Origin of the sequence: Pseudomonas sp. AU12215, from assembly GCF_001675465.2 — a bacterium.
GTDB classification, from domain to species: domain Bacteria; phylum Pseudomonadota; class Gammaproteobacteria; order Pseudomonadales; family Pseudomonadaceae; genus Pseudomonas; species Pseudomonas nitroreducens.
The window spans coordinates 1-43639 of sequence record NZ_MACM02000178.1; the positions used below are offsets into that span (position 1 = coordinate 1).

Below are 43639 nucleotides of genomic sequence, written 5' to 3' on the forward strand. Positions count from 1 at the left end.
CTGCGCACCGACCCGATCCTGCGCTTCCTGGTGGTCTCCCTGGCCTTCTACGGCATGTCCACCTTCGAAGGCCCGATGATGGCSATCAAGACCGTCAACGCCCTGTCGCACTACACCGACTGGACCATCGGCCACGTACATGCCGGCGCTCTGGGCTGGGTAGCGATGGTGTCCATCGGCTCGCTGTACCACCTGATTCCGAAAGTCTTCGGCCGCGAGCAGATGCACAGCGTGGGCCTGATCAACACCCACTTCTGGCTGGCCACCATCGGCACCGTTCTGTACATCGCCTCCATGTGGGTCAACGGCATCACCCAGGGCCTGATGTGGCGSGCGGTGAACGCCGACGGCACGCTCACCTACTCCTTCGTCGAAGCGCTGCAGGCCAGCCACCCCGGCTTCGTGGTGCGCATGACCGGCGGGCTGATGTTCCTCAGCGGCATGCTGCTGATGGCCTGGAATACCTGGGTCACCGTGCGCCAGGCGCGCCCCGAGGCGATGCGTGTCGCCGAGCGGATGGCCTGAGATGACACTTTGGCTGGGGCTGGGCGGCCTGCTGGCACTGTATTTCGGCGTCGGCTGGAGCCTGCGGGCGCACCGCCAGCGCGGTATCGAGGAGGCCAGCATGCTGCCCTTCGCCGATGACGAGGAAGTGGCCCGGCGCATGGAAAAGGCCACCGGGCGCAGCCGCACCGGTTGCGCCTGCCCCGGCCAGTGCAGGGGCGACTGCGAACACTGGCGCGACTGGCAGCCCTAGCGCGCCAGTTTGCGGGCAGGCCTGCGACAGAGCGCCACATCACCTTCATCAATTTTCATTAGCAAGCACATCAATTTCCCGGAGGGCGTGCGGAGGCGGAATATCACTCCCGTGCCCCGCCACCTGATGGACGCCTGCAGCATCGTCCCCTGTCCTGTCTGGACCCCAGGACAGACATCATCGATGCCAGTGCTCCCCGGTGGGGCTTTCCATCCCACTCAAGGATCCCTGACCGGGTCCTTCACCGAGGAAATAAAGAATGAAGCTTGCCTCTGTCGTGTCGGCTGTCATCTCCAGCCTCGCCCCGATGGCTTTTGCCCAGGACGCAATCAAGAACCCCGGCGCCGACCTGCCGGTCACCGAATACCACTACGGCATGTCCCTGGACGTCGACAAGGTCCTGCACCGCACCGACAACTCCGGCAAGGTCGGCATCGTGCCGGCGTACATGGTCTACCAGGATCACGAAGGCCAGACCCACAAGGTCCGCTTCCTCGAATGGGGCGGCAGCACCAGCCAGGGCTGAGCCTTGCCTAGCATCGCCCTCCGGCCGTCTTGGCCAAACCCCGCGAGCCAGTGGTGGCGACCGGGGGGCGATCCTGATGAGTGGCCCGCCGCCAGGTGATGTCGCTCAGTTCCAATGCCGCCGCGAAGCGCGACGGTTGTCCCCCAGGCCGACCAGCGCCGCCACCGAGGCCATCAGTACCTCGGCGATCCATGCCAGCAACAGACCACCGGCCAGCGCCCAGCCAATTGCCTCGGGCTCCAGCATCACCTGGTAGCGGTAGTTCTCGTAGGTTTCCTGCAGCAGTTCGTGATTCGGCGAGGTGAGCATGTGCAGTGCGCGCTGGTACCAGGTGCCCTGCAACGCCTGCCACTCGTTGTCGAACAACTGGGCGCGACGCATCAACCGCTCGATATTGTCGGCGTCGCGCTGGAATACCGGGTCGGCGCTGCCGCGGTAATGCGCCACCAGGGCGCTCAGGTCGCCCTTGAAAAACTGCCCCGAGGTGTCCTTGAAGCCTTGCAGCGCCTGCGTTGCCTCGATGCGGTGGGCATCGACGCGTTGCGCGTAGTCCTTGATGAAACCCGGAATCTGGACCGCGACCATCAGACCCAGTGCGAACAGCACCATGCGTACATAGCTGCGCAGCATTCTTTCCCCCTTTCGTTCTTATGATGTGCAAGGCAACGCGGGATTCTCCCGCTTGCCGCGTTCACGTTCCGGGAATGCTTCACGTCCCGCTCAGATGCGCCCCTGGGTGACGATCTCGCCACGCCACCAGAGCATCCACTCGCCGCCCTGCATCAGGGTCCAGTTCTCGTTGTCGGTCAGCGGCTCGGTGGCGATCACCGTGACCACGTCGTTGGGTGTGGTTTCCGACTGGAAGTCCACGGTGACATCGGCGTCCTTCAGGCGCGCAGGCCCGAAGGGCGCACGGCGGGTGATCCACGCCAGCTTGGTGGAACAGAAGGTGAACAGCCAGTCACCGTCGCTGAGCAGGCAGTTGAACACCCCCTTCTCGCGATAGGACGCGCAGGCAGTCACCAGCGTGGGCAGCAGCACCTCCACCGGTACGGGCTCGGGAAAGGCACGCCGCACGCGGTTGAGCAGGTCGCAGAAGGCCGCTTCGCTGTCGGTGTCGCCCACCGCGCGGTAGAGACCGGGTTCGGGATGGAAGTCGGCGAGCTGGCCGTTGTGGGCAAAGGTCCAGTAGCGGCCGCCCATCTCGCGCACGAACGGATGGGTGTTGGCCAGGCAGACCTTGCCGACGTTGGCCTGGCGGATGTGGCCGATCACCGCTTCGCTCTTGATCGGGTAGCGCTGCACCAGCCGCGCGACTTCCGAGTCGACGCTGGCGGACGGGTCCTGGAACAGCCGCACACCGCGCCCCTCATAAAAGGCGATGCCCCAGCCGTCACGGTGCGGGCCGGTGCCGCCGCCGCGCTGCATCAGCCCGGTGAAGCTGAAGACGATGTCCGTCGGGACGTTGGCGCTCATGCCGAGCAACTCGCACATGAATCAGTTCTCCTCCATCAGTGCCTCGCGCAGCTGATGCAGCTCGCGTTCCAGGCGATTCTGCATCCTTTTCCGCCCCAGTGGCAGGAACCGCGTCAGCGCGCGCAGCAGCAGGGCTGGCAGGTCGTTCAACTCACGCGGGATAAGGTGCAGATGAAAATGTGCGACGTGCTGGTTGGCCGCGGGGCCGTCGTTGACCAGCAGGTTGATGCCGACTCGCCCGTAGCCGGCGCGACGCAGCACCCGCTCCATGCGTTCGGCCAACGGGATCAGGTCCTGCTGCGCAGCCTCGGAGAGCTGGTGCAGGAAGGCCGCGTGCTCGCGGGCGACCAGCAGCAAGTGCGCGGGGCGCAGCGGATAGATGTCCAGCAGCACGATGAAATGGTCGTCTTCGTAGAGGGTACGGGCCGGCACGCGACCGGCCGCGATGGCGCAGAACACGCAGTCCATGGGAACTCCTGCAAAGGCCGTTCAGTTCATGCTGGACGCGTGCGGGGCAGTACGCAAGGCCGGACTACAGGCGCGGTTCGATCCGCATGCGGCGCTCGCCGTGATCATCGGTGCGGCTGTCAACGTCGGGCATCAGCTGCGGTTGCATCAGCTGGCGCAGGGTCGGCTCGTCTTCGTCGACCTTTTCCTGGCGGCGCTTCTTCAGCGAGCGTTCCAGCGGCCAGCGGATGAGCACGAACAGCAGGTACACACCGAATGCCGCCAGCAGCACCAGGGCAAGGTCGGAGACGGCGCGCCAGGCGTTGTTGCCAACCTTGAACACCACGTCCAGCGCGGTGATCGCGATAGCCGGAGCGTACAGGTTGTTCGCCGGATCCACCGGGGTCGGGGTGAACAGCAGGACGATGACGATCACCCGCAGCGGCTCGCGCAGCCAGCGCCACATCCAGCCGGTCATCAGGAACCAGACCAGGGTCAGGCCAAGGCCGGCGGCGATATAGGCGCCCCAGGCAAGCGTGTAATCGTGTTCGTTCATGCGCGTGCGTGCGGTGTCGACAGAGGGGTGCGTATGATAGCCGCTTTTCCCCATGGGTGCGCATCCGGGCGTCCCCCATGCCGTCCCGAGGAGCCACCATGACCGACCGCCAGCCCCCCATCGCCCGCCGCGAAGCCGCCGCCGATCCGTATGCCTGGCTGGAAAACCGTGACGCCGAGGACGTCCTCGACTACCTGAAAGCAGAAAATGCCTACCTGGAAGATCAGCTTCTTCCTCAGACGAAACTGCGCGAAACCCTGTTCCAGGAGATCAAGGGCCGCATCCGCGAAACCGACCTGTCGCTGCCCACGCCCTGGGGCCCCTGGCTCTACTACCAGCGCACCACTGCCGGCGACGAGTACCCGCGCCACTACCGCAGCCCCCGCCCGGCCGACGGCTCGCTCACCGTCGACGCGAGCGCCGAAGAGCTGCTGCTGGACCCCAACGCCCTGGCCGGCGATGGCTTCCTGTCCGTGGGCGCCTTCAGCATCAGCCCCGATCATTCGAAGCTGGCCTACAGCCTGGATACCAGCGGCGACGAGATCTACACCCTGTACGTGAAGGAACTGGCTGACGGCAGCGTCACCACCCTGCCCTTCGAGGACTGCGATGGCAGCCTGACCTGGGCCAACGACAACCGCACCCTGTTCTTCGGTGAGCTGGACGACACCCACCGCCCGCACAAGCTCTACCGCCACAGCCTGGGCGAGAGCGGCGCGCAGCTGATCTTCGAGGAGCCCGACGGGCGCTTCTTCCTCAACTGCTACCGCGCCAGTTCCGAACGCCAGCTGATCCTGCTGCTCAACAGCAAGACCACCAGTGAAGCCTGGGTACTGGATGCCAATACGCCCGAGGGCGAGTTCGTCTGCCTGGCACCACGGGAGGAAGACCACGAGTACTACCCGGACCACGGTCGCCTGAACGGCGACTGGGCCTGGATGATCCGCAGCAACCAGGCCGGCATCAACTTCGCCCTCTACCACGCCAGCGAGACGCAACCCACCCGCGCCCACTGGCAGGAGCTGGTGGCGCACCGTGACGACGTGATGCTGGAAGGCCTCACCCTGAACGCCAGCGCACTCACCCTGAGCCTGCGCGAAGGCGGCCTGCCGATCGTCGAAGTCCATCCCCATGGACAACCGGCGCACCGGGTGGACCTGCCGGACGCCGCCTATAACCTGTACGTGCAGGACAGCCTGGAGTTCGACAGCGCCACGATCCGCCTGCGCTACGAGGCCCTCAACCGACCGGCGCAGATCCGTCAGTTAAATCTTTCAAGCGGAGAACAAAAGGTTCTGAAGGAAACGCCGGTAGAAGGCCCGTTCGATGCCGACGCCTACGAAAGCCGCCGCCTCTGGGCCGACGCCGCTGACGGCGTACAGGTGCCGATCAGCCTGGTCGGCCGCCGCGACGTGCTGGAAGACGTCGCCCGCGGCAAGCCCGCCCCGCTCTATCTCTATGGCTACGGCGCCTATGGCGAGAGCCTCGACCCCTGGTTCTCCCACGCCCGCCTGAGCCTGCTGGAGCGTGGCTTCGTCTTCGCCATCGCCCACGTTCGCGGCGGCGGCGAGCTGGGCGAAGCCTGGTACCGCGCCGGCAAGCTGGCGCACAAGCAGAACACCTTCAGCGACTTCATCGCCTGCGCCGAACATCTGCTGGACCACGGCTACAGCACCCCAGCGCAACTGGCCATCAGCGGCGGCAGTGCCGGCGGCCTGCTGATCGGCGCGGTACTCAACCAGCGCCCACAGCTGTTCGCCGCGGCCATCGCCGAAGTGCCCTTCGTCGATGTGCTCAACAGCATGCTCAACCCCGACCTGCCGCTGACCGTCACCGAGTACGACGAATGGGGCAACCCGCAGGAGCCGGAGGTCTACGCACGGATCAAGGCCTACGCGCCCTACGAGAACGTCAGCGCCCAGGACTACCCCGCCCTGCTGGTGGTGGCCGGCTACAACGACAGCCGCGTGCAGTACTGGGAAGCCGCCAAGTGGGTAGCCAAGCTGCGCGTCAGCAAGACCGACGACCGCCTGCTGCTCCTCAAGACCGACCTGGGCGCCGGCCACGGCGGCATGAGCGGCCGCTATCAGGGCCTGAAGGACGTAGCGCTGGAATACGCCTTCCTGTTCAAGGTGCTGGGCATCGAAGGCAACGCCTGATGCTCTACACCTGCCCGTGCTGCGGCTACTTCAGTTTCGGCGACCCTCCTGGGTCGTACGAAATCTGCGAGATCTGCTTCTGGGAAGACGATCACCTGCAACTCTGCTTCCCCGACGCACGCGGCGGCGCCAATGCCGTCAGCCTGATCGAGGCGCAGGTCAACTTCGTGCAATGGGGCGCGTGCGAGCGGCGCTTCCGCGCGCAGGTGCGCCCGGCGACCATCGACGACGAGAAGGACGAGCGCTGGTTTCCGCTCTGGGAAAAGCGCGTGGACCTGCCGGATGGCGAGGCTCCACTGACCGGTGAGGAAGCCTGCTACTGGTTGCGTACACCCACACCGGGCTGACTCAGCCGGCGCGGAAGATCAGGTGTTCTTCCCAGTCGTCCTCGGGCACCGAACCCTCTGCAAGCATGCGGCCGGACTGCGAGATGCGCTCATGATGCACCGCCTCCGGATCACCGCAGACAAGGTGGTGCCACAGCGGCAGGTCCTTGCCCTCGGCTACCAGGCGGTAGCCGCAGGTCGGCGGCAGCCACTGGAACTCATCAGCCTGGGCCGGGGTGAGCTGGATGCAGTCGGGCACGCTGGCACGGCGATTGGCGTAGTCGGTGCAGCGGCAGGTCTTCAGGTCCAGCAGCTTGCAGGCGATGCGCGTGTAGTAGACGGTGCCGTCGTCCTCGTCCTCCAGTTTCTGCAGGCAGCACAGGCCGCAGCCGTCGCACAGCGACTCCCACTCTTCCTGGTCGAGCTGGTCAAGGGTCTTGCGTTTCCAGAAGGGCTCTACTTTGGCGGCCATTTTTTGTACAGGGGCAATTTCACGGGGCGCAAAGTCTAAGCCCGCCGTGCTCGCAGGCCAAGCGCAGGCGACCATTGACCGCGCGAGACTTGCCAGAGCGGGCCGTGCTGGTTAGTTTGATCGCCCCACGGGCCCGGTCCGCCGACACATCAGGCAGGACTCGCCAGCCGCTTCCCGCAGCCGCGCCGCCCGATCCCACCGCGATGCCCGGCCGACCACGGCACCATCGGCAGATTCCACGCCCTTCAAGGAGCCACCATGAGCGCCAACCCTCGCGTTTCCGAGCACCCCATCGACCCGCAATTCATCAATCGCTGGTCGCCCCGCGCCTTCAACGGCGAAGCCATTCCCCAGGAGACCCTGCTGAGCTTCATCGAGGCCGCGCGCTGGGCACCGTCCTCCTTCAACTCGCAGCCCTGGCGCTTCCTCTTCGCCCGGCGCGACACGCCGAACTGGCAGCGCTACCTGAACCTGCTGGGCGAGTTCAATCGTGGCTGGGCGCAACACGCCTCGGCGCTGGTCGTCGTTCTGTCCAAGACCACCTTCGCCCCGCCCGGCTCCAGCGAAGAAAAACCGGCTCTGTGGCACAGCTTCGACACCGGCTCCGCCTGGGGCTTCCTCGCCCTGCAGGCGAGCCTGGCTGGCTGGCACACCCACGGCATGGCCGGCTTCGACCGCGAGCTGGCGCGCACCGAATTGAAAGTCCCGGCGGATCATGAGATCCACGCAGTGATCGCCATCGGCAAGCTCGGCGACAAGTCGATCCTCTCCGAGAGCCTGCAAGCCCGCGAAGTGCCCAATGCTCGCCGCCCGCTGGCGGAGATCGTGGCCGAGGGCGATTTCTCGCTCTGACGCCCAGCGCCGGACTTTCCGCCCTACAGCAGAACAAAAGAAAAGGCCCCGATCGGGGCCTTTTTTATGTCATCGGTGCGACAGCGATCAGTAACCGCGGGAGAAATCCACCTCGCCACGCATGGCCTGTCCCGCCCAGAAGCGGGTCAGGTTGTCGCGGAACAGCTCGATGAGCAGGCCCGGTAGGGTCGGCGCCGCCGTATGGCCAGTCAGCAACAGGCGCGGCGTGTGCCAGAACGGGTGCGACGTCGGCAACGGTTCCTGGCGGCAGACATCGATCACTGCGCCGGCCAGTTGGTTGGCTTCCAGCGCCGCGACCAGGTCCTCGTCCACCACCGAAGTGCCGCGCCCGGCGTTGAGGAACAGCGCGGTGGGCTTCATCCGCTGGAACAGCGCCAGGTTGTAGATATCGGCGGTTTCCGGCGTATCGGGCAACAGGTTGATCACGTAGTCGGCGGTCTCGGCCAGACGCGGCAGGTCATCCAGCCCGCCCATGCGGCCAAAGGGCACCAGCGCGCGCGGGTTCTTCGCCACGCCGACCAGTTCGACGCCGAACGGCGCGAGCATGTGCGCTACGGCCTGGCCGATCTCGCCCGTGCCGACGATGAGGATCTGTCGGCCGCTCAGGCTGCCCGGCGAGCGGTCGTCCCACTGCACGCCGACCTGGCTGGCCAGGCGACCAAGGAACTGGCGCTCGTGGGCAAGCATGTAGGTGAGCAGGTATTCGGTCATGACCTGGCCGAAGATGCCGACGGCGCGGGTCAGCGCGTAGTCCTTGGGCAAGTCGTCGGCCAGCAGCGGGGTGATGCCCGCCCAGCTGGACTGGATCCACACCGGGTGCACGCCGTGGCGCAACAGCTGCGCGGCCAGGGTTGGCTCGCCGAGCCATACCGGGCACTCCGCCGCCGCTTCCACCAGGGCATCGGGGTTGTTGCCGGAGATCACCGTCAACCGGGGTTCGGCCGCCATCAGCAGGGCGGCGTAAAGGGAGTGTTCGCGATCGAGTACGAGCAGGCGCATGGTCAGGCCTTTCGCTTCGAGCGGTGGTGCATTTCCGGCTGGCGCATCTGGACTCGCTTCAAGGGAGCTTCCCTGGGATAAAACGTGGTCAGTTCTAGGGAAGTCAGGCGGCTATAGACACAGCCAAAGACCAAGCGTTCCGCTCCGTTGAACCCTATTCTCCGCGCATAATGCGCTCAAGCCGCGAACTTGCACAGTGCCGGCACTGGGCAAATCCGCGGCCTGAGCGCAGTGACGAGCCAGTCGGGATCAGACTGGATCGTTTCGCCGCAGCAGCTCTTCGGGCAGGTGCTCGATGTACTCGTCTTCGGCCGGTGGCATCTGCAGGTGGAAACCTTGTTTCTCGATGTTTTCCAGCACCACGTTGATGTCTTCGCGAGCCAGCTGGCGCTCGGGACTCAGGACCAGGTCGAAGGTGTGCTTCGGCGCGCCAAAGGCCGCCAGCAGCGCCTCGGGAACGCGGCTTAGGGCTTCGCGCTTGTCGACGTACAGGTACATCTCGTTCTTGCGCGGACTCTTGTAGATGGAGCAGATGCGTTTCATGTCGGTTCTTTCTGCGTGATGGGGTGGGCCGCGTTATTCGGCAGTCGGGGCAGCCAGGCTGTCCAGCAGGGCCTGCCCCATCAGCTCGCGGCGCCAGCCTTGCAGCGAATCGGGCAGTTGATAGGGGCCATTGGGCCAACCGGTCTTGAGCAGGGCCTCGAGAATCTTCTTGCGCAGCATCAGCTCGGGCGCCATGTCCAGGCGCTCGGCCTCCTTCTGGCCGACTTCGCGCAGCTTCTTCAGCACCGGGGCGATCTCGCGCGGCAGCGGCTCGGGCAGGGGCTGCGGGCGTTCTGCCTCTGGCAGCTTCGCTGCATGGGCGATCAAGGCGATCAGGGTGTCGCCGTCCTGGCGCACCGTACGCGGGTGCATGTCGTCGATGCGCGCCAGTGCAACCTTGTCGCCAGGCTGGAAGCGCGACAGCGGCCACAGGGTATGCTCGCGCAGCACATGGTTGCGCGGCTTGTTGCGCAACCGCGCCTGCTCCTCGCGCCAGACACACAGTTCGCGCAGCACGGCCAGTTGCTGGGGATTGAGCTTCCACGCCAGCTTGACGTCGAGGTAAGCCTGCTGCGGATCGCTGACGCGGCTCTGGTTCTGAGTGAGGTCGGCACCATCGGCCAGCAGCCACTGCAACTTCTCGTCGCTCAGGCGCGGCGCCAGTTTCACGTAGACCTCGGCCAGGTGCTGCACGTCCTCGGCGGCGTAACGCACCTGCATGTCGGTCAACGGGCGCTGCAACCAGTCGGAGCGGGTTTCATCCTTGGGCAGGTCGAGGCCGAGGATTTCCAGCACCAGTTTGGAGTAGCCCATGGAGTGCGGCATGCCCAGGTAGGCGGCGGCCAACTGGGTATCGAACAGCGGCTGCGGCAGGCTGCCGGTCAGGCGCTGGAATACTTCTAGGTCTTCGCCGCAGGCATGGAACACCTTGACCACCAGCGGCGATTCGAGCAACGCGGCAAACGGCGACCAGTCGCGGATCAGCAGCGGGTCGATCAGCCACACGCCGCTGCCGTCACCCACCTGCACCAGCCCGGCTTCCGGGTAGAAGGTATCGACACGCATGAACTCGGTATCGAGCGCGAGGTACGGCAGTTCTTTCCAGTCCTGGCACTTTCGTTCCAGGGTGGTATCGTCGCGAATCCACTGTATATCGAGGGCGGTCACGAACATCTCCTTCGTTTCGGTGCGCGCAGTATATAGAGATGCATGATGTGCGAGCATTCCACTCGGCCATCGGTGTGTGACGATCGGCCAGCGGTCTCTACGCTTTGCCCCGCCCACAACAACAATAAGGCAGCTTTACATGAAGAAGCTTCTCGGGTTGGTCGTCCTGCTGGTCGCCGCCCTCGCCGTTTACCTGGCCTTCACGCCCAGCCCCATCGATCCGCTGGCCTGGACGCCGCCCAAGGCGCCGCCGATGACCGGCGTGATGGAACCCAACGACACGCTGATGAAGGCCGAACTGATTGCCCAGGGCCAGATCGTCGGCCCCGAAGACACCGCCGTGGACAGCCAGGGCCAGGTGTTTGCCGGCCTGGACGACGGACGCATCGTGCGCATCGGCGCCGACGGCAAGGCGCAAACCTTCGTCGAAACCGGCGGACGCCCGCTCGGGCTGGCATTCGACCAGGCCGGAAACCTGATCGTCGCCGATGCCTGGAAAGGCCTGCTTCAGATCGATCCGCAGGGCAAGATCCGCGTACTGACCGACTCGGCCGACGGCGTGCCCTTCGCCTTTACCGATGACCTGGACATCGCCAGCGACGGGCGCATCTATTTCAGCGACGCCTCCAGCCGCTTCCATCAGCCCGACTACATCCTCGACCTGCTCGAAGCCCGCCCCCACGGCCGCCTGCTGCGCTACGACCCGGCCACCGGCAAGACCGAGACGCTGCTCAAGGACCTGTACTTCGCCAACGGCGTGGCGCTGTCGCAGCACGAGGACTTCGTCCTGGTCAACGAGACCTACCGCTACCGCATCACGCGTTACTGGCTCAAGGGCGAAAAGGCCGGACAACACGACGTGTTCATCGACAACCTGCCGGGCCTGCCGGACAACCTCGCCAGCGACCGCAGCGGCACCTTCTGGGTTGCACTGCCCTCGCCGCGCAAGGCAGACGCCGATGTGATCCAGCAGATGCCCTGGCTGAAACGCCAGCTCACCAAGCTGCCGCGCGCGGTCCTGCCCAAGCCGGTGCCCTATGGCCTGGTGATCCAGGTGAACGAGAAGGGCGAGATCGTGCGCAGCCTGCATGACACCAGCGGCCAGCACCTGCGCATGGTGACCTCGGCCAAGCCGGTGAACGGTGTGCTGTACCTGGGCAGCCTGGAGAACGATCGTATCGGACGGCTGCCCATCCGCTGAAGGCTCCAGACTCACTGACGCCTCAGGCCGGCGTCTGCTCCTTAAGGGCAGGCGCCGGTACGGGCACGGTGGAGGGCTCCAGCAACTCCAGCATTCGCTCGCGCACCTCGCTCATCAGCGCATCGACGCCATGCTCGGTGAACCGGGTGGAGTCGATCGGTGCGCCGACATGCACTTCCACCGGCATCCCAAGATTCAGCTTCAGGCCGCCAGCCGGGAGCAATTGCTGAATGCCGCGAATCGCCACCGGAACAATGATCGCGTCGGTCTGCTGCGCCAGGCGGAAGCAGCCCTTCTTGAATGGCTGTAGCTTGCCATCCTTGGAACGCGTGCCCTCCGGCGCAGCCCAGAGCACGATACCGCTCTCCATCATCGCGCGCGCCCTGGCGAGGTCCGCCACGGCCTGGTGGCGGTTGTGCCGGTCGATGGAGGGGAACTCTGCCGCCCGCATGGCCGCGCCCCATACCGGCACGGCAAACAGCTCACGCTTGGCCAGCATGCGGATCGAGCCGGGCATGGTCACGAAGATCGCCGGGATGTCGTAGAAGCTGGAATGGGTGCAGAGGATCATGTAACGACGGCCATCGCCGAAGTCCGGTACCTCACCGTGGCGGCTCAGGCGCGCACCGGTCAGGCTCAACAGGCTGGCGGACCAGTCGCGTGTGAAGCCGTCGACCTTGGCGCGGCGAAGCCGGCCGATGGCCCCCAGCAGCAGGACCCGGACGCTGTAGCCCAGGGTGATCAGAACGGTCGCCAGGCCCACCAGGGCGACTCGCAGCGGGCCGGCCTTGCGCGGCGCCGATTGCAGGTTGAGCATGTTCGCCAACTCCCCACCAACTTTTCTTCATACAAGCCTTATGATGCGTTTCGGCCCCGTCACGACACAGGAACGCGCCCATGACCCAAGCCCGCCTGCTCACGCCCGAGCAACTGGCCGCCCGCCTCGATGACCCGAACCTCGTCCTCCTCGACTGCCGCTTCGCCCTCGAAGACCCGGCCTACGGCGCACGCAGCTACCAGGAGAATCATATTCCCGGCGCGCATTTCGCCGATCTCAACCGCGACCTCTCCGCCCCGGTGCGGCCGGGTGTAACGGGCCGCCATCCGTTGCCTGACCCGCAGCACCTGCTGGAGAAGCTGCGTGGCTGGGGGCTGAATGCCGACAGCGAAGTGGTGCTGTATGACGATGGCCCCGGCGCCTTCGCCGCCCGCGCCTGGTGGCTATTGCTGTGGCTGGGCAAGAGCGAGGGCGTCTATCTGCTCGATGGCGGCCTGAGTGCCTGGCGCAACGCCGGCCAGCGCCTGACTACCGCCGAAACGCCGGTGCGACCCGGCGACTTCAAGGGCCAGCCGGACAACAGCCTGTTGATCAGTGCCAGCGAACTGGCCAGCAAACTCGGCGACGCCGAGCTGCCGCTGATCGACGCCCGTGGCCTGCCGCGCTTCCGTGGCGAGGTGGAGCCCATCGATCCGGTGGCCGGGCACATTCCCGGCGCCCAGTGCGCGGCCTTCACCGACAACCTGGGCAATGACGGCCGTTTCCTGCGCCCCGAGCACCTGCACCAGCGCTTCGCCGGGCTGCTGCGCGGCCGCCCGGCCGAGGATCTGGTGGCCTACTGCGGCTCCGGCGTCACCGCCTGCCACAACCTCTTCGCCCTGAGCCTGGCTGGCTACCCGTTGGGCCGCTTGTATGCGGGCTCCTGGAGTGAATGGATCACCGATGCGCGGCGCCCGGTGGCCACAGGCGACTGATTGCCCACTTCCGGCAATAAAAGCGGAAGACGCGTCACACCAGCGTCTTCCGTTCTCATGGATAGGTGTAAGGGCATCCGTCAGACTCGTGCCCAATCTTCAAAGGAGTGATCCCCATGCCCTCGCGCATCCACCAGACCCTGCTCGCCAGCCTGCTGCTTGGCCTGTGCAGCACTGCCCCGGCCTACGCCACCGAGCTCGAAGCCACCCCCTGTGAAATCCAGGACCAGTGGTCCGACCTCTATGGCGACGACCTGGTGAAAGCCGCCAAGGCTGGCCACGCCAGTGCGCAGTACACGCTCGGCCTGGAATACGACTCCGGTAGCGACGAGTACGACCAGGACTACGAGAAGGCCGCCTACTGGTACGAAAAGGCCGCCAGGCAGGGCCATGCCTGTGCCCAGTACAACCTGGGTAACGCCTACGACAACGGCGACGGCGTCGAGCAGGACTCGGCCAAGGCGGTGTACTGGTATCAGAAAGCCGTCGACCAGGGCGACAAGGACGCCCAGTTCAACCTGGCAATCATGTACGAGAACGGCACCGGCGTGACCCGCAGCTACAAGAAGGCTTTCGCCCTCTACCTGCAGTCGGCCGAGCAAGGGGATGTGGACGCCGAGTTCCAGGTAGCGGAGAGCTACGCCAAGGGCCGCGGCGTGGCGAAGAACCCGGCGCAGGCGCGCTCCTGGTACCAGAAGGCGGCGGAACAGGGCCACGAAGAGGCAGCGGAAAAGCTCGCTGCGATGCCGGAGTTACCGCCGAGCATCTAATCGCCAGAAGGAATATGAAGCAAAGCGGCGCCGACTAAACAATTTAAAAACAGTCCTTTACATCACATTCATCGCACTACACTTCAATTCGAGCGGCTAAGTCCGCTTCCGGCGGGGCCGAGGATAATCATCAGAAGCTGCCAAGACGCCCAGCCCCGCCGGTCATTGATGACGAGGACGTCATGGGAATCGCCGCGAACGATCTCTGCCAGTATGTGATCCGCCCCACCCTGCACTACCTGGGGCGCCACAGTATCGCGGCCGAATCGCTGCTGCTGGGGGCAGCAGCCTGTCAGTCGGCGCTGGGGAGCGCCCTCGATGACAGCCATGGCCACGGGTTGTATCGCATCGGTGAGCAGCGGCACCAGACGCTCTGGGATGGATTCCTGGCGCTGGACCCCGAGCTGGCCAGCCGCGTCCGGGGGCTGGCCAGCCAGCATGCTTTCCTCGACGCACCGCATCTCGAACTGACGGTCAATCTGCGTTACAGCACGGCCATTGCCTGGATGCTGGTCGAGGCGGAACACCTGTCCCTGCCACTGGCGGACGACCCCATGGAACTGGCCCGCATCTGGCGCCAGGTGTTCCACCCTCACGGGCGCCTCCACGACTTCGTCGACGCCTGGCACAGCTATGTCGGCAATTTAAGTCGAGTCGCCTAGTACTTCGGTACCCGAAGCGTGACCGATCGGTCAGAAATTATTTACATACAGCGACGAACGGACATCATTCAGATGGAACGCTCGTTTGAGCCCTGAAGCCCAAGGTAGAGCGCCTGCCAACCACTACCCAAGACCCGGGAATCTTGGTAGCTTGCGCGCCGATAAACACAGGAGTTGCTCTTACAATGAAAACAACATGGCTCAAGACCACCCTAGCCCTGACCATTAGCGCTGCCTCTGCCCAGGCCCTGGCCAACGGCATCGCCATCAACGAGCAGAGCGCCAGCGGCGCCGGCACCGCTTACGCGGGCCGTGCTTCTTCGGCATTGGACGCCAGCACCATCTACGGCAACCCGGCCGGCCTGTCCAAGCTCAAGCGTACTGAAGTCAGCGGCGGTCTCGCCGTTGTTTCCGCCAAGGACGACATCAGTGACGCACACAGCACTGCCTCCGGCTCCAACAAGGGCGACTCCGTCCCTCTGGCCGCCGTGCCCTTCGGCTACTTCGCCACTCCGCTGGATGACAAGGTCAGCGTCGGCCTCGGCATCTATGTGCCGTACGGCATCATCAACGACTACGAAAGTGGCTTCCAGGGCCGCTCCCACGGTTCCTACAGCAAGGTCCAGGTCATCACCGTCCAGCCGACCATCAGCTACAAGTTCAACGACGTGGTATCCGTCGGCTTCGGCCCGACCATCAACCGCATCGACGGCAAGCTGGAAAACTACCTGAACACCGGCGCGCTGAACGGCGCCCTGGGCGGTAACGGCGACGACACCAAGATCAGCATCAAGGGCGACGACACCGCCGCCGGCTTCAACGTCGGCGTACTGGTCACCCCGACCGAGAGCACCTCCATCGGCGCCACCTACCACTCCAAGGTGAAGTACGAGCTCAAGGGCCACACCACCGTCTCCAACTCGCCGGCCGGCCTGTTCGATTCGCGCATGGATGCCAGCCTGGACATCACCCTGCCCGAGTCCCTGGACCTGTCCCTCACCCAGAAGCTGGATGACCGTTGGACTGTCTACGGTGGCACCACCTGGACGCGCTGGAGCCGTCTGAAGTCCATCGAAGTGCAGAACACCGGCGCCCCGATCTCTTCCTTCGACACCATCGGCGAAGACCTGAGCTGGCACGACACCTGGTCGGCCGCCATCGGTACCTCCTATCAGTGGAACGACCAGTGGGTGCTGCGTACCGGCTTCGCCTACGATCCGTCGCCGACCACCAACGAGCACCGCAACGTGCGCATCCCGGTGGGCGATCGCAAGATCTTCACCCTGGGCGCCGGTTACTCGCCCAATGCCGACATGACCATCGATGTCGCCTACGCCTACCTGTGGGAATCCACCGCCGGCGTAAACCAGCCGGACGGCCAGGAACTGGCAGGCCTGCAACTGCAGCCGGCCTACAGCGCCAAGTATGACAACAGCGCCCACGGTCTGACCGCGCAGATGACCTATCGCTTCTGATAGCGCCGCGGCGTAACGAAAAGCCGGGCTCATGCCCGGCTTTTTTTTGCCCGCGAATCGGCTCAGTGGACATCAGGCCACTTGATCGGGCTCGGCATGCTCGCGGCAGATCAGCTCGCCCTCGCCGCTCTCCAGCCGCTCCCCGGTCAGACCGCACAATCCACCGCCGTCCAGATTCTGGTGGAAGCGGCAAGTACGGCAAAGACCGAAGCCCGGCACGTCTTCCTGACGCTGCACGGTTGCCAGTAATTCCCGCAACAGCGAGACCAGCAGTTCGCTACGCTCCCCCAGCGCTTCCTCTGCGCGACGCAGGAAATCCGGCGGCACCAGTGCATCGATCAGCCCCCTGCCCGCCCGAGTCAGCTCGAGGTGCACGCTACGGCGGTCCTGGGCATCCGGGCGTTTCTCGATCAGCCCCTTGGCCTCCAATGCCTTGAGCGACTGGGAGACCGTGCCCTTGGTCAGCCCGAGGAAATCCGTCACCCCCAGTGGCGTATTCGAATAGCGGTTGCAGCGCGCCAGGTAATTGAGCGCGCTCAATTGGATCGGCTGCAGATCCGCCATCAGCGGCTGCTCACGAGCCCAGGCGCGCATCAGGCTGGCAATGCGTTCGAGGTAGTCGTACAGGGTCGTATCGGTCATGGGCTAATCCTCCCGATAGATAGTATCGATCAAAAACCAGTTTGACAGAAGGCCCATCTCGCTCGCAGACTGAAAAGGTATCGAATCGATACATAATTGATCAGGAGAAGGAACATGAACAAAGCCGTTTACTATCATGCCGGTTGCCCTGTCTGCATCGAAGCAGAGCGGGCACTGCTGCCGCTGCTGAACCGCGAAGTCGAAGTGGTGCACCTGGGCGAGCAGCCGCGTGTGGCCGAAGCCGAGGCCGCCGGGGTGAAATCCGTACCGGCGCTGGTGGTCGATGGGCAGGTGCTGCACCTGAACTTCGGCGCGGCATTGGCTGACCTCAAATAAGGCCTGGCGAGATGAGCGACTACCAGCCGTTGCATTGCGATCTCCATGACTACCTGGAAATCGCCTGCCTCTACCGCTACTGGCTGCGTATCGAGTTGCGTGACGGCCTGGCGTTCGATGCCCAGGCCTTCACCACGCACACGCGGCGAACTGTGGACGGATCGCTGGAGGAATATCTGGAAGTGCGAGTGGACGATGCCAGCCGGGAGTTCCGGCTGGACCGCCTGCGCGCCATCACGCCGTTGTCGGCGACGGCGCAGTTCGGCAGGGTGCAGCTGGGCCCCGCCTGAAACCGGACCACCGCAACCTCACCACATGAGATCGTCGGGCACCACGTAATCCTTGTACGGATCGTCCTCGTCCGGTTCGCCGCTGGGCTCGCTGAGCAGGATGATACGGCGCTCGTCGCGTTCCTGGATGCGCAGTGCGGCATCACGCGGGACGATCTCGTAGCGGCCGTCGTAGCTGACGATGGCCAGGCTGCCGCGACTGAGCTTATCGCGGATCAGGTCGTTGACCGCGATGCGCTTGACCTTCTTGTTGTCGACGAAGTTGTAGTAGTCGTCCGACTCCAGCTTGGGCAGGCGCGTGCCCTCGATCAGTTGCTTGATCTGCGCGGCCTTGGCCTTCTTCTCGGCCTTTTCCTGCTGCTGGCGGTTCAGTTCGGCGTCGCGAGCCTGTTTCTCGGCCTGGGCCTGCAAGGCAGCCTGACGCTGACTGTCGTCCTTGGCCACCTGGTTCTTGTGCTCCAGGCGCTGCTGTTTCTGCTTCTGCTTGCCGGCCTGCTTGGCCTGCTTCTCGTTGACCAGCCCGGCTTTCAGCAACTGATCACGCAATGACATGCTCATGAATCAAGGCTCTCCAACAGCCCAATTGATGCAGGACAACTCCCAGACCAACGCATAGGTGCTGCGGGACTGTCCTCAGGGGGTATAATCCTCGGGCCTGTGCCAGCGCAGCGCAAGTGCCTGGCTCGAATTCACTCATCTGGAGCGGACTCGTTACCTCCATGCTGAAGCTCATCGTTCTCGCGATACTGGCCATTTTCCTCATCGCCATTCTCTACGTGCACCTGCGCGGCAAGGTGCGCCTGCCCTTCCTCCGCCAGGTGGTGAACCACTCGGCGTGGTTCGCCCCCTACAACTCGCTGATGTACCTGAACTCCAGCGTACCGTCCAAGCCGTACCTGGACCGCGAGCGCTTCCCCGAGCTCGACAAGCTGCGCGACAACTGGCAGACGATCCGCGAGGAAGCCGAGAAACTCTTCGATGAGGGCTACATCCGCGACGCCCTGAACAACAACGAAGCCGGTTTCGGCTCCTTCTTCAAGAAGGGCTGGACCCGCTTCTATCTGACCTGGTACGACGGTCCCCTGCCCTCGGCGCAGCAGTTGTGCCCGAAGACCGTGGAACTGGTGAGCAGCATCCCCAACGTCAAGGGTGCGATGTTCACCCGCCTGCCGCCACGCAGCCACCTGAACAAGCACCGCGACCCCTACGGCGGATCGCTGCGCTATCACTTGGGCCTGGCCACACCGAACTCCGACGACTGCCGCATCTTCGTCGACGGGCAGCCCTACGCCTGGCGCGATGGCCAGGACGTGATGTTCGACGAGACCTTCGTTCACTGGGTGAAGAACGAGACGGACGAGTCGCGCCTGATCCTCTTCTGCGACATCGAGCGACCGCTCAAGTCGCCGCTGCTGACCCGCGTCAACCGCCGCGTCAGTGCCTTCCTCGGCCGCGCCACGGCGCCGCAGAACGTCGAGGGCGAGCGCGTCGGCGGGATCAACCAGGCCTACTCGGTACTGATTCGCCTCGGCGACGCCGTGGGCAGCAAGGTGAAGGTGTTCAAGCGCGCCTATCCCAAGGCCTACCGTATTGGCCGCCCGGTGCTGGCAGTGGTGCTGCTGGTGCTGATCCTGCGCTGGCTGTTCGGCTGACGAGCAGACACCACACGCCAACAGCTCGCTCCTACGAAGAGAAATAAAAAGCCCCGCAATCGCGGGGCTTTTTCATGGGCGCCAATTCAACGGAGGCAGCACTTATCCACAGCTGAGCGGATTCTTCTCGTCACGCTTGGCAGCGCCCCACAGTTCGTCCATCTCTTCCAGGTTGCTGTCTTCCAGCGTACGTCCCTGATCGCGCAAGGCCGTCTCGATATAGCGGAACCGGCGCTCGAACTTGGCATTGGCGGCGCGCAGGGCGCTTTCCGGATCGACCTTGAGCTTGCGCGCCAGGTTGACCACCACGAACAACAGATCGCCCACTTCCTCAGCCTGGGCTTCGGTGTCGCCGCCGGCCATCGCTTCGAGCACTTCGTCCAGCTCCTCGCGAACCTTGTCCACCACCGGCAGCGCGTCGGCCCAGTCGAAGCCGACCTGGGAGGCGCGCTTCTGCAGCTTGGCAGCGCGGCTCAACGCTGGCAGCGCGTTGGGCACATCGTCCAGCAGCGACAACTGCACCGGCTCCGCGGCCTTGGCGGCGCGCTCCTCGGCTTTCAACTCTTCCCAACGCTGCTTGACCGCCGCTTCCTCCAGCTTCGCTGGGTCCGGCTCGCCGTAGAGGTCGCCATCAGGGAAGACATGGGGATGGCGGCGAATCAGCTTGGTGGTAATGCCGTCGACCACTGCGTCGAACTCGAAGCGGCCCTCTTCCCGAGCCAGCTGCGCGTAGTAGACGACCTGGAAGAGCAGGTCGCCCAACTCCTCGCGCAGGTGGTCGAAGTCGCCGCGCTCGATGGCATCAGCGACCTCATAGGCTTCCTCGAGGGTGTAGGGGACGATGGTCGCATAGCTCTGCTTGAGGTCCCAGGGGCAACCGTTCTGCGGGTCACGCAGGCGGGCCATGAGGTACAGCAGGTCTTCGAGCTTATGCATCCTTGGCACCCGCGCGATCACGCCGCGCCTCGATGATGTTGGGCAACTGGGAGATGCGCGCCAGCAGGCGGCCCAACGAATCGAGACCTGGAATCTCGATGGTCAGGCGCATGATCGCGGTGTTGTCTTCCTTGTCCGAGCGGGTATTCACCGCCAGCACGTTGATGCGCTCGTTGAGCAGCATCTGCGAGACGTCGCGCAACAGGCCGGAACGGTCGTAGGCGCGGATGACGATATCCACCGGGTAGGTGCTGACCGGCACCGGGCCCCAGCTGACCTGGATGATCCGCTCCGGCTCGCGCCCGGCCAGTTGCAGTGCGGTGGCGCAGTCCTGCCGGTGGATGGTCACGCCGCGGCCGAGGGTGATGTAGCCGACGATCGGGTCGCCCGGCAGCGGCTGGCAGCAGCCGGCCATCTGCGTGAGCAGGTTGCCGACGCCCTGGATCTGGATGTCGCCGCGCTTGCCATGGCCGATCTTGCTCGGCTTGCGCGGGATGAGTTCGAGCTGCTCGTTCCCGCGCTCGGGCTCGACCAGTTGCTGCGCGTAGTTGACCACGTGGGCCAGGCGCAGGTCGCCGGCGCCCAGGGCGGCGAACAGGTCTTCGCCGGTCTTGTAGTTGGCCTTCTCGGCGAGCTTTTCGAAGTCCACCGGCGGCAGAGCCAGGCGGCCGAGTTCGCGCTCGAGCATGGCCTTGCCGGCGGCGACGTTCTGGTCGCGCGCCTGCAGCTTGAACCAGTGGACGATCTTGGCTCGCGCCCGCGATGTGGTGACGTAGCCCAGGTTCTGGTTCAGCCAGTCGCGGCTCGGCCCACTCTGCTTGCCGGTGATGATTTCCACCTGCTCGCCGGTCTGTAGGCTGTAGTTCAGCGGCACGATGCGGCCGTTGATCTTGGCGCCACGGCAGTTGTGACCGACCTCGGTGTGCACGCGGTAGGCGAAGTCCAGCGGAGTGGAGCCCTTGGGCAGGTCGATGGCGTGGCCGTCGGGAGTGAAGACGTAGACCCGGTCGGGCTCGATATCCACCCGCAACTGCTCGGCCAGGCCGCCGATGTCGCCCAGTTCCTCGTGCCATTCGAGCACCTGGCGCAGCCAGGAAATCTTCTCTTCGTAGTGGTTGGAGCTGGCCTTGACGTCGGTGCCCTTGTAGCGCCAGTGCGCGCAGACGCCCAGTTCGGCTTCCTCGTGCATCGCGTGGGTGCGGATCTGCACTTCCAGCACCTTGCCCTCGGGGCCGATCACCGCGGTGTGCAGCGAGCGGTAGCCGTTTTCCTTGGGGTTGGCGATGTAGTCGTCGAATTCCTTGGGGATGTGGCGCCACAGGGTGTGCACGATGCCCAGCGCGGTGTAGCAGTCGCGCATTTCCGGCACCAGCACGCGCACGGCGCGCACGTCATAGATCTGGCTGAAGTCCAGGCCCTTGCGCTGCATCTTCCGCCAGATGGAATAGATGTGCTTGGCGCGCCCGGACAGGTCGGCCTTGATGCCGGTGGCGGCCAGGGCATCCTTGAGCTGCTGCATAACAGTAGCGATGTACTGCTCGCGGTCCAACCGGCGCTCGTGCAGCAGTTTGGCGATCTGCTTGTACTGGTCGGGTTCCAGGTAGCGGAAGGACAGATCCTCCAGCTCCCACTTGATGTGGCCGATGCCGAGGCGGTGGGCCAGCGGGGCGTAGATGTCGAAGACTTCTCGGGCGACGCGCATGCGCTTCTCTTCGTCGCCGTTCTTCACCGCACGGATCGCGCAGGTCCGCTCGGCCAGCTTGATCAGCGCGACGCGGACGTCGTCGACCATGGCCACCAGCATCTTGCGCAGGTTCTCGATCTGCGCCTGGGTGCCGAGCACCAGCGACTGCCGAGGGCTGAGGCTGGTACTGATCGCAGCCATGCGCAGCACGCCTTCGATCAGCTTGGCGACGACAGGGCCGAAGCGCTGCGCCACGTCCTCGAGCTTGACCTTGCCTTCGCGCACGCCGCGGTAGATCACCGCGGCGACCAGGGACTCCTGGTCGAGCTTCAGGTCCGCCAGGATCTCGGCGATCTCCAGTCCCGTCTGGAAGCTGGAGGTGCCATCCGCCCAGGAGTTGTCAGCCGTGCTGACAGCCCTGTCTTCCACCTCGCGAGCGAACTCGCAGGCTTCCAGCAGGACCTGGCGATCCAGGCCCGGGACCAGGGTCTGGACATGGTCCAGCCAGGCCTCGAGATTGATGCTGCCGTCCGTGTTGACCGGCTGATGCGCTCTCACCTGTACCATCGTGTCTACCCTTCCCCACGGTGCGCCACAACACACCGCTCACTGCGCCGGCCTTTCTTCTTGCTTGAGCCGGTCGGATTGCGCAGGCCTTCCTAGCCTGCCTCGAACAAAGCCATGGCCTCGACATGGGCCGTCTGCGGGAACATGTCGAGGATGCCGGCGCGCTTCAGGCGATAGCCCTGTCGGGCCAGTTCGCCAGCGTCGCGCGCCAGGGTCGCCGGGTTGCAGGACACATAGAGTACCCGCTCCGCGCCCAGTGAACGCATCTGCCGCGCCGGCTCGAAGGCTCCGTCACGCGGAGGATCGAGCAGCACGGCGGTGAAATCCTCCGCCGCCCAGGGGGCTTCGGCAAGCGGTTTCGTCAGGTCCGCCTGATGGAACCGGGTGTTGGCCAGCCCGTTGGCATGGGCATTGGCAGCAGCACGCTCGACCATGGTCTGCACACCTTCCACGCCCACTACTTCGCGCACCTGGCGCGCCAGCGGCAGGGCGAAGTTGCCCAGGCCACAGAACAGGTCCAGCACGCGCTCGTCGCTGCCGGGCTTCAGCCAGTCCAGCGCCTGGGCGACCATCGCCTCGTTCACCGGCTCGTTCACCTGCACGAAGTCGCCGGGCCGGTAGGCCAGGGTCAGATTCCAGGCTTCGAGCCGGAAGCCGAGCTCCCGGTTCCCGCCGTTTTCTGCGCCGCTGGAACAGAGTGTCGGCTCGCCGTCGCCCTGCAACCACAGTTGCACATCCCGTGCCGAACAGAATTCCAGCAGTCGCGCGCGATCGCTATCGGACAAAGGTTCGATATGCCGTAGCAGCAGCGCGCTGGAGGTGCCGTGGAACAGCTCGACATGGCCCAGCGACTGCGGCTTGGCGAAGCCGCGCAGCAGCGCCGGCAACTCGCGAGCGAGAACCTGCAGCTCGGGCACCAGCACCAGGCAGTCGTCGAAGGCGACGATGGCCTGGCTGGCAGCCGCGCGGAAGCCGACGTCCAGGCGCTTGGCCTTGACGTCCCAGCGCACGGCGAGGCGAGCACGGCGCCGGTAGCCGAATTCGGGGCCGACCAACGGCGCGGCCCACTCTTGCGGAACCAGGCCGGAGAAACGCTCCAGCTGCTCGGCCAGGGTGCGCTGCTTGAGCGCCAGCTGATCGGCGTGGGGCAGGTGCTGCAGGCTGCAGCCGCCGCAGGTGCCGGCTACCGGGCAAGGCTCGGTGCGACGGTTGGCGGCGGTGCTGAAGAGGCGTTCGCTGCGGGCGTCGACGATCTGCGCGCGTGCCGACAGCACACGGGCTTCCACCGCTTCGCCCGGCAAGGCGCCGGCGACGAACCAGGTGCGCCCGTCGGCGTGGGCAATGCCGCGGCCGTCATGGGCCAGGCGCTCGATGTTCAGGCGCTGCTTCTTGCCCACGGGTACCGCGGGGCTGCGGGCGCCACCGCTGGGCTGGAAGCGCAGGCCGGATCGTTGTTTGGCCATGTCAGTTGGCGTCGAACACGCCCGAGGACAGGTAACGGTCGCCACGGTCGCAGATGATCGCCACCAGGGTCGCGTTTTCCAGTTCGCGCGAGAGACGCAGCATGGCCGCCACCGCACCGCCGGAAGACACGCCGCAGAAAATGCCTTCTTCGCGAGCCAGGCGGCGCATCACGTCCTCGGCTTCGGTTTGCTGCATGTCGACGACGCGGTCGACGCGGGTGGCGTCGAAGATCTTCGGCAGGTATTCCTGCGGCCAGCGACGGATGCCGGGGATGGCCGAGCCTTCCATCGGCTGCAGGCCGACGATCTGCACGTTGGGGTTCTGCTCCTTGAGGTAGCGCGACACGCCCATGATGGTGCCGGTGGTGCCCATGGAGCTGACGAAATGGGTGATCTCACCGCCAGTCTGCTGCCAGATTTCCGGGCCAGTGGAATGGTAATGGGCGATCGGGTTGTCACCGTTGGCGAACTGGTCGAGCACCTTCCCCTGCCCTTCGCGCGCCATCTGGTCGGCGAGGTCGCGGGCGCCTTCCATGCCCTGCTCCTTGGTCACCAGGATCAGCTCGGCGCCGTAGGCGGTCATCGCGGCCTTGCGCTCGGCGGTGGAGTTGTCGGGCATGATCAGGATCATGCGGTAACCCTTGATCGCCGCGGCCATCGCCAGGGCGATGCCGGTGTTGCCGGAAGTGGCCTCGATCAGCGTGTCGCCGGGCTTGATGTCGCCGCGCAGTTCGGCACGGGTGATCATCGACAGCGCCGGGCGATCCTTCACCGAACCCGCGGGGTTGTTACCCTCGAGTTTCACCAGCAGGGTGTTGGAGGTTTCCCCGGCCAGGCGCTGCAGGCGCACCAGCGGGGTATTGCCGACGCAATCGGCGATAGTCGGGTACTGCACGGTCATGGAGGCACTCGGATCTGGAACAGGGCGCCCTATGATACCGGCAAAAGACGCCCTGCCATACGAAACTTCCTAACAAGCCGTGTTCAGGGTCCGGGGCACGCCTCAGGCCGCCGCCGCATCCGCCAGGCGCAGGTGAACGCGCAGACCAGCGTCGGCGCAATCCGCCCAGAGTTCGCCACCCTGCATGCGCAGCGAGCTGCGGGCGATGCTCAGGCCCAGGCCGAAACCTTCGCCGGTGCGGGCATCGGAGAGCCGGGTGAAGGGCAGGAAGATACGCTCCAGGTCGCTTTCCGCCACACCCGGGCCATCGTCCTCCAGCCACAGGTGCCAGCCGCTCGGTTCGCGCCGGCCACTCAAGCGGATACGCCCCTCCTCCGGGGAGTGGCGGATGGCATTGCGCAACAGATTTTCCAGCGCCTGGGCCAGCCCATTCAGATGACCGCGCACGCGGCAGTCCGCCGGCACCTGATAAAGGAAGCGCTCCGAACTCCAGCCAGCCTCGAAGCGCGCGTCGTCCACCAGCAGATCCCACAGCGAACGCAGGTCGATCTCTTCCAGCTCCACGCGCGGGCGCTCTGTATCCAGCCAGGCCAGTTCCAACGTATCGGCGACCAGTCGCTGCATCACGTCCACCTCACGCTCCACGCGCTGACGCAGCGCGGTTTCGCTGATCGGACTGTCCCCTGCCACGCGCAGGCGGCTCAGTGGCGTACGCAGTTCGTGAGACAGGTCGCGCAACAGTTGGCGCTGCAGGCTGACATGGCCGCGCAGGCGCTCGGCCATGTGGTCCAGCGCGCGGCCCAGCTCGCCCAGTTCATCGCGGCGGGTGACCAGTTCGGGGCCGGCGACCGAGCCCAGGTTATCCGCCTGCAAGGAATTGGCGTGCTCGCGCAGACGCCCCAGCGGGCGTACCAGATGCCGGTAGATCAGCCCACAGAGCAACAGCGCGAGGATCGCCGGCACCAGTGCATGGCTGATGGACTGGCGCAGGAAACTCAGGCCACCGGGGAGGAAGCGCTGCGGCAGCTGCAGCACCAGGCGGCCGGCAGCCGGGTCGTCGGGAAACGGGATGCCGATGTAGGGCAGGTTGACCGAGCGCGAGCTTACCGGCCAGTCCAGCCCGCGCTGGAAGGTCAGGTGCGCCACCTCAGCCATGGGCAGCGGCTGCGTGCCCAGCGACTGCAGGCGACCGTCCACCACCACCATCCACACCGGCTCGCGCTGCCTCATCCCCGCCAGCCAGCTGTCGACGCCCGCCGCCCCGCCGCTACGCCAGGCCTGCTGCGCCTCTTCGGCATAGCCACCCAGGACACGCCGCGCATCCTCGGAGAGGTTGTAACTGTCGCGCTCCATCTGCTTGCCCCAGTTCCAGGACAGCCAGATCACCGACAGGCACAGCACCACCAGGGCAAAGGCGAGCTTCCAGAACAGCGAGTGGCGGCCGGGCATGTCAGTCCTCGGCCTCTGCAAAGACGTAGCCTTTGCCCCACACGGTGTGCAACTGGTGGCGCGCGTAGCCTATAGCCTGAAGCTTGCGGCGCAGGTGGCTGACGTGCATGTCCAGGCTGCGGTCGTGGGCGGTAAAGGCGCGGTGCAGTACGTGCTGATAAAGGAAGGGTTTGCTGAGAGTCTCGCCCTGGCTACCCAGGAAAGTCTCCAGCAGGCGGTACTCGGTGCCAGTCAGACCGGCCCACTGGCCATCCAGCCCGACGTCGTCCTTCTGCGGGTCCATCTGCAGGCCGGTGACCGTACTGCCGAGGGACTGGCTGCCGCGTTCCAGCGCGACGCGGCGCAGCACTGCATCCACCCGCACGCTCAGCTCGGCGAGGCTGAAGGGCTTGGGCAGGTAGTCGTCGGCGCCCTGGGAGAAGCCGGCGATACGGTCCTGCTCGGCGCCCAGGGCCGACATCAGGATCACCGGCACCGCACGCTCGCGACGCAGGGTGCGGAGGATATCCAGGCCGCCAGTGCCGGGCAGCATGATATCCATCAGCACCAGGTCGTAATCGCCGCGGCGAGCCTGGGCCAGGCCTTCGTCGCCGTCCTGGCACCAGGTGACGTCGAAGCCGCGTTCGATCAGGTGGGACGACAGGTGGGCGCCCAGGGTTGGGTCGTCCTCGATGGTCAGCAGGCGCAGGCCGGACGAAGCGATGGCATTCATATCAAATAAGAGTGATTAGCAATTGCGCGAAGTATTCACGATTCCGCGTCGTCTCGGCAAGGCAAAGGGCTCCCGCCCCAGGTCCGAACCGCTACACTGCCGGGGATAAACGCATCGGAGGAAACGCGTGTTCAAGGATCTCGGCATCAAGGGTCGGGTACTGCTGCTCACCCTGCTGCCCACCAGCCTGCTGGCGCTGGTGCTGGGCGGCTATTTCACCTGGGTGCAGCTGGCGGACATGCACGCCCAGTTGATCGAGCGTGGGCAGCTGATCGCCGAACAACTGGCGCCGCTGTCAGCCCCGGCCATGGCCCACCACGACAAAGAGCTGCTCGAACGCATCGCCAACGAAGCGCTGGACCAACCCGACGTACGCGCCGTGACCTTCCTCAACCCGGACCGGGAGAAACTGGTCCACGCCGGCCCCAGCATCCTCACCCCCATTCCTTCCGGTGACGGCTCGCACCTGAGCATGTCCAGCAACCTGGACACCACGCACTTCCTCCTGCCGGTGCTGGGCAAGCACCGCAGCCTCTCCGGCGACCCCGACGATGACGCCGAGAAGCTGCTGGGCTGGGTCGAGCTGGAGCTGTCCCACCACGGCACCCTGCTGCGCGGCTACCGCAGCCTGTTCACCAGCCTGCTGCTGATCGGCGCCGGGCTTGCCGTCACCGCCCTGCTCGCCCTGCGCATGAGCCGCGCGATCAATGCGCCGCTGGGGCAGATTGCCCAGGGCGTAGCCCAGCTCAAGGAAGGCCGCCTGGAAACCCGCCTGCCGGCATTGGGCAGCCACGAACTGGATGAGCTGGCCGGCGGCATCAACCGCATGGCCGAGGCGCTGCAGAGCGCCCAGGAAGAAATGCAGCACAACATCGACCAGGCCACCGAGGACGTCCGGCAGAACCTGGAGACCATCGAGATCCAGAACATCGAACTGGACCTGGCGCGCAAGGAAGCCCTGGAGGCGAGCCGGATCAAATCCGAGTTCCTCGCCAACATGAGCCACGAGATCCGCACCCCGCTCAACGGCATCCTCGGTTTCACCAACCTGCTGCAGAAGAGCGAGATGACCACGCGCCAGCAGGACTACCTGGGCACCATCCACAAGTCCGCCGAAAGCCTGCTGGGGATCATCAACGAAATCCTCGACTTCTCGAAGATCGAGGCCGGCAAGCTGGTGCTGGAGAACATCCCGTTCAACCTGCGCGAACTGATCCAGGACACCCTGACCATCCTCGCCCCCGCCGCCCACGAGAAGCACCTGGAGCTGGTCAGCCTGATCTACCGCGACACCCCGCTGCAGTTGGTGGGCGACCCGCAGCGCCTGAAGCAGGTGCTGACCAACCTGGTGAGCAACGCCATCAAGTTCACCCACGACGGCAGCATCGCCGTGCGCGCCATGCTCGAGGACGAAAGCGACGACCGCGCGCAACTGCGCATCAGCGTGCAGGACACCGGCGTTGGCCTCACCGACGCCGACCTGCGCGCCCTGTTCCAGGCCTTCAGCCAGGCCGACAACTCGCTCTCGCGCCAGGCCGGCGGCACTGGCCTGGGGCTGGTGATCTCCAAGCGCCTGATCGAGCAGATGGGTGGCGAGATCGGCGTGGAAAGCAGCGCCGGCGACGGTTCGGAATTCTGGATCAGCCTCAACCTGCCCAAGGCCCGCGACGACGGCGACGACCTGCCGCCCGCCATGGCCGGCGGCCTGCGCGTGGCGCTGTACGAGCCCCATGAACTGACCCGCACCGCGCTGCACCACCAGTTGGAGCACTGCGGCCTGGAAGTCACCGAGTTCCCCGACCTCGCCACGCTGGAAAAGGCGCTGCTGGCCGGGCCGTCGGACAAGGCCCCGATCACCCTGGCGCTGCTGGGCGTGACCGCCGCCGAACACCCGCCCGAGGCGCTGCGCCAGTCCATCCGCGAGCTGGAACAGCATGGCTGCAAGAGCCTGGTGCTGTGCCCGACCATCGAGCAGGCGCACTACAACGACGTGCTGCCCGACGCCCAGGTGCAGAGCAAACCCGCCTGCACGCGCAAGCTGCAACAGGCGATGAACGAACTGCTGCACCTGCGCCCCCTGCGCAAGGACAAATCGGCCAACGGCCGGCTCGAGCGCACGCCGCACCTGCTCTGCGTCGATGACAACCCGGCCAACCTGTTGCTGGTGAAGACCCTGCTGACCGACATGGGCGCGCAAGTGACTGCCGTGGACAGCGGCCTCGCCGCCGTCGAGGCCGTGCAGCGCGAGCGCTTCGACCTGGTCTTCATGGACGTGCAGATGCCGATCATGGACGGCCGCCAGGCCACCGAGGCGATCCGCCACTGGGAGGCCGACCGCGAGGTCAGTCCGGTGCCGATCATCGCCCTCACCGCCCACGCGCTGGCCAACGAGAAGCGCGCCCTGCTGCAGGGCGGCATGGACGATTACCTGACCAAGCCGATCGACGAGCGCCAGTTGGTCCAGGTGATCCTCAAGTGGACCGGCCTGGCGCTGGGCGAGCCGCGTGACGAACGCCCGCGCCACTCCGAATCAAAACTCGACGGGCTCAGCGTCCTGGACCCGGAGGAAGGCCTGCGCCTGGCCGCCGGCAAACCGGAACTGGCCGCCGACATGCTCGGCATGCTGCTCGCCTCGCTGTCCGCTGACCGCCAGGTGATTCGCCAGGCCCGCGAGCGCAACGACCGCAACACCCTGCTCGAGCGCATCCACCGTCTGCACGGCGCCACCCGCTACTGCGGCGTGCCGATGCTGCGCGCCGCCTGCCAGCGCGCCGAAACCCTGCTCAAGCAGAACGAACCGGACGCCCCCGCCGCGCTGGATGAACTCGACATGGCCATAGCCGAACTGGCACAAGCGACCGAGGGCCAGCTGGAAGCAGAGGCCGGCCAGCCGCACTGAGGACGGAATCCAAGCGATGCGCATCATCCTGTTCAGCAACCAGACCTACGACCGCGACAGCTTCCTCGCCGCCAACCACGGCCACGGCTTCGAGCTGCACTTCCAGCAGGCCCAGCTGCGTCTGGACACCGTCGCCCTGGCCATGGGCTTCGAGGTGGTCTGCCCCTTCGTCAACGACGACCTGTCACGCCCGGTGCTGGAGCACCTGGCCGCCGGCGGCACGAAACTGATCGCCCTGCGCTCGGCCGGCTACAACCATGTCGACCTGGCCGCTGCCCACGCGCTGGGGCTGGCCGTGGTGCGCGTACCGGCCTATTCGCCCCACGCCGTGGCTGAACATGGCGTGGGATTGGTCCTGGCGCTATGTCGGCACCTGCACCGCGCCTACAACCGTACCCGCGAAGGCGACTTCTCTCTGCATGGCCTGACCGGCTTCGACCTGCACGGGCGCACCGTGGGCGTGATCGGCAGCGGGCAGATCGGCGAGGTCTTCGCCCGCATCATGAGCGGTTTCGGCTGCCACATCCTGGCCTACGACCCCTATCCCAATCGCGCCATCGAGGCCCTGGGCGGGCGCTTCGTCGAGCTGGACGAACTGCTCGCGCAGTCCGACATCATCAGCCTGCACTGCCCGCTCAACGAGGCCACCAAACACCTGATCAATGCCCAGAGCCTCGCGCGCATGAAGCGCGGCTCGATGCTGATCAACACCGGCCGCGGCGCGCTGGTGGACACCCCGGCGCTGATCGAGGCACTGAAAAGCGGCCAGCTCGGCTACCTCGGCCTGGACGTCTATGAAGAGGAAGCCGACATCTTCTTCGCCGACCGCTCCGACCAGCCGCTGCAGGACGATGTGCTGGCGCGCCTGCTGACCTTCCCCAACGTGATCATCACCGCGCACCAGGCTTTCCTGACCCGTGAAGCCCTGGCCGGGATCGCCCAGACCACCCTGTCCAACATCGCTGCCTGGCAGGCAGGCCGGCCGGTCAATCGGGTCGAAGGCTGATCAGTTGCCCCTCGCATCCCGGCGCTGCGCCGCCTAGAATGCCGCGCTTTCCCGGAGGACCCATGGCTCAGCACGATTTCCGCTACACCCTGCTCAACCCGCAATTCACCCTTAACGAGTGCCGCGCGCTGACCCCGGGCCGCTACCAGGTCACCGGCATCGGCGGCTCGATCAAGGCCGGCGACACCCTGCTGGTCAGCCTCAAGGGCAGCAAAAGCCTGAGCATGACCCTGGAAGTGGAAAAGGTCCGCCACCTGATCAACCCGCCGGGGCAGTGGATGGCCGTGGCCAGGGGGCCGGCATTCCGTGAACTGGGTATCCACGAGTGGACGGTCAAGTGCGACGGTTGCGCGGCTACACTGGACTTCGAATTCGCCGTCGATGCCACCCTCGGCAAGGCCGCCCAACAGCCGGCCGCCGAAGCGCGCATCGCCGAACTCGGATGGGCCAAGGCCGGCAAGCGCCACCTTTGCCCGGATTGCCAGAGCAAGGAGACCGCATGAAAACCCTGATTGCCAGCGCTTGCGCTGCGCTGGCCCTGGCCGGCTGCGCCAGCAAGCCGGTGCCCGAAGCCGAGCAGAACTACCGTGTGGAATGGATCGGTGAGCGCCCGCTGATCGACTACACCCACATCAGCCTGACCCTGGACGGCAACGGCCGCGCCTATGGCAGCGCCGGCTGCAACCACTGGTTCGCCAGCTACAAGCTCGAGGGCGACCAGTTGACCTTCGGCCAGCCGGGCGCCACCCGCAAGCTCTGCGCCGATCTGGTGATGGAGCAGGAACAACAGTTCCTCAAGATGCTCGGCCAGGTGCAGCGCTGGGACATCACCGAAGAAGGCGAACTGCGCCTGTGGCCGGCCAGCGGCCGCGCCATGCGCCTGTGGCCGGAAGGCTGAGGCTCTTCCGGGCAGGGCTAGAAGAGCGTCAATTGCTCGTGGGCGCCGCGCAGATCGACGAGGCGCACGCCTACACCGATCAGCCGAACCGCCTTGTTGCCGCGCTGGAAGGCCTGCCCCAGCAGCAGCCGATAGCTTTCCAGATCCCGCGCGGCGCCGGCCTGCTCCAGGGTAGTCTGGGTGAAGTCGTGGAACTTCAGCTTGATGAACGGCTTGCCCGGCCGATAGCTGGCGTCCAGGCGCGTCATGCGCCGCTCCAGTTCACCCAGCAGTGACGGCAATTCTTCCTGGCAGGCTGCCAGGTCCGGCAGGTCCTGGTCGAAAGTGTTCTCCACGCTGATCGATTGCCGCCGGCTGTCCACCTGCACCGGGCGCTCGTCAATGCCACGCGACAGTCCCCAGAGCCGCTCGCCGAAACTTCCGAACTCCTTGGCCAACTGGATCCGCGACCAGTCGCGCAGGTCCGCGCAGGTACGGATGCCCAAGCGCGCCAGCTTCTCGGCGGTGACCTTGCCCACGCCATGCAGCTTCTTCACCGGCAGTTCGGCGACGAAACCGTCGACCTCATCGGGGGTGACCACGAACAGGCCGTTGGGCTTGCGCCAATCGCTGGCGATCTTGGCAATGAACTTGTTCGGCGCCACCCCGGCAGACACGGTGATGTGCAGCGTCTCCCAGACGCGCTGGCGAATCTCTCGAGCAATACGTGTGGCGCTGCCGCCGCAACGCTCGCTGTCGCTGACGTCGAGGTAGGCCTCGTCCAGGGACAGCGGCTCGATCTGGTCGGTGTAGTCGCGGAAGATCGCGTGGATGTCCCGCGAGGTCTCGCGATAGACGTCCATACGCGGGCGGACGATGGTCAGGTCCGGGCAGAGTTTCACGGCGGTACGCATGGCCATGGCCGAATGCAGGCCGTAGGCACGCGCCTCGTAATTGCAGGTCGCGACCACGCCACGCTTGTCCGGCGACCCGCCCACGGCCAGCGGCTTGCCCGCGAGGCTGGGGTCGTCGCGCATCTCGATGGCGGCATAGAAGCAGTCGCAATCGATGTGGATGATCTTTCTCTGCCGAGTCACGAAGGAGGCGCCTGCATCACCAACGGAAACCGCCTTTATAGAAGACGGAAAACCCACCCATGGTAATGCAAAAACCTGCCGTCCCGGTTATCCACAGCCGCGGAAATCACCCTTGTCGATCCCTGCGACGATTCCATTCCTGGCGGCTAAATATCTGATAGAAAATCACTTTTCCCCTTTTTTCATTGACACCCGGGCGCACCGGCGTAGAATGGGCGTCGCGGGATGGAGCAGTCTGGTAGCTCGTCGGGCTCATAACCCGAAGGTCGTAGGTTCAAATCCTGCTCCCGCAACCAGATACAGGAAAAGGCCACTCTTCGGAGTGGCCTTTTTCGTTTGCGCGTCATTTAAATTTTTGATCGCAGAACAAATATCGATTGACAGAGACTTTCATTTACGTAGAATGGCCGGCGCGGGATGGAGCAGTCTGGTAGCTCGTCGGGCTCATAACCCGAAGGTCGTAGGTTCAAATCCTGCTCCCGCAACCAGAYACAGGAAAAGGCCACTCTTCGGAGTGGCCTTTTTCGTTTGCGCGCGATTTAAATTATTGATCGAAAACGAAATATCGTTTGACACGAGGCTTCATATCCGTAGAATTGCCGCCGCGGGATGGAGCAGTCTGGTAGCTCGTCGGGCTCATAACCCGAAGGTCGTAGGTTCAAATCCTGCTCCCGCAACCAGACATCAAGAAGAAAGCCACTCTTAGGAGTGGCTTTTTTCGTTGTGCGCAGAAAAAACCACGTACGGGTGGCGCCAGCCGAATGACGAAAATACTCTCCAAGGACTTGGGAATTCGCGACAGTGCCCCTACTCTGTCGCGCAGGATCGTTAGAGGTGCCCGATGAGCGCCAACCCTGCCACACCCGATACACCTGCCCCCGACGAAGCCACGCCACGAGCGGCATGGCTCGACTGGATCAACGCCAACCGCCAGGCACTCGGCTTGGGCGTAACCCTGGTGCTGTTCAGCCTGGCGTTGATCGCCTGCTACCACCTGCTGCGCGACATCGACGCCTATTCCCTGCACGACGCCCTGCTCGATGTGCCGACCACCGCGCTGGCCGGCGCGTTCGCGGCCACCGTCGTAGGCTTCATCTTCCTGCTCGGCTATGAATGGTCGGCCAGCCGCTTCGCCGGTGTGAAACTACCCACCCCGGCACTGCTGACCGGCGGCTTCTCCGCCTTTGCCATCGGTAATGCCGTGGGGCTGTCGATGCTGTCCGGCGGTTCGGTGCGCTATCGCCTCTATGCCCGGCTGGGACTGGGCGCCGGCGACGTCGCGCTGATGACCCTGTTTGCCAGCCTCTCGCTGGGCTGCGCCTTGCCAGTGCTGGCAGCCGTGGCCGCGCTGAGCGACCTCGCGGACGCATCGCTGGCCCTGCACCTGCCACAGTGGCTGGTGGCTGTCCTCGCGCTGGGCATCATCGCCTTCTGCCTGCTGCTGGTGGTGGCTATCGAACGTCGCCGCCTGCCCGAGCAACCTTCGCCGGACAGCCATCTGGTTCGCGTCGGCCGCCGCACGCTGCGCCTGCCCGGCCTGCGGCTGTCGCTGCTGCAACTGCTGATCACCGCGCTGGACGTTGCCGCTGCCGCCACCGTGCTCTATCTGCTGCTGCCCGAGGCCCCCCCCTTCGGCGCCTTCCTGCTGGTCTACCTGATCGCCCTGGCGGCTGGCGTGCTCAGCCACGTCCCCGGTGGGGTCGGCGTATTCGAGGCCGTACTGCTGGCCGCCTTCGCCGGGCAACTGGGTGCCGCACCGCTCGCCGCGGCGCTGCTGCTCTACCGCCTGATCTATGTCGTACTGCCGCTAATCGTCGCCTGCCTGCTGCTGCTGTTCCTCGAGGCACGCCGCATCCTGGTGGCCAGGCAGGCGGTACGGATCACCTCCGGCTTTGCCGCGCAGATCCTCTCGCTGCTGGTGTTCATCTCCGGCATCGTGCTGCTGTTCTCCGGCGCTACACCGTCCATCGATACCCGCCTCGACGAAGTCGGCTTCCTCGTCCCGCACCGCCTGATCGACGCCTCACACCTGGCCGCCAGCCTGATCGGCGTGCTCTGCCTGCTGCTCGCCTATGGTCTGCGCCGTCGCCTCTCCGCTGCCTGGGCGCTGACCCTCGGCCTGCTGATCGCCGGCGCTGCCTTGTCGCTCCTTAAAGGCTTCGACTGGGAAGAAGCCCTGATCCTCAGCTTCACCGCCGCCCTGCTGGTGATCTTCCGCAGCGCCTTCTATCGTCGCAGCCGCCTGATGGACCTGCCCTTCTCGCCGCTGTACCTGGGCGCAGCCGCGTGCGTCATCGCCGCGTCCATCTGGCTGCTGCTGTTCGCCTACCAGGACGTACCTTACAGCCATGAGCTCTGGTGGCAGTTCGCCCTGGACGCCGATGCCCCGCGCGGCCTGCGCGCCGCCCTGGGCAGTTGCCTGCTGCTGGCCGCCCTGGCGCTGTACTGGCTGCTGCGCACCGCGCCGCCGGCGATCCACGCGCCCACACGCGAGGAGCTGGACAGCGCAGCCGGCATCCTCTCCAACTCCGCCCAGCCCGACGGCGGCCTGGCCCTGTCCGGCGACAAGGCGCTGCTGTTCCATGAGGGCAACGACGCCTTCCTGATGTATGCCCGCCGCGGCCGCAGCCTGGTGGCGCTGTTCGATCCGATCGGCCCGGCACAGGCCCGCGCGGAGCTGATCTGGCAATTCCGCGACCTTTGCGACCTGCACCATGCCCGCCCGGTGTTCTACCAGGTGCGAGCGGAGAACCTGCCGCTGTACATGGATATCGGCCTGACCGCGCTCAAGCTCGGCGAAGAAGCACGGGTCGACCTGCGCCGCTTCGACCTGGAGAGCAAGGGCAAGGAGATGAAAGACCTGCGCTACACCTGGAACCGCGGCCAGCGCGACGGCCTCAGCCTGGAGTTCCACGACGCCGGCCAGGCGCCGATGGAGGAGCTGCGCGCCATCTCCGATGCCTGGCTGGGCGGCAAGAACGTCCGCGAGAAAGGCTTCTCCCTCGGCCGCTTCACCCCTGAATACCTGCACTATTTCCGCATCGTCGTGGTCCGATTCCAGGGCCGCGCCGTGGCTTTCGCCAACCTGCTGGAAACGTCCGGCAAGGAACTGGCGAGCATTGACCTGATGCGCGTCGTCCCCGATGCGCCCAAGCTGACCATGGAGTTCCTCATGCTCGGCCTGATCCTGCATTACAAGGAGAGCGGGCATACCCGCTTCAGCCTCGGCATGGTGCCCCTGGCCGGCTTGCAGCCGCGCCGCGGCGCCCCGCTGACCCAACGTCTCGGCGCGCTGGTCTTTCGCCGGGGTGAGCAGTTCTACAACTTCCAGGGGCTGCGTCGCTTCAAGGACAAGTTCCAGCCCGACTGGGAACCCCGTTACCTGGCCGTGCCCGCCGGACTGGATCCGCTGGTGGCCCTGGCCGACACAGCCGCCCTCATCGCAGGCGGCCTGAGTGGATTGGTAAAACGCTGATATGTTGAAACGACGCTGGCGACACCTGCTCGCCCTTCTCCTGCTGATCGTCATTGCCGTCGGCCTGCTGCTATGGAGCCGACCGGCCCCGCAGGCCTCCCTGGACCACCGCCAGTTGCCCGACGGCAGCGCCGCCAGCCTGGCCAACCCCGGCAAGCAGCCCAATGCACGCGTGCTGCTGGCCGTGCAGGCCGACCAGAAACTGGACGACGCCCAGTTGCTGGCCCTGGCCCACGACAGCGGCGCCCGTGTGGTGCAGTTCGTCTTCCCGGAGAACGACTGCAAGGCCCAGCAGGCTCGCATCCAGGCCGCTGGTGAACTTCTTGACGGCCAGCCGACCCTGGTTGCCGGCATCGGCCCCGGCAGCGCCTGGGCCTTCCGCTGGCTCGCCGGGCAGACCGACGACAAGGCCAAGGCGCTGTCCGTGGGCTTCTCTCTGGAGAAACCCGACTGCGCCGCCTCGCCTCTGCCGCAGACCGCTCCGCACGGCCACTGGCTGGCTGCCTGGAATGACAACCCGGACGATGCCAGCGCGCGCTTCGCCCGAGGCCTGAAAAACGCCGAAACGGTGATCACCGACTACGACACGCCGCTGCCCAAGGTCCTCGCCGATCAACTACGCCAGCAGCTGCAAGGTGGCGGCGATAACGTGCCGGTGGTGGAAGTCCCGGCCGCCAAGCCTTCGGAAACCGTCACGCTGTTCTATTCGGGCGATGGCGGCTGGCGCGACCTCGACCGCGACGTCGCCGCGCAGATGGCCGAGCTCGGCTACCCCGTGGTGGGCGTCGATGCCCTGCGCTACTTCTGGGAGCACAAGACCCCGGAGCAGAGCGCCGCCGACCTTGCTCTGCTGATGCAGCACTATCGCGAGAAGTGGGGCGCCAAGCACTTCGTGCTGGCCGGCTACTCGTTCGGCGCCGACGTGCTGCCGGCGATCTACAACCGCCTGCCGGCGGACGCCAAGAAGGACGTCAGCTCGGTGATCCTGCTGGCCTTCGCCCGCAGCGGCAGCTTCGAGATCGAGGTGCAGGGCTGGCTCGGCAAGGCCGGCCAGGAAGCTTCCACCGGCCCGGAAATGGCGCGCCTGCCCGGACCGAAGGTGCTCTGCGTGTACGGCGTGGAAGAAAAGGACGAGAGCGGCTGCACCCAGCCCCAGGCCGTGGGCGAGAACCTGCAGTTGCCCGGCGGGCACCACTTCGACGAGGACTACCCGGCCTTGGCCAAAAGACTGGTGAATGCCATCCGCTCCCGCCAGTCAGCCGACGACGAAGGCTGACCGACGTCAAAAGGGCCGCACATAGCGGCCCTTTCACTTTGCCTTCATGGTGTTTCAGGCACATTTAAGGTTCTATGCTCAGACTGACAAGCCCGTCGCCAGAACGGGGCGTCACGATAACCGAGCCAAACAAGGAACCGTCATGAGCCTGTCCAAGACCCCGTCCCGTTACGGCAGCCTGTCCATTGCCATGCACTGGATCATGCTGGTGCTGATCGCCGCCACGTACTTCTGCATGGAATACCGCACTAACTTCCCCAAAGGCAGCGACACCCGCGCGCTGTTTTCCCAATGGCACTTCATGCTTGGGCTGAGTGTGTTCGTGCTGGTCTGGCTGCGCCTGATCGGCCGCTTCATCTACCCCACCCCGCCCATCGTTCCGGCACCGCCGGCCTGGCAGATGGCGCTGGCAAAGCTCGCGCACCTGGCACTGTACGGCCTCATGATCGGCCTGCCGCTGGCCGGCTGGATCATCCTCAGCGCCGCCGACAAGCCGGTGCCGTTCTGGGGCATGGAGCTGCCGCACCTGGTGGACAAGAACCCGGACCTGGCCAAGCAGGTGAAGTACTGGCATGAAACCATCGCCGTGCTCGGCTACTGGCTGATCGGTATCCACGCGTTGGCCGCGCTGTTCCACCACTACATCAGCCGCGACAACACCCTGGTGCGCATGCTGCCGGGCAAGGGCGAGGCAAAGCCGGAGTAATCGCCCCGCCGCGCAGCGGCGACCAGCCGTGAGCAAGGTCTGCTCCTGCAGGGAAAGCTGCACTTCGTAGGAGCTTGCTCGCTCCTACGAAGTGCAGTCCTGACGATAGGGCAGCGCAGCACGGGCCTCCTCGGCATAGGCCAGGATGCCCACCCTCTCCCCTATCAGGAACTCCTGCACCGCCTCGCGCAGTCCGGGATGTCCCAGGCGGTGCCAGGAGCGGGTGATCACCGGCTCGAAGCCACGGATCAGCTTGTGCTCGCCCTGCGCTCCGGCGTCGAAGCGCTGGAGGCCGTGGCCGATGGCGAAGTCCAGGCCCTGGTAGAAACAGGTCTCGAAGTGCAGGCGGTCGAACTCCGCCAGGCAGCCCCAGTAGCGGCCGTACAATGTATCGCCGCCGAGCAGACTGAAAGCCATGGCCACGGGCCGGCCATTCTGGTGAGCGAAGACCACGCGGATCGCCTCGGGCATACGCTCGCCGATCAGGCTGAAGAACGCCCGGCTCAGGTAGGGCGCCTGCCCGCGGACCTCATAGGTGCTGCTGTAGCAGGCATAGACGAAGTCCCAGTGCGCTTCGGACAGCTCGTGCCCTTCCATCCAGACGAAATCCAGCCCCAGCCCGGCGACCTGCTCGCGCTCCTTGCGGATCTGCTTGCGCTTGCGTGAGCTGAGTGCATCGAGAAAGTCCTGGAAGTCGCGGTAGCCGCGGTTGCTCCAGTGGTACTGGCAACCCAGGCGCTCCAGCCAACCGTCTGCAGCGTCCAGCAGGGCATCGGCGGCAGCATCGGTGAAATTCACGTGCACGCCGGAGCAATGCCCTTCGTCCACCTCGCCCGCCAGCGCGCCGACCAGGCTCAGCGCCGCGTCCGGCGCGCCGAGCAGGCGAGCGCCGCCGACCGGTGTGAAGGGAATGCCCACCAGCAGCTTGGGATAGTAGGGAATGCCGGCGCGCAGGCAGGCATCCGCCCAGCTCCAGTCAAATACGTACTCGCCGTAGGAATGGCTTTTCAGATAGGCCGGCGCCGCGGCGAGCAGACGGCCATCGTCGGCCAGCAGCACCCGGTGGGAAGGTTTCCAGCCGCTGCGGCCGCCGACGCTGCCGCTTTCCTCCAGGGCGGAGAGAAAGCCATGGCGCAGGAACGGCTGGTCGTCCGGCAGCAGGGCGTCCCACTGGCGGGCGTCGACTTCGGCAAGGCGGGAAAGGGTCTGGATAGGCATGGCCGACAGTCTGGCGCGAGGCGCGAGCGAAGGGAAGATTCAAGCGGGAAAACTCGCACGCCGGTGACATTCACGTTCGTCGGTATCCGCCGGAGAGGCCGGCAGAGTGGTCTATGTTGGGGATTAGCAAGGCTTGCCGGCGCACGACGCCAGCTCCGTTCCGCTCGCCACACGCCCTCGCGGGCTGTTGGCGACCTGCCAGGAGGACGCCCCATGAGCCTGATGCAATGCGAGTACCGCAAGTACACCATCACCGCCGATGTCGTCGAGCATCCCGGCCTGCCCACTCCCTGGGCCGGCGGTTGCCACATCACCGCCCCGGACGGCCAGACCACCAAACGCAAGACGCTACCGGTGGAGTTTGCCTTCATGTCGGATCTGCAGAAGGCCCAGCACGCTTCCATCGCCCACGGCAAATGGCTGGTGGACCAGAACCTGGACCACGACCGTCGGCTGTTCTGATCTCTAGCTGTTCACGTAGCCCGGTTCTTCGCTGACCGGCGCACTGACTGGCAATGGCGTCAGGCTCACCTGAAGCGCCAGGAACTCCTGCGCGGATGCCCGCCAAGTCTGCCCGCGCGCCCACTGCGCGCAGGCCTGGCGATCCAGCTCCAGCGCCCGCAGACAGGCGCTGCGCAAATCCGCGTCCATCACCCCGGTGACGCCGTCCTCCAGGACATCCAGCGGCCCCGTCACCGGGAACGCCGCCACTGGCGTACCGCAAGCCAGCGCCTCGACCATCACCAGGCCGAGGGTATCGGTCAGCGATGGGAAGGCCAGCACACTGGCGCTGCGATAGGCCTCCGCCAGTTCGTCGCCGTGGCGATAGCCGAGGAACTCCGCCTGTGGATAAGCCGCTTGCAGCTCCGCGCGCTGCGGGCCGTCGCCCACCACGCGCTTGCGTCCCGGCAGGTCGAGCGCAAGGAAGGCTTCGAGATTCTTCTCCCGCGCCAGCCGGCCGACATAGAGGAATACCGGCTCCTGGAGCGGTGCGCCCTCCCCCGGCTGAAAACGCTGGAGATCCACGCCCTTGCGCCACAGCGCCAGATTGTCGAAAGCGTGATCGGCGAAAGCTCCGCGCATGCGCTCGCTGCTCACCAGCACGGCCTGGCTCGGTGCATGGAAGCGGCGCAGGAAGGCATAGCCCCAGGCCAGCGGCAGCCAGGGCCAGCGAGTGTTCACGTATTCGGGAAAGCGCGTATGGATGGCGCTGCTGAACTTCATCCCGCGGCGCACCAGCCAGCGCCGTGCAGCCCAGCCCAGCGGGCCTTCCGTGGCGAGGTGGACGCAGTCCGGGGCGAAGTCGGCGATCTTCTCGCCGACTGTCCACAGGTTCCACGCCAGGGGGATTTCCGGGTAGCTCGGGCAAGGCCGGTGACGAAAATCCTGCGGGGTGATCAGGCCGACCCTGTGCCCCATTTCCTCCAGCTCGGCCACCAGTGCCCGGAGGCTGGTGACCACGCCGTTGACCTGCGGCAGCCAGGCATCGGTGACGATCAGCAGCCTCATGCCGCCGACTCGACCACCGCAGGCGCCTCGGCGCGCACCGGTTCCTCGGCCAGGCGGTAAAGCTCGATGCTGCCATCCCAGTGCTCGATCAGCGCCGAGCAGGATTCCACCCAGTCACCGCAATTGAGGTATTCCACCTCGCCGATCTGGCGGATTTCCGCGTGGTGGATGTGCCCGCAGACCACGCCGTTGAGGCCGCGCTTGTGCACCTCGTGGGCGATGGCTTCCTCGAAGTCGCTGATGAAGTTCACCGCCGTCTTCACCTTGTGCTTGAGGTACGCCGACAGCGACCAGTAGCCGTAGCCATAGCGGCTGCGCCAGTGATTCAGCCAGCGGTTAAGCGTCAGGGTGAACTCGTAGGCGGAGTCGCCGAGGAAGGCCAGCCACTTGTGGTAGCGCGTGATGACGTCGAACTGGTCACCGTGGATCACCAGCAACTGGCGGCCGTCGGCGGTGGTGTGGACGATCTCGTCGACCAGGCGGATGTTGCCCAGCAGCAGCGAGGAATAGCGGCGCAGGAACTCGTCGTGGTTGCCGGTCACGTAGATCACCTCGGTGCCCCGCTTGCTCATGGTCAGCAGGCGGCGGATCACGTTGGTGTGCGCCTGCGGCCAATAGATGCCGCCGCGCAGCTTCCAGCCGTCGATGATGTCGCCCACCAGGTAGATGCGGTCGGCGTGGTAACGCTTGAGGAAGCCGGCCAGATGCTCGGCCTGGCAGTCGCGGGTGCCGAGGTGGACATCGGATATCCACAGGGTCCGCACCCGTTGTTTCTTCGTCGGCGTCATGCGTTGCGCGCTGCTCATCGTCGGCGACCTCCAGAGGGGTTTCTCCGAGTGTCGGCCGCCGCGGTGAAGCGAACATGACCGACTGGCGACAGTCCCGTGACAGGCCGCGGCGCGCTAGACTGTCCACCTGCCCGCCAGCTTCGGAAAGCAGTTCGCATGAACCCGATCCTCTCCCTGCGCCACTACAGCCACGACCATCTCGCCCATAGCCACAGCCATGCGCAGCTGGTGCTTGGGCTGTCCGGCAGCCTGGATTTCGAAGTGGGCGGACGCGGCAGCCTGGTGACCCGGCAGACTTTCGCCGTGGTGCCGCGTGACGAGCACCACGCCTGCGCCAGCCCCGACGGCAGCCGCTGCCTGGTGGTAGATCTGGAGGACGAAGATAACCTGCTCGCCGCCCTGGGCCTGCACAGCGACGCCGGCCGCCGCCTGCTGGAAACCCCCGGCCAGCGCCTGCTCAACAACGACCAGGCGCAACTGGTGCACTGGCTGGCCGGCAGCCCCCTGCATGACCCGGTGCTGGCGCGCCAGGGTGCGATCCTCCTGCTCGCCAGCCTCGCCGCCGGCCAGCAGCGCGTGGAGGAACCTACGCAATTGCCGTTGGCCAGCCTCGACAGCTACATCGACCGCCATGCTGCGCATCCCTTGCAGGTGGCTGACCTGGCACGGCTCGCCGGGCTTTCCGCCGCGCGTTTCCACGCCCGCTTCCTTGCTGAAACCGGGCAGACGCCCATGGACTACGTGCGCCAGCGCCGCCTGCAGTTGGGCCGCGACCTGCTGCGCGGTTCGCACCAATCGGTCGGCGAGATTGCCGCACAAGTCGGCTACGCCTCGCAGAGCGCCTTCACCGCCGCGCTGGTGCGCCAGTTCGGCACCACCGCGCGCCAGCTTCGCCAGGAGGCGCGCGACAATTCCCGCTAGCCGCGCGACAGACAGCCGCGCGCCCAGGGCCTAGACTGCCGGCCATCGAACCCAATAACCCAACGGGAGCAGCGATGTCGGCAGACACCATCGAGTGGCAGGATTTCGAGCGCGTCGAACTGCGCGTGGGCACCATCGTCCAGGCCGAACCCAACGTGAAGGCGCGCAAGCCCGCCTACATCCTCCAGGTCGACCTCGGCCCGCTGGGGATCAAGACCTCCAGCGCACAGATCACCGCGCACTATGAAGCCAACGAGCTGATCGGCCGCCAGGTGCTCTGCGTGTGCAACTTCGAACCCAAGTCCATCGCCGGTGTGCGCTCGGAAGTGCTGGTCACCGGCGCCTACGACAGCGACGACAAGGTGGTGCTGGCCGGTTTCGACAAGCCGCTGCCCAATGGCGCGCGGCTGGCCTGATCTTCGACTCACCGCGCGCCAGCCAGCCCGGCGCGCTTGCCTCTTTCCCGACAAGGCCCCGCCACAGCAATCGGCGGGAGCTCAGGCATGAATCGCATTACCCAACTCACGCCCCGCGGCGCCCTGATCGGCCTGCACATCGGCGCCCTGATGTTCGGGCTGTCCGGCATCTTCGGCAAACTCATCCTCGCCGGCCCCCTGGTCATCGTCTTCGGCCGCGCGCTGTTCGGCTCGCTGTCGCTGGCAGCGGTTTTCGCCGGGCATCTGCGGCAGCAGAAGCGACCTACGCTGAAACAGGCCGCCATGCTGCTGGGTGGCGGCGTGCTGCTGTGCACCCACTGGCTGACGTTCTTCCTCGCCGTGAAAGTCGGCAACGTGGCGGTCGCCACCCTCGGGTTCGCCAGCTTCCCCGCCTTCACCGTGCTGCTGGAAGGCCTGCTGTTCCGCGAACGCATCCGCAAGGGTGAATACCTGGTCGTGGCGCTGGTGTGCATCGGCCTGGTGATGGTCACGCCGACACTGGACCTGCGCGACGGCGCCACCGCTGGCCTGCTCTGGGGGACACTCTCCGGGCTGCTGTTCGCCCTGCTGTCGCTGGCCAACCGGGTCAGCGTGCGCGGGATCGACCCAATCCAGGCGGCGCTGTGCCAGAACCTGA

The 43639-nt window shown here is 65.7% G+C and carries 46 protein-coding genes and 3 tRNA genes; 28 read left to right on the forward strand and 21 right to left on the reverse strand.

Translation table 11 applies throughout. The annotated features are described in order from the left end of the window. The 3 genes from A9513_RS30490 to A9513_RS30500 all read left to right on the forward strand — a co-directional run. The coding region (locus A9513_RS30490; protein WP_176707301.1) for a cbb3-type cytochrome c oxidase subunit I at positions 1-525 on the forward strand (525 nt) is incomplete at its 5' end. A 1-nt stretch (position 526) separates the two neighbouring features. After that, entirely contained in the window at positions 527-757 is a 231-nt protein-coding gene (locus tag A9513_RS30495) for a hypothetical protein (protein ID WP_024766464.1), read from the forward strand. A 259-nt stretch (positions 758-1016) separates the two neighbouring features. Continuing rightward, positions 1017-1283, forward strand: coding sequence for a DUF2790 domain-containing protein (locus A9513_RS30500; RefSeq protein WP_024766463.1), 267 nt, complete (start codon positions 1017-1019; stop codon positions 1281-1283). A 105-nt stretch (positions 1284-1388) separates the two neighbouring features. On the opposite strand, the gene A9513_RS30505 is transcribed toward A9513_RS30500, so the two are convergent. The 4 genes from A9513_RS30505 to A9513_RS30520 form a co-directional block, all read right to left on the reverse strand. Further along, complete coding sequence (locus A9513_RS30505) at positions 1389-1913, reverse strand: DUF2937 family protein (RefSeq protein ID WP_024766462.1); 525 nt, start codon at positions 1911-1913, stop codon at positions 1389-1391. 90 nt (positions 1914-2003) lie between these two features. Next, a complete protein-coding gene (locus A9513_RS30510) occupies positions 2004-2777 on the reverse strand; it encodes a class II glutamine amidotransferase (protein WP_024766461.1) in 774 nt (257 codons plus the stop codon). 3 nt (positions 2778-2780) lie between these two features. Beyond that, the gene (locus A9513_RS30515) at positions 2781-3227 is read right to left on the reverse strand and encodes an HIT family protein (protein ID WP_024766460.1); all 447 of its coding nucleotides are present in this window, start codon (positions 3225-3227) and stop codon (positions 2781-2783) included. A gap of 64 nt (positions 3228-3291) precedes the next feature. Next, on the reverse strand, positions 3292-3762 hold the full coding sequence (locus tag A9513_RS30520; protein ID WP_024766459.1) for a hypothetical protein: 471 nt from the start codon (positions 3760-3762) through the stop codon (positions 3292-3294). Positions 3763-3860: 98 nt separating this feature from the next. Between A9513_RS30520 and A9513_RS30525 the strand changes: the two genes are divergently transcribed. Both A9513_RS30525 and A9513_RS30530 read left to right on the forward strand, forming a co-directional pair. Further along, entirely contained in the window at positions 3861-5921 is a 2061-nt protein-coding gene (locus A9513_RS30525; protein WP_065086361.1) for a S9 family peptidase, read from the forward strand. Beyond that, complete coding sequence (locus tag A9513_RS30530) at positions 5921-6268, forward strand: CPCC family cysteine-rich protein (RefSeq protein WP_024766457.1); 348 nt, start codon at positions 5921-5923, stop codon at positions 6266-6268. The genes A9513_RS30525 and A9513_RS30530 overlap by 1 nt, the downstream gene beginning before the upstream one ends. Before the next feature lies 1 nt (position 6269). Here A9513_RS30530 and A9513_RS30535 read toward each other — a convergent pair whose 3' ends face one another. Next, positions 6270-6719, reverse strand: coding sequence for a YcgN family cysteine cluster protein (locus A9513_RS30535; protein ID WP_024766456.1), 450 nt, complete (start codon positions 6717-6719; stop codon positions 6270-6272). Positions 6720-6977: 258 nt separating this feature from the next. On the opposite strand from A9513_RS30535, the gene A9513_RS30540 reads away from it, so the two are divergent. Beyond that, on the forward strand, positions 6978-7571 hold the full coding sequence (locus A9513_RS30540; RefSeq protein WP_024766455.1) for a nitroreductase family protein: 594 nt from the start codon (positions 6978-6980) through the stop codon (positions 7569-7571). A gap of 87 nt (positions 7572-7658) precedes the next feature. Here the strand turns inward: A9513_RS30540 and A9513_RS30545 are convergent, their stop codons facing one another. From A9513_RS30545 to rnd, 3 genes are all read right to left on the reverse strand, one after another. Next, positions 7659-8591, reverse strand: coding sequence for a D-2-hydroxyacid dehydrogenase (locus A9513_RS30545; RefSeq protein WP_024766454.1), 933 nt, complete (start codon positions 8589-8591; stop codon positions 7659-7661). A gap of 249 nt (positions 8592-8840) precedes the next feature. Next, on the reverse strand, positions 8841-9134 hold the full coding sequence (locus A9513_RS30550) for a YcgL domain-containing protein (protein ID WP_024766453.1): 294 nt from the start codon (positions 9132-9134) through the stop codon (positions 8841-8843). Positions 9135-9167: 33 nt separating this feature from the next. Continuing rightward, a complete protein-coding gene (gene rnd, locus A9513_RS30555) occupies positions 9168-10307 on the reverse strand; it encodes a ribonuclease D (RefSeq protein ID WP_037007563.1) in 1140 nt (379 codons plus the stop codon). Between the two features lie 133 nt (positions 10308-10440). Between rnd and A9513_RS30560 the strand changes: the two genes are divergently transcribed. Next, positions 10441-11502, forward strand: a complete 1062-nt coding sequence (locus tag A9513_RS30560; RefSeq protein ID WP_065086362.1) for an SMP-30/gluconolactonase/LRE family protein — start codon at positions 10441-10443, stop codon at positions 11500-11502. 22 nt (positions 11503-11524) lie between these two features. On the opposite strand, the gene A9513_RS30565 is transcribed toward A9513_RS30560, so the two are convergent. Further along, positions 11525-12319 carry a 1-acyl-sn-glycerol-3-phosphate acyltransferase gene (locus A9513_RS30565; RefSeq protein ID WP_024766450.1) on the reverse strand — a complete coding sequence of 265 codons (795 nt, stop codon included), beginning with the start codon at positions 12317-12319 and terminating at the stop codon, positions 11525-11527. A gap of 80 nt (positions 12320-12399) precedes the next feature. Between A9513_RS30565 and A9513_RS30570 the strand changes: the two genes are divergently transcribed. The 4 genes from A9513_RS30570 (at position 12400) to A9513_RS30585 (ending at position 16161) form a co-directional block, all read left to right on the forward strand. Further along, on the forward strand, positions 12400-13254 hold the full coding sequence (locus A9513_RS30570) for a sulfurtransferase (RefSeq protein WP_024766449.1): 855 nt from the start codon (positions 12400-12402) through the stop codon (positions 13252-13254). A 116-nt stretch (positions 13255-13370) separates the two neighbouring features. After that, positions 13371-14024, forward strand: a complete 654-nt coding sequence (locus tag A9513_RS30575; RefSeq protein WP_024766448.1) for a tetratricopeptide repeat protein — start codon at positions 13371-13373, stop codon at positions 14022-14024. 182 nt (positions 14025-14206) lie between these two features. Continuing rightward, positions 14207-14686 (forward strand): hypothetical protein, encoded by a 480-nt coding sequence (locus A9513_RS30580; RefSeq protein WP_024766447.1) that lies wholly within the window; start codon positions 14207-14209, stop codon positions 14684-14686. 185 nt (positions 14687-14871) lie between these two features. Beyond that, positions 14872-16161: an outer membrane protein transport protein gene (locus A9513_RS30585; protein ID WP_024766446.1), complete on the forward strand. Its 1290-nt coding sequence runs from the start codon at positions 14872-14874 to the stop codon at positions 16159-16161. A gap of 72 nt (positions 16162-16233) precedes the next feature. Here A9513_RS30585 and A9513_RS30590 read toward each other — a convergent pair whose 3' ends face one another. After that, positions 16234-16803, reverse strand: coding sequence for a MarR family winged helix-turn-helix transcriptional regulator (locus A9513_RS30590; protein WP_037010262.1), 570 nt, complete (start codon positions 16801-16803; stop codon positions 16234-16236). 114 nt (positions 16804-16917) lie between these two features. Between A9513_RS30590 and A9513_RS30595 the strand changes: the two genes are divergently transcribed. Together A9513_RS30595 and A9513_RS30600 are read left to right on the forward strand one after the other, a co-directional pair. Continuing rightward, entirely contained in the window at positions 16918-17139 is a 222-nt protein-coding gene (locus A9513_RS30595; protein WP_024766444.1) for a thioredoxin family protein, read from the forward strand. Between the two features lie 11 nt (positions 17140-17150). Beyond that, the gene (locus A9513_RS30600) at positions 17151-17429 is read left to right on the forward strand and encodes a Rho-binding antiterminator (protein WP_024766443.1); all 279 of its coding nucleotides are present in this window, start codon (positions 17151-17153) and stop codon (positions 17427-17429) included. A gap of 18 nt (positions 17430-17447) precedes the next feature. Here A9513_RS30600 and A9513_RS30605 read toward each other — a convergent pair whose 3' ends face one another. Beyond that, positions 17448-17987 carry a DUF2058 domain-containing protein gene (locus tag A9513_RS30605; protein ID WP_024766442.1) on the reverse strand — a complete coding sequence of 180 codons (540 nt, stop codon included), beginning with the start codon at positions 17985-17987 and terminating at the stop codon, positions 17448-17450. Positions 17988-18148: 161 nt separating this feature from the next. On the opposite strand from A9513_RS30605, the gene A9513_RS30610 reads away from it, so the two are divergent. Then, on the forward strand, positions 18149-19081 hold the full coding sequence (locus A9513_RS30610) for an aspartyl/asparaginyl beta-hydroxylase domain-containing protein (protein ID WP_065086363.1): 933 nt from the start codon (positions 18149-18151) through the stop codon (positions 19079-19081). 102 nt (positions 19082-19183) lie between these two features. Here the strand turns inward: A9513_RS30610 and mazG are convergent, their stop codons facing one another. The 6 genes from mazG to A9513_RS30640 all read right to left on the reverse strand — a co-directional run bounded on the left by mazG (position 19184) and on the right by A9513_RS30640 (position 26793). Beyond that, positions 19184-20017: a nucleoside triphosphate pyrophosphohydrolase gene (gene mazG / locus A9513_RS30615; RefSeq protein WP_065086364.1), complete on the reverse strand. Its 834-nt coding sequence runs from the start codon at positions 20015-20017 to the stop codon at positions 19184-19186. Beyond that, positions 20010-22268: a GTP diphosphokinase gene (gene relA / locus A9513_RS30620; protein ID WP_024766440.1), complete on the reverse strand. Its 2259-nt coding sequence runs from the start codon at positions 22266-22268 to the stop codon at positions 20010-20012. Before relA ends, mazG begins: the two co-directional genes overlap by 8 nt. Positions 22269-22360: 92 nt before the next feature. Further along, positions 22361-23731, reverse strand: a complete 1371-nt coding sequence (gene rlmD, locus A9513_RS30625) for a 23S rRNA (uracil(1939)-C(5))-methyltransferase RlmD (RefSeq protein ID WP_024766439.1) — start codon at positions 23729-23731, stop codon at positions 22361-22363. A 1-nt stretch (position 23732) separates the two neighbouring features. Beyond that, complete coding sequence (gene cysM / locus A9513_RS30630; protein ID WP_037010266.1) at positions 23733-24632, reverse strand: cysteine synthase CysM; 900 nt, start codon at positions 24630-24632, stop codon at positions 23733-23735. Between the two features lie 102 nt (positions 24633-24734). Beyond that, a complete protein-coding gene (locus tag A9513_RS30635; protein WP_065086365.1) occupies positions 24735-26081 on the reverse strand; it encodes a sensor histidine kinase in 1347 nt (448 codons plus the stop codon). Position 26082: 1 nt separating this feature from the next. Beyond that, entirely contained in the window at positions 26083-26793 is a 711-nt protein-coding gene (locus A9513_RS30640; RefSeq protein ID WP_024766436.1) for a response regulator transcription factor, read from the reverse strand. 127 nt (positions 26794-26920) lie between these two features. On the opposite strand from A9513_RS30640, the gene A9513_RS30645 reads away from it, so the two are divergent. The 4 genes from A9513_RS30645 (at position 26921) to A9513_RS30660 (ending at position 31596) form a co-directional block, all read left to right on the forward strand. Beyond that, complete coding sequence (locus A9513_RS30645; RefSeq protein WP_065086366.1) at positions 26921-29692, forward strand: response regulator; 2772 nt, start codon at positions 26921-26923, stop codon at positions 29690-29692. A gap of 16 nt (positions 29693-29708) precedes the next feature. Then, positions 29709-30698 carry a 2-hydroxyacid dehydrogenase gene (locus A9513_RS30650; RefSeq protein ID WP_024766434.1) on the forward strand — a complete coding sequence of 330 codons (990 nt, stop codon included), beginning with the start codon at positions 29709-29711 and terminating at the stop codon, positions 30696-30698. 62 nt (positions 30699-30760) lie between these two features. After that, positions 30761-31201 (forward strand): hypothetical protein, encoded by a 441-nt coding sequence (locus A9513_RS30655; protein WP_024766433.1) that lies wholly within the window; start codon positions 30761-30763, stop codon positions 31199-31201. Continuing rightward, a complete protein-coding gene (locus A9513_RS30660; protein WP_024766432.1) occupies positions 31198-31596 on the forward strand; it encodes an META domain-containing protein in 399 nt (132 codons plus the stop codon). Before A9513_RS30655 ends, A9513_RS30660 begins: the two co-directional genes overlap by 4 nt. A 17-nt stretch (positions 31597-31613) precedes the next feature. Here the strand turns inward: A9513_RS30660 and dinB are convergent, their stop codons facing one another. Then, the gene (gene dinB, locus A9513_RS30665) at positions 31614-32672 is read right to left on the reverse strand and encodes a DNA polymerase IV (protein ID WP_024766431.1); all 1059 of its coding nucleotides are present in this window, start codon (positions 32670-32672) and stop codon (positions 31614-31616) included. Between the two features lie 219 nt (positions 32673-32891). Between dinB and A9513_RS30670 the strand changes: the two genes are divergently transcribed. The 6 genes from A9513_RS30670 (at position 32892) to A9513_RS30695 (ending at position 38129) form a co-directional block, all read left to right on the forward strand. Continuing rightward, positions 32892-32968, forward strand: a tRNA-Met gene (locus tag A9513_RS30670). 115 nt (positions 32969-33083) lie between these two features. Further along, positions 33084-33160 (forward strand) — tRNA-Met (locus A9513_RS30675). A 115-nt stretch (positions 33161-33275) separates the two neighbouring features. Further along, positions 33276-33352 (forward strand) — tRNA-Met (locus tag A9513_RS30680). 161 nt (positions 33353-33513) lie between these two features. Next, positions 33514-36147, forward strand: a complete 2634-nt coding sequence (mprF, locus tag A9513_RS30685) for a bifunctional lysylphosphatidylglycerol flippase/synthetase MprF (protein ID WP_038803314.1) — start codon at positions 33514-33516, stop codon at positions 36145-36147. A 1-nt stretch (position 36148) separates the two neighbouring features. Further along, positions 36149-37423, forward strand: a complete 1275-nt coding sequence (locus tag A9513_RS30690) for a virulence factor family protein (RefSeq protein WP_065086367.1) — start codon at positions 36149-36151, stop codon at positions 37421-37423. 142 nt (positions 37424-37565) lie between these two features. Beyond that, positions 37566-38129, forward strand: a complete 564-nt coding sequence (locus A9513_RS30695) for a cytochrome b (RefSeq protein ID WP_024766128.1) — start codon at positions 37566-37568, stop codon at positions 38127-38129. A gap of 84 nt (positions 38130-38213) precedes the next feature. Here A9513_RS30695 and A9513_RS30700 read toward each other — a convergent pair whose 3' ends face one another. Next, on the reverse strand, positions 38214-39347 hold the full coding sequence (locus tag A9513_RS30700) for a GNAT family N-acetyltransferase (protein ID WP_065086368.1): 1134 nt from the start codon (positions 39345-39347) through the stop codon (positions 38214-38216). A gap of 213 nt (positions 39348-39560) precedes the next feature. Between A9513_RS30700 and A9513_RS30705 the strand changes: the two genes are divergently transcribed. Then, positions 39561-39809, forward strand: a complete 249-nt coding sequence (locus tag A9513_RS30705) for a hypothetical protein (protein ID WP_024766130.1) — start codon at positions 39561-39563, stop codon at positions 39807-39809. Between the two features lie 3 nt (positions 39810-39812). Here A9513_RS30705 and A9513_RS30710 read toward each other — a convergent pair whose 3' ends face one another. After that, complete coding sequence (locus A9513_RS30710) at positions 39813-40856, reverse strand: glycosyltransferase family 1 protein (RefSeq protein ID WP_038803313.1); 1044 nt, start codon at positions 40854-40856, stop codon at positions 39813-39815. Beyond that, the gene (locus tag A9513_RS30715; RefSeq protein ID WP_024766131.1) at positions 40853-41662 is read right to left on the reverse strand and encodes a UDP-2,3-diacylglucosamine diphosphatase; all 810 of its coding nucleotides are present in this window, start codon (positions 41660-41662) and stop codon (positions 40853-40855) included. The genes A9513_RS30710 and A9513_RS30715 overlap by 4 nt, the downstream gene beginning before the upstream one ends. Positions 41663-41800: 138 nt before the next feature. Between A9513_RS30715 and A9513_RS30720 the strand changes: the two genes are divergently transcribed. From A9513_RS30720 to A9513_RS30730, 3 genes are all read left to right on the forward strand, one after another. Beyond that, on the forward strand, positions 41801-42565 hold the full coding sequence (locus A9513_RS30720) for an AraC family transcriptional regulator (RefSeq protein WP_038803312.1): 765 nt from the start codon (positions 41801-41803) through the stop codon (positions 42563-42565). A gap of 74 nt (positions 42566-42639) precedes the next feature. Continuing rightward, on the forward strand, positions 42640-42981 hold the full coding sequence (locus tag A9513_RS30725) for a tRNA-binding protein (protein ID WP_037007488.1): 342 nt from the start codon (positions 42640-42642) through the stop codon (positions 42979-42981). A gap of 87 nt (positions 42982-43068) precedes the next feature. Further along, positions 43069-43639, forward strand: a 571-nt coding sequence (locus A9513_RS30730; protein ID WP_065086369.1) for a DMT family transporter, incomplete at its 3' end; no start/stop codon positions are given.

What these genes read in the sequence shown, in the direction of transcription:
- A9513_RS30495 (WP_024766464.1), top strand. Translation starts at nt 527, where the DNA reads ATGACACTTTGGCTGGGGCTGGGCGGCCTGCTGGCACTGTATTTCGGC.
- A9513_RS30500 (WP_024766463.1), top strand. Translation starts at nt 1,017, where the DNA reads ATGAAGCTTGCCTCTGTCGTGTCGGCTGTCATCTCCAGCCTCGCCCCG.
- A9513_RS30505 (WP_024766462.1), bottom strand. Translation starts at nt 1,913, where the DNA reads ATGCTGCGCAGCTATGTACGCATGGTGCTGTTCGCACTGGGTCTGATG.
- A9513_RS30510 (WP_024766461.1), bottom strand. Translation starts at nt 2,777, where the DNA reads ATGTGCGAGTTGCTCGGCATGAGCGCCAACGTCCCGACGGACATCGTC.
- A9513_RS30515 (WP_024766460.1), bottom strand. Translation starts at nt 3,227, where the DNA reads ATGGACTGCGTGTTCTGCGCCATCGCGGCCGGTCGCGTGCCGGCCCGT.
- A9513_RS30520 (WP_024766459.1), bottom strand. Translation starts at nt 3,762, where the DNA reads ATGAACGAACACGATTACACGCTTGCCTGGGGCGCCTATATCGCCGCC.
- A9513_RS30525 (WP_065086361.1), top strand. Translation starts at nt 3,861, where the DNA reads ATGACCGACCGCCAGCCCCCCATCGCCCGCCGCGAAGCCGCCGCCGAT.
- A9513_RS30530 (WP_024766457.1), top strand. Translation starts at nt 5,921, where the DNA reads ATGCTCTACACCTGCCCGTGCTGCGGCTACTTCAGTTTCGGCGACCCT.
- A9513_RS30535 (WP_024766456.1), bottom strand. Translation starts at nt 6,719, where the DNA reads ATGGCCGCCAAAGTAGAGCCCTTCTGGAAACGCAAGACCCTTGACCAG.
- A9513_RS30540 (WP_024766455.1), top strand. Translation starts at nt 6,978, where the DNA reads ATGAGCGCCAACCCTCGCGTTTCCGAGCACCCCATCGACCCGCAATTC.
- A9513_RS30545 (WP_024766454.1), bottom strand. Translation starts at nt 8,591, where the DNA reads ATGCGCCTGCTCGTACTCGATCGCGAACACTCCCTTTACGCCGCCCTG.
- A9513_RS30550 (WP_024766453.1), bottom strand. Translation starts at nt 9,134, where the DNA reads ATGAAACGCATCTGCTCCATCTACAAGAGTCCGCGCAAGAACGAGATG.
- rnd (WP_037007563.1), bottom strand. Translation starts at nt 10,307, where the DNA reads ATGTTCGTGACCGCCCTCGATATACAGTGGATTCGCGACGATACCACC.
- A9513_RS30560 (WP_065086362.1), top strand. Translation starts at nt 10,441, where the DNA reads ATGAAGAAGCTTCTCGGGTTGGTCGTCCTGCTGGTCGCCGCCCTCGCC.
- A9513_RS30565 (WP_024766450.1), bottom strand. Translation starts at nt 12,319, where the DNA reads ATGCTCAACCTGCAATCGGCGCCGCGCAAGGCCGGCCCGCTGCGAGTC.
- A9513_RS30570 (WP_024766449.1), top strand. Translation starts at nt 12,400, where the DNA reads ATGACCCAAGCCCGCCTGCTCACGCCCGAGCAACTGGCCGCCCGCCTC.
- A9513_RS30575 (WP_024766448.1), top strand. Translation starts at nt 13,371, where the DNA reads ATGCCCTCGCGCATCCACCAGACCCTGCTCGCCAGCCTGCTGCTTGGC.
- A9513_RS30580 (WP_024766447.1), top strand. Translation starts at nt 14,207, where the DNA reads ATGGGAATCGCCGCGAACGATCTCTGCCAGTATGTGATCCGCCCCACC.
- A9513_RS30585 (WP_024766446.1), top strand. Translation starts at nt 14,872, where the DNA reads ATGAAAACAACATGGCTCAAGACCACCCTAGCCCTGACCATTAGCGCT.
- A9513_RS30590 (WP_037010262.1), bottom strand. Translation starts at nt 16,803, where the DNA reads ATGACCGATACGACCCTGTACGACTACCTCGAACGCATTGCCAGCCTG.
- A9513_RS30595 (WP_024766444.1), top strand. Translation starts at nt 16,918, where the DNA reads ATGAACAAAGCCGTTTACTATCATGCCGGTTGCCCTGTCTGCATCGAA.
- A9513_RS30600 (WP_024766443.1), top strand. Translation starts at nt 17,151, where the DNA reads ATGAGCGACTACCAGCCGTTGCATTGCGATCTCCATGACTACCTGGAA.
- A9513_RS30605 (WP_024766442.1), bottom strand. Translation starts at nt 17,987, where the DNA reads ATGAGCATGTCATTGCGTGATCAGTTGCTGAAAGCCGGGCTGGTCAAC.
- A9513_RS30610 (WP_065086363.1), top strand. Translation starts at nt 18,149, where the DNA reads ATGCTGAAGCTCATCGTTCTCGCGATACTGGCCATTTTCCTCATCGCC.
- mazG (WP_065086364.1), bottom strand. Translation starts at nt 20,017, where the DNA reads ATGCATAAGCTCGAAGACCTGCTGTACCTCATGGCCCGCCTGCGTGAC.
- relA (WP_024766440.1), bottom strand. Translation starts at nt 22,268, where the DNA reads ATGGTACAGGTGAGAGCGCATCAGCCGGTCAACACGGACGGCAGCATC.
- rlmD (WP_024766439.1), bottom strand. Translation starts at nt 23,731, where the DNA reads ATGGCCAAACAACGATCCGGCCTGCGCTTCCAGCCCAGCGGTGGCGCC.
- cysM (WP_037010266.1), bottom strand. Translation starts at nt 24,632, where the DNA reads ATGACCGTGCAGTACCCGACTATCGCCGATTGCGTCGGCAATACCCCG.
- A9513_RS30635 (WP_065086365.1), bottom strand. Translation starts at nt 26,081, where the DNA reads ATGCCCGGCCGCCACTCGCTGTTCTGGAAGCTCGCCTTTGCCCTGGTG.
- A9513_RS30640 (WP_024766436.1), bottom strand. Translation starts at nt 26,793, where the DNA reads ATGAATGCCATCGCTTCGTCCGGCCTGCGCCTGCTGACCATCGAGGAC.
- A9513_RS30650 (WP_024766434.1), top strand. Translation starts at nt 29,709, where the DNA reads ATGCGCATCATCCTGTTCAGCAACCAGACCTACGACCGCGACAGCTTC.
- A9513_RS30655 (WP_024766433.1), top strand. Translation starts at nt 30,761, where the DNA reads ATGGCTCAGCACGATTTCCGCTACACCCTGCTCAACCCGCAATTCACC.
- A9513_RS30660 (WP_024766432.1), top strand. Translation starts at nt 31,198, where the DNA reads ATGAAAACCCTGATTGCCAGCGCTTGCGCTGCGCTGGCCCTGGCCGGC.
- mprF (WP_038803314.1), top strand. Translation starts at nt 33,514, where the DNA reads ATGAGCGCCAACCCTGCCACACCCGATACACCTGCCCCCGACGAAGCC.
- A9513_RS30690 (WP_065086367.1), top strand. Translation starts at nt 36,149, where the DNA reads ATGTTGAAACGACGCTGGCGACACCTGCTCGCCCTTCTCCTGCTGATC.
- A9513_RS30695 (WP_024766128.1), top strand. Translation starts at nt 37,566, where the DNA reads ATGAGCCTGTCCAAGACCCCGTCCCGTTACGGCAGCCTGTCCATTGCC.
- A9513_RS30700 (WP_065086368.1), bottom strand. Translation starts at nt 39,347, where the DNA reads ATGCCTATCCAGACCCTTTCCCGCCTTGCCGAAGTCGACGCCCGCCAG.
- A9513_RS30705 (WP_024766130.1), top strand. Translation starts at nt 39,561, where the DNA reads ATGAGCCTGATGCAATGCGAGTACCGCAAGTACACCATCACCGCCGAT.
- A9513_RS30710 (WP_038803313.1), bottom strand. Translation starts at nt 40,856, where the DNA reads ATGAGGCTGCTGATCGTCACCGATGCCTGGCTGCCGCAGGTCAACGGC.
- A9513_RS30715 (WP_024766131.1), bottom strand. Translation starts at nt 41,662, where the DNA reads ATGAGCAGCGCGCAACGCATGACGCCGACGAAGAAACAACGGGTGCGG.
- A9513_RS30720 (WP_038803312.1), top strand. Translation starts at nt 41,801, where the DNA reads ATGAACCCGATCCTCTCCCTGCGCCACTACAGCCACGACCATCTCGCC.
- A9513_RS30725 (WP_037007488.1), top strand. Translation starts at nt 42,640, where the DNA reads ATGTCGGCAGACACCATCGAGTGGCAGGATTTCGAGCGCGTCGAACTG.